This window comes from Streptomyces sp. NPDC008086 (assembly GCF_042957325.1).
Classification (GTDB): domain Bacteria; phylum Actinomycetota; class Actinomycetes; order Streptomycetales; family Streptomycetaceae; genus Streptomyces.
Genome location: NZ_JBIBIA010000003.1, coordinates 1 through 56,501, shown reverse-complemented (window position 1 = coordinate 56,501; position 56,501 = coordinate 1). Strand labels below are relative to the sequence as shown.

Annotated in this window: 52 protein-coding genes and 6 pseudogenes (1 of these 58 running past the window's edge); 29 read left to right on the top strand and 29 right to left on the bottom strand. The window is 69.2% G+C overall.

Annotated features, from left to right (window positions below; all coding sequences use genetic code 11):
* Positions 1-403 (bottom strand): annotated as a pseudogene (locus tag ACFZBP_RS10500) (IS5 family transposase); its annotated part reaches 61 nt to the left of the window's first position; the annotation flags it as partial.
* Between the two features lie 492 nt (positions 404-895).
* Here ACFZBP_RS10500 and ACFZBP_RS10495 point away from each other — a divergent pair.
* Positions 896-1,282: a hypothetical protein gene (locus tag ACFZBP_RS10495; RefSeq protein WP_391411758.1), complete on the top strand. Its 387-nt coding sequence runs from the start codon at positions 896-898 to the stop codon at positions 1,280-1,282.
* A 48-nt stretch (positions 1,283-1,330) separates the two neighbouring features.
* Here ACFZBP_RS10495 and ACFZBP_RS10490 read toward each other — a convergent pair.
* Positions 1,331-1,432: pseudogene (locus ACFZBP_RS10490) on the bottom strand (IS5/IS1182 family transposase); the annotation flags it as partial.
* A gap of 884 nt (positions 1,433-2,316) precedes the next feature.
* Between ACFZBP_RS10490 and ACFZBP_RS10485 the strand changes: the two are divergent.
* The 9 genes from ACFZBP_RS10485 to ACFZBP_RS10445 all read left to right on the top strand — a co-directional run bounded on the left by ACFZBP_RS10485 (position 2,317) and on the right by ACFZBP_RS10445 (position 11,377).
* Complete coding sequence (locus ACFZBP_RS10485) at positions 2,317-3,201, top strand: LysR substrate-binding domain-containing protein (protein WP_391411756.1); 885 nt, start codon at positions 2,317-2,319, stop codon at positions 3,199-3,201.
* A 73-nt stretch (positions 3,202-3,274) separates the two neighbouring features.
* On the top strand, positions 3,275-4,333 hold the full coding sequence (locus ACFZBP_RS10480) for a tartrate dehydrogenase (RefSeq protein WP_391411754.1): 1,059 nt from the start codon (positions 3,275-3,277) through the stop codon (positions 4,331-4,333).
* A 107-nt stretch (positions 4,334-4,440) separates the two neighbouring features.
* Positions 4,441-5,577, top strand: a complete 1,137-nt coding sequence (gene solA / locus ACFZBP_RS10475; RefSeq protein ID WP_391411752.1) for an N-methyl-L-tryptophan oxidase — start codon at positions 4,441-4,443, stop codon at positions 5,575-5,577.
* 117 nt (positions 5,578-5,694) lie between these two features.
* Entirely contained in the window at positions 5,695-6,375 is a 681-nt protein-coding gene (locus ACFZBP_RS10470) for a haloacid dehalogenase type II (protein WP_391411750.1), read from the top strand.
* Positions 6,376-6,558: 183 nt separating this feature from the next.
* Positions 6,559-7,578 carry a transporter substrate-binding domain-containing protein gene (locus ACFZBP_RS10465; RefSeq protein ID WP_391411748.1) on the top strand — a complete coding sequence of 340 codons (1,020 nt, stop codon included), beginning with the start codon at positions 6,559-6,561 and terminating at the stop codon, positions 7,576-7,578.
* A gap of 43 nt (positions 7,579-7,621) precedes the next feature.
* On the top strand, positions 7,622-8,539 hold the full coding sequence (locus ACFZBP_RS10460; RefSeq protein ID WP_391411746.1) for an ABC transporter permease subunit: 918 nt from the start codon (positions 7,622-7,624) through the stop codon (positions 8,537-8,539).
* A complete protein-coding gene (locus tag ACFZBP_RS10455; RefSeq protein ID WP_391411743.1) occupies positions 8,536-9,303 on the top strand; it encodes an ATP-binding cassette domain-containing protein in 768 nt (255 codons plus the stop codon). The genes ACFZBP_RS10460 and ACFZBP_RS10455 overlap by 4 nt, the downstream gene beginning before the upstream one ends.
* Before the next feature lie 182 nt (positions 9,304-9,485).
* A complete protein-coding gene (locus ACFZBP_RS10450) occupies positions 9,486-10,766 on the top strand; it encodes an FAD-dependent oxidoreductase (RefSeq protein ID WP_391411741.1) in 1,281 nt (426 codons plus the stop codon).
* A 257-nt stretch (positions 10,767-11,023) separates the two neighbouring features.
* Positions 11,024-11,377: a cupin domain-containing protein gene (locus tag ACFZBP_RS10445; protein WP_391411739.1), complete on the top strand. Its 354-nt coding sequence runs from the start codon at positions 11,024-11,026 to the stop codon at positions 11,375-11,377.
* A 715-nt stretch (positions 11,378-12,092) separates the two neighbouring features.
* On the opposite strand, the gene ACFZBP_RS10440 is transcribed toward ACFZBP_RS10445, so the two are convergent.
* From ACFZBP_RS10440 to ACFZBP_RS10385, 12 genes and pseudogenes are all read right to left on the bottom strand, one after another.
* Complete coding sequence (locus tag ACFZBP_RS10440) at positions 12,093-12,338, bottom strand: hypothetical protein (protein ID WP_391411736.1); 246 nt, start codon at positions 12,336-12,338, stop codon at positions 12,093-12,095.
* Positions 12,339-12,572: 234 nt separating this feature from the next.
* Entirely contained in the window at positions 12,573-12,944 is a 372-nt protein-coding gene (locus tag ACFZBP_RS10435; RefSeq protein WP_391411734.1) for a hypothetical protein, read from the bottom strand.
* A 743-nt stretch (positions 12,945-13,687) separates the two neighbouring features.
* A complete protein-coding gene (locus ACFZBP_RS10430; protein ID WP_391411732.1) occupies positions 13,688-15,118 on the bottom strand; it encodes an aldehyde dehydrogenase family protein in 1,431 nt (476 codons plus the stop codon).
* Positions 15,111-15,335 carry a hypothetical protein gene (locus ACFZBP_RS10425; RefSeq protein WP_391411730.1) on the bottom strand — a complete coding sequence of 75 codons (225 nt, stop codon included), beginning with the start codon at positions 15,333-15,335 and terminating at the stop codon, positions 15,111-15,113. The genes ACFZBP_RS10430 and ACFZBP_RS10425 overlap by 8 nt, the downstream gene beginning before the upstream one ends.
* A pseudogene (locus ACFZBP_RS10420) lies at positions 15,332-15,643 on the bottom strand (hypothetical protein); the annotation flags it as partial. The gene ACFZBP_RS10425 and the pseudogene ACFZBP_RS10420, both read right to left, overlap by 4 nt.
* A 42-nt stretch (positions 15,644-15,685) precedes the next feature.
* Positions 15,686-15,835: a hypothetical protein gene (locus tag ACFZBP_RS10415; RefSeq protein WP_391411728.1), complete on the bottom strand. Its 150-nt coding sequence runs from the start codon at positions 15,833-15,835 to the stop codon at positions 15,686-15,688.
* Positions 15,789-16,601, bottom strand: a complete 813-nt coding sequence (gene otnI / locus ACFZBP_RS10410) for a 2-oxo-tetronate isomerase (RefSeq protein WP_391411726.1) — start codon at positions 16,599-16,601, stop codon at positions 15,789-15,791. Before otnI ends, ACFZBP_RS10415 begins: the two co-directional genes overlap by 47 nt.
* A gap of 47 nt (positions 16,602-16,648) precedes the next feature.
* Positions 16,649-17,398, bottom strand: coding sequence for an aspartate/glutamate racemase family protein (locus ACFZBP_RS10405; RefSeq protein ID WP_391411724.1), 750 nt, complete (start codon positions 17,396-17,398; stop codon positions 16,649-16,651).
* 153 nt (positions 17,399-17,551) lie between these two features.
* Complete coding sequence (locus tag ACFZBP_RS10400; RefSeq protein ID WP_391411722.1) at positions 17,552-18,415, bottom strand: ketose-bisphosphate aldolase; 864 nt, start codon at positions 18,413-18,415, stop codon at positions 17,552-17,554.
* Positions 18,415-19,785 carry a four-carbon acid sugar kinase family protein gene (locus tag ACFZBP_RS10395; RefSeq protein ID WP_391411719.1) on the bottom strand — a complete coding sequence of 457 codons (1,371 nt, stop codon included), beginning with the start codon at positions 19,783-19,785 and terminating at the stop codon, positions 18,415-18,417. Before ACFZBP_RS10395 ends, ACFZBP_RS10400 begins: the two co-directional genes overlap by 1 nt.
* A gap of 144 nt (positions 19,786-19,929) precedes the next feature.
* The gene (gene aspA / locus ACFZBP_RS10390; RefSeq protein ID WP_391411717.1) at positions 19,930-21,342 is read right to left on the bottom strand and encodes an aspartate ammonia-lyase; all 1,413 of its coding nucleotides are present in this window, start codon (positions 21,340-21,342) and stop codon (positions 19,930-19,932) included.
* 142 nt (positions 21,343-21,484) lie between these two features.
* Positions 21,485-21,661 (bottom strand): hypothetical protein, encoded by a 177-nt coding sequence (locus ACFZBP_RS10385; protein WP_391411715.1) that lies wholly within the window; start codon positions 21,659-21,661, stop codon positions 21,485-21,487.
* Positions 21,662-21,837: 176 nt separating this feature from the next.
* Between ACFZBP_RS10385 and ACFZBP_RS10380 the strand changes: the two genes are divergently transcribed.
* Positions 21,838-22,101 (top strand): hypothetical protein, encoded by a 264-nt coding sequence (locus ACFZBP_RS10380; protein WP_391411713.1) that lies wholly within the window; start codon positions 21,838-21,840, stop codon positions 22,099-22,101.
* Positions 22,102-22,668: 567 nt separating this feature from the next.
* Here ACFZBP_RS10380 and ACFZBP_RS10375 read toward each other — a convergent pair.
* Positions 22,669-23,319: an adenylate kinase gene (locus ACFZBP_RS10375; protein WP_391411711.1), complete on the bottom strand. Its 651-nt coding sequence runs from the start codon at positions 23,317-23,319 to the stop codon at positions 22,669-22,671.
* Positions 23,320-23,343: 24 nt separating this feature from the next.
* Here ACFZBP_RS10375 and ACFZBP_RS10370 point away from each other — a divergent pair, with 24 nt between their 5' ends.
* On the top strand, positions 23,344-23,883 hold the full coding sequence (locus tag ACFZBP_RS10370; RefSeq protein ID WP_391411709.1) for a hypothetical protein: 540 nt from the start codon (positions 23,344-23,346) through the stop codon (positions 23,881-23,883).
* On the opposite strand, the gene ACFZBP_RS10365 is transcribed toward ACFZBP_RS10370, so the two are convergent.
* The 6 genes from ACFZBP_RS10365 to ACFZBP_RS10340 form a co-directional block, all read right to left on the bottom strand.
* A complete protein-coding gene (locus ACFZBP_RS10365) occupies positions 23,840-25,273 on the bottom strand; it encodes an SLC13 family permease (protein ID WP_391411707.1) in 1,434 nt (477 codons plus the stop codon). The genes ACFZBP_RS10370 and ACFZBP_RS10365 overlap by 44 nt on opposite strands.
* A 167-nt stretch (positions 25,274-25,440) precedes the next feature.
* Complete coding sequence (locus ACFZBP_RS10360) at positions 25,441-26,826, bottom strand: aldehyde dehydrogenase family protein (RefSeq protein WP_391411705.1); 1,386 nt, start codon at positions 26,824-26,826, stop codon at positions 25,441-25,443.
* Positions 26,823-27,260: a cupin domain-containing protein gene (locus ACFZBP_RS10355; RefSeq protein ID WP_391411703.1), complete on the bottom strand. Its 438-nt coding sequence runs from the start codon at positions 27,258-27,260 to the stop codon at positions 26,823-26,825. Before ACFZBP_RS10355 ends, ACFZBP_RS10360 begins: the two co-directional genes overlap by 4 nt.
* 21 nt (positions 27,261-27,281) lie before the next feature.
* The gene (locus tag ACFZBP_RS10350) at positions 27,282-27,584 is read right to left on the bottom strand and encodes an antibiotic biosynthesis monooxygenase (protein WP_391411700.1); all 303 of its coding nucleotides are present in this window, start codon (positions 27,582-27,584) and stop codon (positions 27,282-27,284) included.
* Complete coding sequence (locus ACFZBP_RS10345; RefSeq protein ID WP_391411698.1) at positions 27,581-28,651, bottom strand: Ldh family oxidoreductase; 1,071 nt, start codon at positions 28,649-28,651, stop codon at positions 27,581-27,583. Before ACFZBP_RS10345 ends, ACFZBP_RS10350 begins: the two co-directional genes overlap by 4 nt.
* 118 nt (positions 28,652-28,769) lie before the next feature.
* Positions 28,770-29,495: an FCD domain-containing protein gene (locus ACFZBP_RS10340; RefSeq protein WP_391411696.1), complete on the bottom strand. Its 726-nt coding sequence runs from the start codon at positions 29,493-29,495 to the stop codon at positions 28,770-28,772.
* Positions 29,496-29,726: 231 nt separating this feature from the next.
* Here ACFZBP_RS10340 and ACFZBP_RS10335 point away from each other — a divergent pair.
* Both ACFZBP_RS10335 and ACFZBP_RS10330 read left to right on the top strand, forming a co-directional pair.
* Positions 29,727-29,831: pseudogene (locus ACFZBP_RS10335) on the top strand (IS5/IS1182 family transposase); the annotation flags it as partial.
* 110 nt (positions 29,832-29,941) lie between these two features.
* Positions 29,942-30,493 carry a DUF6292 family protein gene (locus tag ACFZBP_RS10330; protein ID WP_391411694.1) on the top strand — a complete coding sequence of 184 codons (552 nt, stop codon included), beginning with the start codon at positions 29,942-29,944 and terminating at the stop codon, positions 30,491-30,493.
* Positions 30,494-30,506: 13 nt separating this feature from the next.
* On the opposite strand, the gene ACFZBP_RS10325 is transcribed toward ACFZBP_RS10330, so the two are convergent.
* A complete protein-coding gene (locus ACFZBP_RS10325; protein WP_391411692.1) occupies positions 30,507-32,243 on the bottom strand; it encodes a WD40 repeat domain-containing protein in 1,737 nt (578 codons plus the stop codon).
* Positions 32,244-32,425: 182 nt separating this feature from the next.
* On the opposite strand from ACFZBP_RS10325, the gene ACFZBP_RS10320 reads away from it, so the two are divergent.
* The 4 genes from ACFZBP_RS10320 (at position 32,426) to ACFZBP_RS10305 (ending at position 34,504) form a co-directional block, all read left to right on the top strand.
* A complete protein-coding gene (locus tag ACFZBP_RS10320) occupies positions 32,426-32,653 on the top strand; it encodes a hypothetical protein (RefSeq protein WP_391411690.1) in 228 nt (75 codons plus the stop codon).
* Positions 32,654-32,725: 72 nt separating this feature from the next.
* Entirely contained in the window at positions 32,726-32,935 is a 210-nt protein-coding gene (locus ACFZBP_RS10315) for a hypothetical protein (protein ID WP_391411688.1), read from the top strand.
* A 112-nt stretch (positions 32,936-33,047) separates the two neighbouring features.
* The gene (locus ACFZBP_RS10310; RefSeq protein ID WP_391411686.1) at positions 33,048-33,644 is read left to right on the top strand and encodes a recombinase family protein; all 597 of its coding nucleotides are present in this window, start codon (positions 33,048-33,050) and stop codon (positions 33,642-33,644) included.
* Between the two features lie 707 nt (positions 33,645-34,351).
* A complete protein-coding gene (locus tag ACFZBP_RS10305; RefSeq protein ID WP_391411684.1) occupies positions 34,352-34,504 on the top strand; it encodes a hypothetical protein in 153 nt (50 codons plus the stop codon).
* A 136-nt stretch (positions 34,505-34,640) separates the two neighbouring features.
* Here ACFZBP_RS10305 and ACFZBP_RS10300 read toward each other — a convergent pair whose 3' ends face one another.
* Positions 34,641-34,784 carry a hypothetical protein gene (locus ACFZBP_RS10300; protein ID WP_391411682.1) on the bottom strand — a complete coding sequence of 48 codons (144 nt, stop codon included), beginning with the start codon at positions 34,782-34,784 and terminating at the stop codon, positions 34,641-34,643.
* Positions 34,785-34,977: 193 nt separating this feature from the next.
* On the opposite strand from ACFZBP_RS10300, the gene ACFZBP_RS10295 reads away from it, so the two are divergent.
* Both ACFZBP_RS10295 and ACFZBP_RS10290 read left to right on the top strand, forming a co-directional pair.
* A complete protein-coding gene (locus tag ACFZBP_RS10295; protein ID WP_391411680.1) occupies positions 34,978-35,418 on the top strand; it encodes a hypothetical protein in 441 nt (146 codons plus the stop codon).
* Between the two features lie 438 nt (positions 35,419-35,856).
* Positions 35,857-36,408, top strand: coding sequence for a hypothetical protein (locus tag ACFZBP_RS10290; RefSeq protein WP_391411678.1), 552 nt, complete (start codon positions 35,857-35,859; stop codon positions 36,406-36,408).
* A 491-nt stretch (positions 36,409-36,899) separates the two neighbouring features.
* On the opposite strand, the gene ACFZBP_RS10285 is transcribed toward ACFZBP_RS10290, so the two are convergent.
* Positions 36,900-37,928 (bottom strand): tetratricopeptide repeat protein, encoded by a 1,029-nt coding sequence (locus ACFZBP_RS10285; RefSeq protein ID WP_391411676.1) that lies wholly within the window; start codon positions 37,926-37,928, stop codon positions 36,900-36,902.
* 261 nt (positions 37,929-38,189) lie between these two features.
* Between ACFZBP_RS10285 and ACFZBP_RS10280 the strand changes: the two genes are divergently transcribed.
* The 7 genes and pseudogenes from ACFZBP_RS10280 to ACFZBP_RS10250 all read left to right on the top strand — a co-directional run bounded on the left by ACFZBP_RS10280 (position 38,190) and on the right by ACFZBP_RS10250 (position 46,651).
* Positions 38,190-38,831, top strand: coding sequence for a DUF721 domain-containing protein (locus tag ACFZBP_RS10280; protein ID WP_383460230.1), 642 nt, complete (start codon positions 38,190-38,192; stop codon positions 38,829-38,831).
* 460 nt (positions 38,832-39,291) lie between these two features.
* A pseudogene (locus ACFZBP_RS10275) lies at positions 39,292-39,696 on the top strand (transposase); the annotation flags it as partial.
* Positions 39,697-39,919: 223 nt separating this feature from the next.
* Positions 39,920-41,458: an LGFP repeat-containing protein gene (locus ACFZBP_RS10270; protein ID WP_391411674.1), complete on the top strand. Its 1,539-nt coding sequence runs from the start codon at positions 39,920-39,922 to the stop codon at positions 41,456-41,458.
* A 378-nt stretch (positions 41,459-41,836) separates the two neighbouring features.
* The gene (locus tag ACFZBP_RS10265) at positions 41,837-43,102 is read left to right on the top strand and encodes an AAA family ATPase (protein ID WP_391411672.1); all 1,266 of its coding nucleotides are present in this window, start codon (positions 41,837-41,839) and stop codon (positions 43,100-43,102) included.
* Positions 43,103-43,202: 100 nt separating this feature from the next.
* Positions 43,203-44,709: pseudogene (locus tag ACFZBP_RS10260) on the top strand (Mu transposase C-terminal domain-containing protein); the annotation flags it as partial.
* 85 nt (positions 44,710-44,794) lie between these two features.
* A complete protein-coding gene (locus ACFZBP_RS10255; RefSeq protein WP_391411670.1) occupies positions 44,795-45,538 on the top strand; it encodes an AAA family ATPase in 744 nt (247 codons plus the stop codon).
* 12 nt (positions 45,539-45,550) lie between these two features.
* Positions 45,551-46,651: a hypothetical protein gene (locus ACFZBP_RS10250; RefSeq protein WP_391411668.1), complete on the top strand. Its 1,101-nt coding sequence runs from the start codon at positions 45,551-45,553 to the stop codon at positions 46,649-46,651.
* Positions 46,652-46,670: 19 nt separating this feature from the next.
* Here the strand turns inward: ACFZBP_RS10250 and tpg (ACFZBP_RS10245) are convergent, their stop codons facing one another.
* Positions 46,671-47,225: a telomere-protecting terminal protein Tpg gene (gene tpg / locus ACFZBP_RS10245; protein ID WP_391411666.1), complete on the bottom strand. Its 555-nt coding sequence runs from the start codon at positions 47,223-47,225 to the stop codon at positions 46,671-46,673.
* A 265-nt stretch (positions 47,226-47,490) separates the two neighbouring features.
* On the opposite strand from tpg (ACFZBP_RS10245), the gene tap reads away from it, so the two are divergent.
* Positions 47,491-49,710 carry a telomere-associated protein Tap gene (tap, locus tag ACFZBP_RS10240; RefSeq protein WP_391411664.1) on the top strand — a complete coding sequence of 740 codons (2,220 nt, stop codon included), beginning with the start codon at positions 47,491-47,493 and terminating at the stop codon, positions 49,708-49,710.
* A gap of 6 nt (positions 49,711-49,716) precedes the next feature.
* On the top strand, positions 49,717-50,274 hold the full coding sequence (gene tpg, locus ACFZBP_RS10235) for a telomere-protecting terminal protein Tpg (RefSeq protein ID WP_391411662.1): 558 nt from the start codon (positions 49,717-49,719) through the stop codon (positions 50,272-50,274).
* A gap of 111 nt (positions 50,275-50,385) precedes the next feature.
* Here tpg (ACFZBP_RS10235) and ACFZBP_RS10230 read toward each other — a convergent pair whose 3' ends face one another.
* From ACFZBP_RS10230 to ACFZBP_RS10215, 4 genes are all read right to left on the bottom strand, one after another.
* On the bottom strand, positions 50,386-50,982 hold the full coding sequence (locus ACFZBP_RS10230; RefSeq protein WP_391411660.1) for a hypothetical protein: 597 nt from the start codon (positions 50,980-50,982) through the stop codon (positions 50,386-50,388).
* A gap of 188 nt (positions 50,983-51,170) precedes the next feature.
* Complete coding sequence (locus ACFZBP_RS10225) at positions 51,171-51,950, bottom strand: hypothetical protein (protein WP_391411658.1); 780 nt, start codon at positions 51,948-51,950, stop codon at positions 51,171-51,173.
* Between the two features lie 158 nt (positions 51,951-52,108).
* On the bottom strand, positions 52,109-54,778 hold the full coding sequence (locus tag ACFZBP_RS10220; protein WP_391411656.1) for a Helicase associated domain protein: 2,670 nt from the start codon (positions 54,776-54,778) through the stop codon (positions 52,109-52,111).
* Positions 54,775-55,986 (bottom strand): hypothetical protein, encoded by a 1,212-nt coding sequence (locus tag ACFZBP_RS10215; protein WP_391411654.1) that lies wholly within the window; start codon positions 55,984-55,986, stop codon positions 54,775-54,777. Before ACFZBP_RS10215 ends, ACFZBP_RS10220 begins: the two co-directional genes overlap by 4 nt.
* Positions 55,987-56,501: the final 515 nt, after the last annotated feature.

Genomic DNA, 56,501 nt, shown 5'->3' with positions numbered 1-56,501 from the left:
TAGTTGCGGGGATGGCGCTCGTAGCGAGGGCTAAGACGTCGATAGCCAGAGAGCCAGGACATCGTCCGCTCGATGACCCAGCGGCGGCGCCCTAATCGTTCGCTGGACTCGATGCCTTTACCGGCGATGCGCACTCCGATGCGCTTCCATCTGAGCCATCTGAGCCATCTGCGCAGGTCGGCACGGTCGTAGGCTTTGTCCGCGTGTAGGCGCTGGGGCTTGAAGTACCGGCCTCGGTGGGGGTCGTGTCTCGTTGGTGACCCTCGATCATGGGCTTCAGCCCTTCGCTGTCGTGGGTGTTGCCGGCGGAGAGGCCGACGAGGAGGGGCAGTCCGTTCGCGTCCGACAGGATGTGCATCTTGGAGCCCGGCTTGCCCCGGTCCACAGGGCTCGGACCTGTGTGACAAATCCGCGAAGGATCACTGCGTGAGTGATGCGGTTGTGCTGCTGATCTAGTGATCGTTTCAGGCCCCCTGGTCGTCGTGGCGAATTGATCTGAGCTGGGATTTCCGTGGAGGTTCAAGAGCCAGGGAGCTCTCTGAAGTGCGAGTTCAGTGATCGTTCCGGAATCCAGTGATCGTCGAAGGATTCTCTATTGGCGGGTGGATCCGGCGGAGCGAGTCTGCGCTGGTCAGGGCGGTCTGGAGGCTTGGGGGAGTGGGAGTCCGCAGCCACCGGGGAGTTGGAACCCGCCATTTGGAGCGTCGCGTCCCTGCCTGTGAGGGTGCAAGCTCGCCGTGTCGAAGCTGGGGCGCAGGCGCGTCAAAACTGTACGCGGCTCCGTACACCGCGCGAGAATTCGCAGGTCAGCGGGGCTGATCCGCGTGGATCGCTTACGGAGCCAGCTAACCTCCAGGCCGAGCTGCGGGAGGCCGAGGCCGTGTGGGAACGGTTCGTGATCACCCGTGAGACGGGGGGCGAGGTTCTGGCGGAGCCTCGCGGTGGCGAGGACGTGCTGCCGGCCGTGGTGGCCGACGGGCGGCCGGTGCGGGTCACGGCGGCGGTGCCCGGTTCGGTGGTGCCGCACTGGCAGGAAGGGCTCGCCCCGACGGTTCTCGCGCCGGACTACCAGCGGATCATGGATGTTCTGGCCGTCGGGAGCGGGACGCACGGCGAGGCGAGGGACTGCCGGCAACTCGCGGCGGCAGTCGGGTTGGCGCCGGTCCCGGCAAAGGTGGAAGGGCTGCGGTCGAAGGCGAGGCGCCTGGCCGCGCGGGGCTGGCTGGCAGAAGAACGACCGGGGCTGTTCGGTGTGCCCGTCGCACGAGTCGGCGGCTCGTGACCATGCTCATCGACCACCGGATCACTGCCTCCGAGGTGTCGGTGCGTGTTTGTAGTCGCGAGCCAGCCGGCGTGAGTGCATCAGCCACGCGAACGTGCGCTCCACCAGCCATCTCTTCGGCAGCACGGTGAAGCCGCTGGTGTCGTCGGCCGGCACAGGAGGCCGATATGAAGGGATGTGCTCCAGACTGGCGAATGTCGCTGTGAGATGTCAGAAGGCGGCGTTCTCGCGTGACCACGCGTGCCTCCAGCAGCAGTTCCACCATGACGTGGCTCTTCCAGTGCCGCAGTTCCTTCAGTGGCGGCCTGCCAGAGTTGGTCGCGGACGCGGGCGGAGACGCTGCCGACGAAGATGCCGGGTACTGCTTCGCTGGTCCATCGGCGCGGACGCCATCCTGGCCGCCGTCGCCTATCTCGCCCTTGAAAACCAGGCCGAGGTACCGTCTCCACCGCGCACAAGGCCAGGAATGGGCACAGGGTGAAAATCGCCGACGATTTCACCCCGCCCTCCGACGGCCCGCCGGCGACACGGGTCAAGGTACGGCTTGCCGGATCGACGACAAGAAGGCATGTCTGGCCTATGTGGTAGTCACCCGCACTCGGCGCCGACTCGACATCGGCGGCCTGTCCTGGATCAACGAGCATCCGCAAGGAGCATCGGCCGGTCCCCGGCCGCGGCAGTGATCCACAGGACGGGTTCTGGGCGTCGGTGCCTTTGTCCGGGAGGAGCGCACGGGGGAGCGGCGGTAGGGACCGCAATGATCCGGGGCGCTGCGGTATTGAGTGTGAGGGGGGCGGCCCTGTCGGTGACGGCACATGCGAGAAGCCCAGTGCTTGTTCGAACCTCAGGCCGGGACCCGCTGTGACCGATTGCCGCTGCCGGCCATTGAGTGTCTCAGGTGGCTGTACCCCGCGCTTCGTGAGGATTACGGCCAGTGCGTCGGTGGTCCGTACTTCGTCGAGGCGGTCCTTCACGCCACCATGGTCGGGACCGATCGAGTCGTCGGTTGATTTCTTCCAGGGCAGAGGGCGCGTATGGACATTCGGCAGCTGGAGTACTTCCTTGCGATTGTTGATCGTGGGGGGTTCAACCGTGCGGCGTCGGCTCTGTACGTGTCGCAGCCGTCGCTGTCCCAGGCCGTGCGGGCGCTGGAGCGTGATCTGGGCTCGGAGCTGTTCCATCGCATCGGGCGCAGGGCTGTGCTGACGGAGGCGGGAAGGGCTCTGATCGAGCCGGCCCGGGAGGCGGTGCGGAGTCTGGAGACGGCGCGGGCGAGTGTTGCGGCGGTGCATGAGCTGCGCGAGGGGCGCCTGGATGTGGCGGCGATGCCGTCGCAGGCGGTGGAGCCGCTGACGAGCATGGTCAGTGCCTTCAGTCGCCGTTATCCCGGCGTTTCCGTGGCGATCAATGCCGCGTTCACGTCGCGCGATGTGATCGACATGGTGCGCACGGGTGCGGTGGAGCTGGGGCTCCTGGCGTCCGCCGGTCCTCTTTCCGACAAGGAGGTCGTCTCCCATGCGCTGGGGCGGCAGCGTTTTGTGCTGGTGGTGCCGGCCGACGGCCCGTTCGCCGGCCGCAGGGCGGTGGAGAGCCGGGAGCTTGCGGGACAGCGGCTGATCGTCGGGCAGTCGGGTACCGGGATGCGTGCCTATGTCGACGCGTTGCGGGAGCAGGGCATCGAGTTCGCTGTCGCCGTCGAGACCGAGCACCGGGTGTCGCTGATGCCCCTGGTGCTGGCCGGGGTGGGGCTGGCGGTGGTCACGGATTCCTGGCGGGACCTCGCCGGGCGGCTGGGCGCCCGGGTCCTGGACATCGAGCCGGAGAACACTTTGGACATCGCTCTGGTCGCCCGCCGTGGCAGCCTGTCGCCCGCAGCCGCCGCGTTCGTCACGGCCGCGACCTCGGCCACCGACAGCTGATAGGCCCCGCTTATAAGGCAGATCCGCTTTGCGTCTTGGACGCCCCAGGGACCGTCCTGCTGCAATCGACGCCATGACGACGAACCACCGGATCGCCCTGATCCCGGGCGACGGCATCGGCGCCGAGGTACTGCCCCCGGCGCAGCAGGTGCTCGATGTTCTCGGCCGCCGCCACGGCTTCAGCCTGTCCTACAAGTCGTACGACTGGTCGTGCGAGCGGTACCTGCGCCAGGGCGCCATGATGCCCGCCGACGGGATCGACCAGCTGCGCGAGGCGGACGCGATCCTGCTGGGCGCGGTGGGATACCCGGGGGTGCCCGACCATGTCTCGCTGTGGGGGCTGCTGATCCCGATCCGGCGCAGCTTCCGCCAGTACGTCAACCTCCGGCCCATCCGAGTCTTCGAAGGCATCGACAGTCCGGTGCGCGGCGCACGGCCGGGCGAGGTCGATCTCGTCGTCGTGCGGGAGAACATGGAAGGCGAGTACAGCGAGGTCGGCGGCCGGCTCAACAGTGGCTTCCCGGATGAGATCGCCGTGCAGGAGGCCGTGTTCACCCGGGCCGGCGTCACACGCCTGCTGGACTACGCCTTCACGCTCGCCTCCCGGCGCGGCGGCCGCCTGACCTCCGCGACCAAGTCGAACGGCATCATCCACACCATGCCGTTCTGGGACCAGCTCGTCACCGAGCGGGCCGCCTCGTTCCCGCAGGTCGCCTGGGACCAGGAGCACATCGACGCGCTCGCGGCCAAGTTCGTCCTGGAGCCGGCCCGTTTCGACGTCGTCGTCGCCTCCAACCTCTTCGGCGACATACTCAGCGACCTCGCGGCCGCTGTCGCCGGATCCATCGGCATCGCCCCGGCGGCCAACCTCAACCCCGAGCGGGACTTCCCCTCGATGTTCGAGCCGGTGCACGGCTCCGCACCCGACATCGCGGGCAAGGGCATCGCCAACCCGCTGGGCGCGATCTGGTCCGCGGCCATGATGCTCGACCACCTCGGCCATCCCGCCGCGGCCAGGGACATCACGGACGCCATCGCCGCGGTTCTGGCCAAGACCGATACCCGCACCCGTGACCTGGGCGGAACGGCGACCACCGCCGAGTTCACCGACAAGCTGATCGGGCTCCTCTGAGCCATCTCCCCCTGCCGCACGGCGGCACACAGCGTTGACCTGCATGTTTCCCGGGCTGATAGTGAACGCCACTCCCACGGGACGAACCGGAAGAAAGGAGCGACCTCATGAGCATCCCCAAGCGCGTCGCCGTGATCGGCGCCGGCAGCATGGGCAGCCAGGCCATGTGGCGACTGGCCGCCCGCGGAGCCGAGGTCATCGGCTACGACCGGTACGCGCCGGGCCATGACCGCGGCGCGGCCGGGGGCGAGAGCCGCATCTACCGAGCCGCCCACCTCGGCGAGCCCGGATACGTTCCGCTGCTGCGGCTCGCGAACCGGATGTGGGAGCAGCTCCAGGCGGAGACGGGCCGGTCGCTGCTACGCCGCAGCGGCAGCCTCGTGATGGGGGAGACCGCCTCACCGTCCATGCGCCTCCTCCTGTCCACCAGCACCGCACAGGGGCTGGATCACGAGGTACTGGACCGGGAGGAACTCGCCCGCCGCTACCCCCAGCACCGGCTCCCGGACGGACACACCGCCGTCCTCGACCGGTTGGGCGCCGTCATCAGGCCCGAGGCGTCCATCCAGGCCGCCGCCTCCCGCGCCGAACAGCTGGGCGCCCGGCTGCACCGCTACACCACGGTGCGCGAGGTCGTCCCCGCCGCGGGCGGCGGGGTGCAGATCGTCACCGACCAGGGCACGGACCACGTGGACGCCGCCGTGGTGACCGTGGGCCCGTGGATCAACACCCTGCTCCCGGACCTCCCCCAGGCCATCGACATCCGCCGGGTGATCTGCTCCTGGCACCTACCCACACGCCACGACTGGTTCGCGGGCGGTGCCCCTTCCTTCGTGCGCGCCACACCCCACGACTGCTTCGGGATCCCGTCGCCCGACGGCATCTCCGTCAAGCTCGGTCTCTCCTTCAAATACCATGCGCCCGTGCCCGAGCCCGAACGGCTCGAGCGTACGGTCCGCCCCGAGGAACTCGGCGTCTTCCGCGAGCTCATCGGTGAACTCATGCCCGACCTGAACCCCGACCCCATCAGGATGTCGGCCTACATGGAGGGCTACACCACATCCGGGAACCCGCTCGTCGGTCATCTCCCCGGCGAGGACGACATCATCGTCCTGGCCGGGTTCTCCGGCAGCGGCTTCAAGTTCTCGCCCGCGATGGGAGAGATCGCCGCCGACCTGGCGCTCGACGGCACCACGCAGCACCCCGTCGACTTCCTCGCTCCGGCAGGAGTCGGCGCCGCCTGATCCCCGGCGATCGTCGACGGCATCACCCCACTCCCGACATCTCCGTCGTGAGCATGTCCAAAAAGGGTCCGCGCTGGCCCTGACCAGTTCCCCGACGCAAGAAAGTGGAGCACTTCCATGCCCATTCCCTCGTTCCAGTTCCGCCCGAAGTACGTCTCGTTCGACTGCTACGGCACGTTGATCGAGTGGCCGATGACCCCCATCACGCGTGAACTCGTCGGCGACCAGATCCCGGCCGAGCACTGGGACCAGTTCGTCAAGGAGTTCCGCGGCTACCGCTACGACCAGGTCCGTGGCGAGTACTACCCCTACGAGCAGGTGCTGCAGGACTCCTTCGAGCGGGTCTGCCGCAAGTGGGGCATCAAGGCGGCCCCGGACGCGGGCAAGCGGTTCGCCGACGGCGTGCGCAGCTGGGGCCCGCACGCGGATGTGCCGGAACCGCTGAAGAAGATGGGCGAGAACTACAAGCTGGTGATCCTCTCCAACGCCGGGGATGCCTTCCTGGAGGAGAGCGTGCCCCGGCTCGGCGCGGACTTCCACGCGGTCTTCACCGCGGAGCAGGCCGGCTACTACAAGCCCCGCTACGCCGCGTTCGAGTACATGCTCGACCAGCTCGACGCGTCCCCCGAGGACTTCGTGCACGTCTCCTCGCACACCCGCTACGACCTGATGCCGATGCACGACATGGGCTTCCGCAATCTCGTCCTCCTGGACCGCGGCTGCGACCCGGTCACCCACGGCTACGACTACGTGACGGTGAAGTCCCTGGACGAGCTCAACCAGATGCTGGGCATCTGACGCGCGACGCATACCCGCTCACTCAGCATTTTCTTTCCGACAGGCGCCCGGTCTCGCGTGGCCGCCCATGAGCCCCGCGCGTTTCCGGCCGTCGGCTGACGACGTCCCATCCCCGTCCGATCCTCACGTCGTCCCCGCATCACCGCATCCCCGTATCCCCAGCGTTCTCCAGGAGGCACCGCCATGGAAAGCAACCGGACAGGCCGCAGAACCGCACTCCGCACCGCAGGCTCTGCGGCCGCCGCGATGCACGTCAACAGGCACTTGGGCGTCCCGATCGTCACGACCGCCCTGGCCCTCGCGCTCGCCGCGTGCGGGGCGGGCGGCACCGGGCAGAACGTGGGGGCGAAGGGCACGGCGCAGGGCGGGGGTGCCGGCGCGTTGGCGGAGCACACCGACGACATCTCGGTGGGTGTGAAGCCGGATGCGAAGGCGGTGAAGCTGCTGCCCGCGGCGGTGAAGGCCAAGGGCACGCTCTCGGTGGCAATGGACCTGGCCTATCCGCCCACCTCGTTCATGGCGTCGGACAACAAGACCCCGATCGGGTTCAACCCGGACATGGCCCGGCTGATCGCCGCCAAGCTCGGCCTGAAGCTGCAGGTCAACAACGTCAAGTTCGACACCATCATCACCGGCCTGCAGGCCGATCGGTACGACTTCACCGCCTCCACCATGGGTGCCACCAGCGACCGGCTGAAGGTGCTCGACATGGTCGACTACGTCAACTCCGGGACCGGAGTGTCCGTCCCTTACGGCAACCCGCAGAAGCTGGGCACCCACACGCTGTGCGGGCATCGCGTCGCCGTCACCTCCGGCAGCACCGCGGAGCTGCAGTGGCTGCCGCAGCTGTCCAAGCAGGACTGTACGAGCAAGGGCAAGCCGGCCATCGACGCGGTGACCCTGCCCAGCGTGAACGACGCTCTCACCCAGCTGGTCTCCAAGCGGATCGACGCGGTGATGTACGACTTCATCGCGCTCGAGTGGGCGGCCCAGCAGCAGCCCAAGACGTTCGATGTCCTCAAGCCCCTGGTGGCCACCAAGCCCGCGACCGTCGCGCTGAAGAAGGCCTCTGCGCTGACCCCCGCGGTGAAGGCTGCCGTCCAGTCGATCATCGACGACCCCAAGTACACCCAGGCGCTGGGCCGCTGGGGTCTGAAGGACCTCGGGATCAAGACCGCGGCCATGGCCGTCCCGCAGGACTGACATGTCCACGGATCTGATCGGAACGAAGACCAGGAGCCGACCGGTGTCACAACTGCTGGCCGAAGAAAAGAAGCGGATCACGCCGAAACGACCGCGTGACTACGTCACCTGGGCCGTCGCGATCGCGATCGTCGCCGGTCTGGTGTGGACCGCGGTGACGAACGAGAACTATCGCTGGCCGGTGGTGTTCAGCTACTTCACCACGCAATCGATTCTCAACGGCCTGCTGATCACGCTTGTTCTCACCGCGGTCAGCATGGCGCTGAGCACACTGCTCGGGCTGGTCCTGGCGGTGATGCGCATGTCGCATCAGCGGCCCGTTTCCGGGCTGGCCCAGCTCTACATCGCCTTCTTCCGCGGCACCCCGGTGCTCGTGCAGCTGATCTTCTGGTTCAACATCGCGGCGCTGTACCCGCACATCTCGATCGGTATCCCGTTCACCGACATCTCCACGCCGGTGAACGTGAACGCGATCATGACTCCGTTGACCGCGGCCGTGGTGGGGCTGACGCTGAACCAGGCCGCGTACATGTCGGAGATCATCCGCGGCGGGTTCGCCTCGGTTCCTCGCGGACAGCACGAGGCGGCGGAGTCCCTGGGCATGTCGGGATTCACCAAGCTCCGGCGCGTGATCATCCCGCAGACCATGCCGTCGGTCGTTCCGGCCACCGGCAACCAGGTGATCGGCATGCTCAAGGAGACCTCGCTGGTGAGCGTGCTCGGCGTCGCCGACCTGCTGAACAGCGCACAGTCGATCTACGCCCGCAACTACCAGACCATTCCGCTGCTGATCGTGGCCAGCCTCTGGTACCTGATCATGACGCTGGTGCTGAGCGTGCCGCAGTCCATGATCGAGCGCCGTTTCTCCCGCTCGACCCGGGCACGGCTGACCCCGGCCGCCACACCGGCCGAGCCGGGGGCGGGCCAGCCCGTACCCGCCACGAGGGAGGCCCTGCTGTGAACGCCGACGGAACGATCGTCGCACGCAAACTGTGCAAGAGCTACGGACGTCACCAGGTCCTGCGTGACATCGACCTGACCGTCGCGGCCGGAGAGATCTCCTGCATCATCGGGCCCAGCGGATCCGGCAAATCCACCCTGCTGCGATGTATCAACGGCCTGGAGACCATCGACCGCGGAGTCCTGCGCGTCAACGGGGAGGACTTCGGCTACGTCGAGAAGGACGACGCCTACCACGCCGTCCGCCCCAAGCGGCTGGCCCAGCAGCGCACCCGCATCGGCATGGTGTTCCAGCAGTTCAACCTGTTCCCCAACATGACCGCCGAGGACAACGTCATGTCCGGACCGGTGCTGGTGCAGAAGAAGAACCGTGAGGCCAGCCGCGAGCAGGCGCGCGAACTGCTGGCCAAGGTCGGCCTCGACGGATGCGGCCACAAGTACCCCGCCCAACTCTCCGGCGGCCAGCAGCAACGCGTGGCCATCGCCCGCTCCCTCGCGATGGAACCCACCATCATGCTGTTCGACGAACCCACCAGCGCCCTGGACCCCGAACGCGTGGGCGAAGTACTCAATGTCATGCGCGACCTCGCCGGCAACGGCATGACCATGCTGCTTGTCACCCACGAGATGGGCTTCGCCCGCGAGGTCGCCGACGAAGTGCTCTTCATGGACGAAGGCATCGCAGTCGAACGCGGCGATGCCCGCGAAGTCCTCGGCAACCCCCGCGAGAAACGAACCCAGGCGTTCCTCGAAAGGGTCCTGTAGAAGCGACTGGGACTGACGCAACTTCCGCACCCTGCTTCCGCACCCTGTCGGTCCCGGTCCTCAACGCCCTCCAGTTCGACGTCGATCCGACCGTCACAGCGCTGACAGCGCCGTCGGCCGGGCTCCTGATGGTGCCCGGCCGCGCCCCGCCCCCCTTCGAAACTCCCCGCTAAGGACCCGACATGAAGACGATTCCCTACTGGATAGAAACCGCAGGGGCGTTTCCCGACCGGTCCGGCAAGCCCGTCACCGAGGACACCGACCTGGTGGTCGTCGGCGCAGGCCTGACGGGTCTGTCCACCGCCCTGCACTCCGCGCGCAAGGGCGCCCGTGTCACCCTCGTCGAGAAGGGCCAGATCGGCTCCGGTGCCTCCGCCCGCAACGGCGGCATGGCCAACCTCGGCTTCACCATTGGTGTTCGCCAGGCCATCCGCCGATACGGACTGGAGCGGGCCCGCGAGATCTACAACTCCTACGGCGAGGCCGTGGACACCGTCGAGCGGCTCGTGAACGAGGAGTCCATCGACTGCCAATTCCGTCGCGTCGGACGCCTGGGCGTCGCCTCCCGCCCCGCGCACTTCGAAGCCAAGAAGGCCCAACAGCGCGACCTGGCCCAGTACTTCGGGCACGAGACCGAACTGGTCGGCAAGTCCGAGCTGCGTTCCGAGATCGGATCCGACGCCTACCACGGCGGTCTGCTCGACCCGTTCAGTGCCGCTCTGCACGTCGGCCGTTTCGTCCGCGGCATGGCCGAGGCGTGCGAGCGCACCGGTGTGGAGATCCACGAACGCAACGCGGCCATCGGCGTGCGGCGCACCGCCGCCGGCCGGTTCGAGGTCAGCACCGAGCGCGGTGTCATCCGTGCCGGGCAGGTCATGATGGCCACCGACGCCTACACCGACAAGAACTTCCCCTGGCTGCGCCGCCAGCAGGTGTGCCTGGGCAGTTTCATCATCGTGACCGAGCCGCTCGGCGAGGAACTCGCCCGGGACATCATCCCCAAGGCCCGTCTCATCGTGGACTCCAACCAGGTCTGCCACTACTTCCGGCTCACCCCGGACAACCGGCTGCTGTTCGGCGGCCGTGCCCGCTTCGCGCCGTCCGACCCCACCTCGGACAAGAAGAGCGGAGCGGTGCTGTTCCGGGAGATGTGCGAGATCTTCCCCCAGCTCTCCGGGACGAAGGTCGAGTACGTGTGGGGCGGTTCCGTCGGCTTCGCGATGGACCGCATCGTGCACGCCGGGCAGAGTGAGGACGGCGTCTACTACTCCATGGGATACGCGGGCCACGGTGTGCAGATGGCCACCCACATGGGGCAGGTCATGGCCGAGGTAATGGACGGCCACCCCGAGGTCAGCCCGGTCCGTGACATCGCCCCGCCCCGCATCCCCCTCTACAACGGCACCGCCTGGTTCCTGCCGTTCGCGGGCGCCTACTACAAGACGCTGGACCGCATCCGCTGACGGGTCGACAGCCGGCCTGGGCAGCATCGCAAGCCAAACAGGTCCTCGCCGCCGACCGCGCGTGGCCCAGCTGCTCAGCACAAGGGCCTATTGCCCGCCGAGAGGCTTCGCCGACCTGCTGCGCGCCGTGACCGTTGGAGCGCAGCCGTCAGGTCCTGGTCCCAGATGCACGTTGAGCCTGGTCGAACTCGACCCGGTGACGCTTGGTATGCCCGTTCTCGATTCGCATCGATCCCGAAACCAACAGAGGAAAAAGCATGTCGCTCCTGAAGACCATCGACACCGATCCCTCCTTCGCGCCCAGCGAGTCCGGTCCGCTGCCGGAACGCCTGATCTCCGGCAACCCGACGTACAAGACCTGGGCCCAGGACTCCGCCCGCGGGGAAACGATCAAAACGGGCGTCTGGGAAGCCACGCCCGGCGAGACGCACTCGATCAAGGGCGAGCTCTTCGAGTTCTGCCACATCCTTTCCGGCGTCATCGAACTCACGCCGGAAGGTGGCGAGCCGGTGATCTACAAGGCAGGCGACAGCTTTGTCATGAAGCCGGGCTACGTCGGTGTCTGGAAGACCATCGAAACCGTGCGCAAGATCTACCTGACCGTGTCGTAACGCCGACGCCGCAGGGCACGATCGGCGTCGGGACCTCTCGCGAGGCCAACCTGCCCAGCAGACACATGTCCTCGATGCCCTGAGGACCGCGCTGTGGCACACATGCGGCTCAGCGACGGGGTATGTGGCGAGGGGACCGGCGGCTGCCGCCCGGTCCCGTTCGTACTGCTCGGCGTCGCCGCGTGGAAGGCTGGCGGGCGCACGGAGAGGCCCGGATCGAAGAGGCCCTCCGTGCGCCCGCGGCCCGCAGGCGGTGGGTGGCGAAGCGCACCGACAGTTCTCCAGCGCCTCGCGCAGGCGGCAGCGGAACGTGGCAGCCGCCTCGACGGCATGGCCCGGCCGGGTGTGCGAAGCACCGTAAGGGCAACGGTGCGCACCCCAAGCAGAAAGCCACCGGCAGTTTCGATCCTCGTGATCTCCTTGCACGGGATCGATCCGCGACGGACAAGCGTGGAGAACTGCATCCGATCAGGCTCGAGAAGCGTTCGGCCATATCCGCGGTTGACCATAGAGAAGAGCGAAGCCAGCCGAAGAACACTGACCGCTGACCGGGCCGTCCCTAACGCTGCGATGGCGTCGGGTTCCACGGGTCCGAGGTGGTGCGGTGCGCTCCTCTCAGGTGTCGTCGTCGGGGTGGTGGCCGACCGTGAGGTGCGGGCCGGAAGCTGGTGTCCTCGCTGCCAGGCGGTGGCCAACGCTGCCGCCCAGGGCCAGGTCAGGTCAGGTCAAGGTGGAGGGTGCGTCTACGGGCGTGGGCGGTGAGGCGGGCGGGCAGGTGGTGCAGCTTCGTGCGGATCGTCTGCGGCTCGGCGACGACGAGTTCGGGCCCGTCGTGCAGGAGAAGGAGCCGGGTCCAGGCGTCGAGGCCGGCGGTGATCGTGGCGGCCGGTACCCAGGCGGCGTTCATCTGCCAGGACTTCGCGGGCAGCAGCCCGAGGCCGACCCGTTTGATCCCGTTCACGCGGACCTCGACCTCGGCGTGACCACGGTAGAGGGCGCCACGAACCACACCTGCCCGGAGCCGGGAACGCCAGGAACCCGTGGTGAGCGGGTACGTACGTGGCGAGGATCCGGTAGCGCCAGCCGGTGCGTTTCTCAAAGGCGGTCAGCTTCTTCGCATCCCGCTGTGAGGGCTTGAGCCGGCGCACGATCAGCCGCACCCCGGTCGGCCAGCCGCTCAGGACGCGCGGGCCGGTCAACTCGGCGACCTGGCAAGAAACCATGTCGCCGCGAGTCCCTTGATCTCGTGGACCTTGCCGTCCTGCCGCAGCGCGGCCGTCCACCCCTTCGCCGGCAGCAGTGCGATGGCCTGCTCGACCGTGGCGTTGACGGCCCAGCCGGTCACCCAGCGCACCCGGCGCCGGCTCGGGGACAGCTGTTGGAGATGATCGAGCAGGGCGTGGCTGCCAGGCCGCGCCGTCCGATCCGTACCAGCAGCTTCGACCACAGCGGCAGCGGGAGCTGTCGAAACGCCGAGGCACAGGACCGCCTTGTGGTCGGTAACGTCGCTGGGCGGGGTGGTGCCCGGCCGCAGCGGCATGGCGACGCACTCACGGGTGTCGGCCACTCACGCACTCAGCGGCATGTGACGGAAGCTGCCCGCCGCGTCTTTTTTGCGACTGGTGCAGGTGACCACGGTTGCGTCCAGGTCGAGGACGTACCAGTTGGCCGGCTCGCGGCCGCACACCTAGATCCATGGGAAGCCGCGGGTCGCAGGGCGGGCAGCGTCCACACCACGCGGCGGATCGCGCGCGGGCGCGCTCGATCCGGGCCCACGACGGGGGCGTCGATCGCCGCCAGAGCACAGCGCACAGTGCTCTTCGAGACCGCCGGCCCAACACCGCCCGCCAGTGGTACTGGAGTTGCTCGGCCCCCAAGATGTTCGTCGCGCCGAGCACGATTGCGCAGGCCAGCTGAACCAGCGCCGTGCCCCGGTCCCGCCGGCCCGGCCCGGTGCCCCTCGGTAATGCCGCATGCAGAGAGAAGTGGCCAGGCCGACGCGGTCGGCGACCTTCCGCAGCAGCACCACGCCCGCGGGGCCGATCGGGTTCTTGCCGTCGGCCCGCAAGGCAAGCCGATGGTCCCAGCCGGCACTCTTCGCCCGGCGGGTGCCTCTCCCCGCGGTTTTCTTGATCTAGACACTCCAGATCATCGCAGGTGAGAGGCACCCTTCTGCTGTCAGGACGTCAGGCGATCGTTCCAGCTGAATTCATGAGGCTTGCTGCAGACAGTCAGCCGCGCCCCATCCACAGATCTGACAATCCCCGGCTGCGCCGCTGCACAGGGAGTCGCGCTCGGTACGCAAGGCGGTCATTGGACGACGTCGGTGATGTGGTTGACGCAGACGACCTTGGGTTGGGTCATCTCCTCGAAGGCGAAGCGGACGCCTTCGCGGCCCATGCTGCCGTACTTGTATCCGCCGAACGGCATGGCGTCGAAGCGGTAGTCGGACGAGTCGTTGATCATGATCCCGCCGGCTTCGAGCAGCCGGGCGGCGGTCAGGGCGCGGTCCAGGCGGGAGGTGAAGATGCCCGCGTGGAGGCTGTAGTCGATGGCGTTGGCCTGCTCGATGGCGTCCTCGAAGGACGTGAACGGCTGCAGCACGACGACCGGGGCGAACACCTCCTCCTGCCAGATCGAGCAGGTCGCCGGGACGTCTTCCAGGACGGCCGGCGCGTACAGGGAGCCGCTGGCGTCGTTGCCGCACAGCAGCCTCGCGCCCTCGGCGACCGCCGTGTCGACCTTGGCCCGGGTGGCGGCCGCTGCGTCCGGGGTGATCATGGGGCCGACGTCGGTGTGCTCGTCGAGGGGGTCGCCGACGCGGAGCAGCTTGGTGTGGGCGACGAAGGCGTCGCGGAAGGGCTGGTAGACCTCGGCGGCGATGAGGATGCGCTGGGTGCCGATGCAGTTCTGGCCGGCGGCCCAGAACGCGCCGGAGACGCAGGAGGCGACGGCCTCGTCGAGGTCGGCGTCGTCCATGACGATGACCGGGGCGTTGCCTCCGAGGTCCATGGCGAGTTTCTTCAGGCCGGCGGTTCGGGAGATGGCCTCGCCGGTGGCGAATCCGCCGGTGAAGGAGACCATGCGCACGTCGGGGGCGGCGACGATCGCGGCGGCGATGCCGGCGTCGCCGTTGACGACGGTGACGATCTCCTCGGGCAGGCCGGCCTCGATGAGGGTGTCGACCAGCCGCAGCGCGGACAGCGGCGTCAGTGCCGACGGTTTGAGGATGACGGCGTTGCCGCCGGCGACGGCCGGGCCGAGCTTGTGGGCGACCAGGTTGAGGGGGTCGTTGAACGGGGTGATGGCCGCGATGATGCCGAGCGGTTCGCGGGTGAACCAACCCTGCCGTTTCTCCGAGCCCTCGTAGGAGTCGAAGGGGATGACCTCGCCGGCGTTGCGCCGTGCCTCGGCTCCGGACAGGGACAGGGTGTTGACCGCACGGGCGACTTCCTTGCGGGCCTGGGTGATGGTCTTGCCGGCCTCGCTGACGATCAGCTGGGCGAAGGACTCGGCGCGCCGCTCGATCAGGTGGGCGGCGCGTTCCAGGACGGAGGCTCTGGCGGCGCGGGACAGGGCGGCCGCGGTGCGGCGCCCGCACCTGGCCTGCTGCAGGATGCTGCCAATGGCGCCTGCGTCGAGGGTGGGGACCGAGGCGATGACCTCGCCGGTGTAGGGGTTGTGCACGGGCGCCGTGTCGGCGCCCAGTTCGATGCCGGGGGGTACGACGGTGTCAGACACGGTGGGTCTCCTGGAGAACGGGGCACGTGGGCGCGGTGTCGTCGTCCGCGTGGCGCTGGTGGATGGCGATGACGTCCGACAGCAGGGCGTAGGCGGTCTCGATGCGCCCGGCGCCCGGCCCGGACACCGTGACGGTGCCGAGGAGGCTCGGGTCGTGGACGTCGATGGTGCCTCGGGCGCCCGCCCGGGCCGCCGCCGATGCGGGCCACGGCCTCATGCGGGGCGGCCCGGGCGGCTTGGGCGGCTGGGCCGGCGGTGAGGAGTTATGTGGTGGAGGTCGTCAATGAGTTCGTCGGTGCCCGTTTCGGCGCAGAGGTGGCTGGCGAGGGTTACGCCACCGAGCAGCCCGGCGACCCGAGTGGCTGTGACCGCCTCGCGGAAGCGCAGTCGGGTCAGCTCCTCGGTCAGCAGTACTTCGAGCTCCGCGACGCGGGGCACGAGTTTCTCCTCTTCGAGGATGTCGATGTCGCGCAGGGCAAGGGCAAGAGCACTGGCGGTGGCGTGTCCGGCGTAGGTGGCACCGTGCCGGAAGACCGGCGTCTGCTCGCAGTCGCGGTAGAACGGCTGTCAGATGCGCGGCAAGACCAGGACGCCGCCCAGCGGGGCGTAGCCGGAGGTGACGCCCTTGGGCAAGGTGACCAGGTCAGGGTCGAGGCCGTACCGCTCATCCTCATGCGCCTTCTGCTCGATGGCTGCGGTGGTCGTCGAGCCAGCCAAGACCTTCGCTCGTACCGGCGCGGGGACGGTACTCGCAGCCGATCCACCCGTCGAAGCCCAGCTCGTCGACCACGTCGAGCAGGTGGCGGACGTTGAACTCCCCCTGGTCGGGCTCACCCCGGTCGGGCACGCCCGCGATCTGCAGATGACCGACCCGGCCGGTCGGCAGGTCGCGGCGCAGGGTCGTGGTGAGGTCGCCCTCGACGATCTGGCAGTGGTAGAGGTCGAGCTGCACCCTGAGATGGGAGGCTCCCACCTCCTGCACCACGGCGTGGGCCTCGGCCTGGGTGCTCAGGAAGTATCCGGGCATGTCTCGGCCGTTGATCGGCTCGATCAGGATGTCGACGCCCGCCGCGGCGGCCCGTTCCGCGGCCCAGGCCAGGTTGGTCAGGTAGGTGTCGCGGTGCCTGGCCCGCTCGGCCGGTGTCGCGTCCGGTCGGAGAAGCCCGGCCATCAGGTGCACCCGTGGGCAGCCCAGCGCCCCCGCGTACTCCAGCGCCCGGTCCACCCCGGAACGCACCTGCGCCTCGCGTCCGGGCAGTGCCGCCATCCCGCGCTCTCCGGACTCCCACGCTCCGGCAGGTGCGTTGAAGAGCACCTGCACCAGGCCGTGGTCGTCGAGCCGGCGGCGCAGTTCGGCGGCATCGTACGCATAGGGGAAGAGGTACTCGACCCCCTGGAAGCCATCAGCCGAGGCCGCGGCGAAGCGGTCGAGGAAATCGTGCTCGTTGTACATCATGGACAGGTTCGCTGCGAACCTCGGCATGCTGGCTCCTGTGTTCCGGCCGGGGAAGGCCGTGGTCAGTGGTTCAATCACCTCGCTCCGCAGCCTCCCTGCCATTGCGTGGTCTCCCAGGCCCTGGCTGTGGCACGGGCAGGTTCAGCCGCCTGCTCGTGCAGGACACGCACCGCGTTCTCCGTTCCGCTGCGCGGGCTGGAGAGCACGGGCTTGCCGACGGCTTCGGCGATCGCGGGAGCCAGCGGTGCCATGGATGCCTGCGCCAGCACGATCACGTCGGCCTTCTTGGCCAGCGCCCGTGCCCCGTCCAGCACCATCGCGTCGTGGCGGTCGCGGTCACCGGACATCAGCACCGAGAAGGCGCCCTCGCAGAGCAGCTCGCGGACGGTGATGTCACGGCCGGCCGCCCGGGCCTTCTCCTCGACGAGGGCACGGGTCGGCGGCAGCGTCGTAGGGACCGTGGCAAGGACGCCGACGGTGTCCGCGGTCTCGACCGCGGACGTGGTCATCGCGTCGTCGATCTTGACGATCGGGACGGAGACGAGGTGTCGGGCCACGTCGATGGCTGGGCCGACCGAGGAGCAGGCGGAGAAGATGACGTCGGCGCCCGCGGCCTGCGCGGCCTGGGCCAGGTGCACCATGCGCTGCGTGCTGGCAGGCGAGACCTCGCCGTCGCGCACCACGGCTGCGAGCACGTCGCTGTCGACGAAGTGCAGGACCCTGGCGTCCGGTGCGAGTTCCGAGAGGTAGTCGTTGATGACCGAATCGGCGTCGACGAACAGCAGGCTGGTGTGCAGTACGGCGATCGAGGCAGTGGTGGACATGATGTCTCCAACAGGGTGTGTTGTCGGCCCGCGTGCCCAAGAGGGCACGAGAGTGCGGGGCCGAGCGGTGCGAACCGCGCGCAGCGCGCACGGCCGGGAGGTGGACGGCTGCCGCCGGTGCGGTGGACTCCAGGCGGCGGGGCCGCGTTCAGGTCATGCGCCTGCCCCCTCGGTGCGGGGGCTCAGGCGGCCGATGACGTCCAGGGCGGCGTCCCGGACCGCGTCGCGGCCCGCCGCCCACAGGGAGACGACGTCGGCGCCGGGCAACGCGGACGGGAGGGTCACGCGGGTGGCCTCCAGGTAGGCGCGGCGCAGTTCGGCGTTGACGTTGACCTTGGCGACGCCTCGGGCGAGGGCGCCGTGCAGTTCCTCGACGGGCAGACCGCTGGCGCCGTGCAGGACGAGCGGGACGGTTACGGCCTCGTGGATCGCGGCGAGCCGCTCCAGGTCCAGGCGGATGGGGTGCTTGGTGAAGCCGTGGACGTTGCCGACGGCGACGGCGAGTGCGTCCACGCCCGTCGCGGCCACGAATTCGGCGGCTTGCTGCGGGTCGGTCATCGCCGCGGTGTGCGCGACGGCGTCGGTGGAGACGTCCTCGTCGCCGGGCAGGGCACCGAGTTCGGCCTCCACCCAGGCGCCGTGGTCGCGGGCCCGGCGGACCGCCTCCTTCGTCAACGCGATGTTCTCGGCGAACGGCAGGTGGGAGCCGTCGATCATGACGGAGGTGTAACCCGCCTTGAGGCAGGCGGAGATCTCGTCCAGGTCCCGGCTGTGGTCGAGGTGCACCCCCAAAGAGGCCGTGGAGCGTGCGGCGGCGTCCAGCGCCAGCCGCATCAGGGCCTCGCGCCCGGCGTGCTTGAAGGGACTGGAGCCCGCCTGGATGACGACCGGCCCTCCGGCGGCCTCGGCGGCGGCCGTGACGCCCTGGACCGTCTCCAGGTTGTAGGCGACGAACCCGGGCAGGGCGTGACCGGCGGCCGCGGCCTCCTTCAGGGCATCGGTTCCGTGCAGCAGCATCAGGCACTCCTGAGCAGGTCGAGGGCGTCTGCGAGGGCGTCGGCGCCCCCGACGTTCCCGGCGAAGACGATGTAAGGGATGCCTGCGGCGGGGCCGTCCACGGGCTCCCAGAGCGAGACGATGCCCGGCAGCAGCGTGCCCCGGGCCCAGGCACGGCGGATCTCAAGGCCGTGGGTGGCGGTGTCGCTGGAAGTGATCCCGCCCTTGGCGACGACGAAGGCGGGCCGCCGGGTGGCGTTGACCTGGCGCACGGCCTGAACGAGCGCGGCGGAGACCCGGCGGGAGATCGCCAGACTGCCGTCCGCGTCCACGCCCGTCACCAGCACGCGAGAGGTGCGGATCACCGCGTCGGCCGAGTCCAGCGCGCCGGCGGCCGCGGCCGCGACCTCCGCGATGTGAGCGTCACGCCGCTCCTCGTCGAGCAGCAGGGCCACGTCCAGCTCGTACTCGGCGATCCCGCCTCGCTCCCGCAGCCGGTCCAACTGCCGTGTCGTCAGCGCGACATGCGACCCCACGACGATGAGACCGTGCGGTGCGTTGCCGCGCAGCGGGCGCAGTTCGGCCCGGGTGAGCGGTGCCCGCCCGGCCTGTCCGGCGCGGGCCCTGACGAAGGACGGCCCGACCCGGTACAGCAGCCGCGTGCCGTTCTCCTCCGCTTGGGCGAGGGCCAGGGCGAGCACCCGCAGATCGTCGTCGCACACCGCGTCGACCACGGCAGTGCGTCCGCCGCGCAGCGAGGACAGCAGCCGCGCCGTGTGCGCCGGGCCGCCGCCGCGCAGGTCGTCGAGCGTGACGCACAGGACCTCGTCCGCGGGCACGCGTCCGCCCGTCTTCTCCTCGACCCACTCGGGCAGCGACGAGCTGCGGTAGCCGAAGGTGGCGTCGCGGGCGAACTCGCTCATCCCGACCGGGAGCAACCCGTCGGCGGTCCGCATCCAGTGGTTCGCGCCGACGGTCAGCCGGCCCGCCTCGATGTAGGCGGGGACCAGCACCACGCCGTCCGGAGCTTTGCCGTCCAGGCCGGTCAGCTCCTCGGCGAGGACATCGGTCTCCAGCGGGAAGTGGCCGCGCAGCGTCGAGTCGCCGCGGCTGGCCAGGACGTAGCCGGTGCCCTCGGCCGCGGCGGCCGCGTGCAGGGCGCGGACCACCTCGCGGTTGCGGGCGGCGGCGTCCTCGGGGGACAGACTGCGGGTGTTGGTGAGGACGAAGAAGGCGGCGCTGTCCTGGCGCAGCGCCCAGCGCAGGTCGTCCACCGTCCAGGACGTCAGGACGGGCACGTCGGCGACCGTCTGGGTGCCGGTGGGATCGTCGTCGAGGACGACGAGACGGGGAGCGCCGGCAATCCGGGCGGCCACTTCCGCGGCGCTCACCTCACGCACGGGAGGCAGCCCTTGAAGCACCGCTGCCCCGGGGACGGGCCGCGTCTGGGCATGGAGGGGTAGGGACATGGCGAATTCCTGCTCCCTTACGGGTAGTTGGGCGGCGAACGTCAGTCGGGGTCGCGCCTGATCACGTCACACCAGGGCTTGACCGGGTCCCGCGACGGCCTCGGGACGGAGGAGCTCGGCGAGGGCGCCGGCGGACAGCAGGCCCTTGTCCAGGACGAGTTCGGCGACCCCGCGTCCGGTGGCGAGGGCCTCCTGGGCGATGCCGGTCGCCGCCTCGTAGCCGATGTACGGGTTGAGGGCGGTGACCAGACCGATCGAGTTCTCCACCGCCGCCCGCAGCGCCTGGGTGTTGGCCGTGATCCCCGCGACGCACCGCTCGGCCAGCGCCAGGCACGCGCGCTGAAGGTGCGTGATGCTCTTTGCCAGGGAGTGCCAGATGATCGGTTCGAAGGCGTTGAGCTGGAGCTGTCCGGCCTCGGCGGCCATGGTGATGGTGACGTCGTTGCCGATCACCTCGAAGGCGACCTGGTTGACGACCTCGGGGATCACCGGGTTGACCTTGCCGGGCATGATCGACGAACCGGCCTGTACGGGCGGCAGGTTGATCTCGCCGAGCCCGGCGCGCGGGCCGGAGGACAGCAGCCGCAGGTCGTTGCAGCTCTTGGAGAGCTTGACGGCGATCCGCTTGAGCACGCCGGACATCTGGACGAACGCGCCGCAGTCCTGGGTGGCCTCGACCAGGTTGGCGGCGGTGACCAGCGGCAGTCCGGTGATGGCCGCGAGGTGGCGGCGGGCGGCTTCGGCGTAGCCGGCGGGGGCGTTGAGACCGGTGCCGATCGCGGTGGCACCGAGGTTGATCTCATGGATCAGTTCCACGGCCTCGGAGAGTCGGCTGCGGTCCTCCTCGATCATGACCGCGTACGCCGAGAACTCCTGCCCGAGCGTCATCGGGACCGCGTCCTGGAGCTGGGTGCGGCCCATCTTGAGGATGCCCCGGAACTCGACCGCCTTGGCGGCGAAGGCGTCCTGGAGTACGAGCATGGACCTGAGCAGGCCGTGCACCGCGAACACCGTCGCGATCTTGACCGCGGTCGGATAGACGTCGTTCGTCGACTGGCCGAGGTTGACGTCCTCGTTGGGGTGCAGGTGCTCGTACTGGCCCCTGGCGTGCCCCAGCAGCTCCAGCGCCCGGTTGGCGATCACCTCGTTGGCGTTCATGTTGGTGGAGGTGCCGGCGCCGCCCTGGATGACGTCGACGACGAACTGGTCGTGCAGCTTGCCCTCACGGATCTCACGGCATGCCTCCACGATGGCGGCCGCCTTCCTCCGATCCAGCAGGCCGAGTTCCTCGTTCGCCAGGGCGGCGGCCTCCTTCACGGCGGCCAGAGCGTCGATCAGATGCGGGCAGGCGGCAATCGGCGTGCCTGTGATGGAGAAGTTCCTCCTGGCGCGCAGGGTGTGGATGCCCCAGTACGCCTCGGCGGGGACGTCGCGATAACCGAGCAGGTCGTGCTCGCTGCGGTGCGCTACGGCGGTCATGGCAGGCCGGGCCTTCTCTCGGAGCGTGTTCAGGCGTGCGGGTGCGTGGGGTGCGGCAAGAGGGAGAGCGAGCACGGTCCGCCAGGGCGGTGAGACTTGCCACGACCGCGCCGCGGAACGTCTCACCGCCGTCGGTATCGGCTCAGAACGACTCGTCCCTCGCCTTGTCGCAGGCGCCGCCGGACGGCAGGAACCAGGCGGTGCCGCCGTAGAAGGGGACGGGCGCCTTCGGCCATCGCCGGGCGGGCGGCAGGACCTCGGCCCGGATGCCGTCAGCGGGGGCGAGGGCGAGGGCGAGGCGGTGGTTCGGGTTCGTCATAGTCCGATTGCAGCAGCGGGCCGGGCAGCGCGTCCAAGACCCAATCCCGATGTGGCTTATAAGGCGGCCCTATAAGGCGATCTCTACCGCGGTCCAGTCGGCTCTCCGTCCGGGAGACCATCGCCGCGGCGGACGGCGGTGGCTGATCGGCGCGCACCGACTTCACCGGCCGGTCCGTGCGCTGGGCCGACGACCCGATCGACGACTACCGATCCGCCCTGGAACCGGCAAAGCAACAGTTCTTGGCCATGCACAGCACACAACCCGGCGACCCCAGCCGCGCAGCCCGCGCCATCATCACAGCCACCCAGATGGAAAAGCCCCCGCTGCGCCTCCCATTGGGCGGCAACGCCATCGACCGGATCCGTGAACGACTCCAACAGCGACTGCAAGAAGTAGACGAGGTGGAGTCACTCGGCCGCCCGACCGACTTCGACTGACCACCAGACGCAAACAGCCTTTCGCGGCATAGACCAACGCACCCCCTCAAGGGGGCCAGTCCATTTCTCCCGCGAACTGCGGCCGCTCGACGGCCCTCACCTGGCAGGCCCGAGCCCGAATTACGGGCTGCTGCCCCCGAACGGCGCCTCAGCGAGCCACCCCCGTCTTGGTGAGGCGCCTTGGTCGCTTTCGTTCCCGACGTGGCGACCGGCACCTAAGAGATCGGATGATCACCCTGCCCAGGCTCGAGCGATGACCGAGAGCGAAGCGGTAGCAGGCTGACGGCGCGTCATGAGCAGTCGTGTCGGATCCACCGGCATCCGCGAGTCCTTCCTCGACGAACTGAACGACGGCCGCCGTCGCCACCGTGTCACCGCCGGCAAGAGCATCGGCCTGCCACTCTCGCCGACCTCGTCGACGCACCGCCGGCGGAGTCCTGCTGCTTGGCGTTGCCGAGGACGATCAGGCCCGGGCGGCGGAGCTTCCCGGTGTCGCAATGAGCGACAGCGAGGTACTGCGGTACGGCAGCATCGTGGCCGACCTGGTCCATCCGCTGCGAGGTCTCACTAGCCCTGGCCGATCGCGACCAGCGCGCGGTCCAGGACTTCCTGTACCTGGCCGAGGGCCGAGATCGTAGTCACCAGGCCCTGGCCTTGATAGTGGTCGACGACCGGCGCCGTCTCGCTGCGATAGACCTCCAGTCGCTTACGAACGGTTGTCTCGCGGTCGTCATCGCGCTGGTACAGCTCACCACCGCAGACGTCGCAGGCTCCTGCCACTTCGGGCGGGCTGTAGTCGATGTGGAAGATGTGTTCGCGGTCCTGACGGCACAACCGTCGTCCGGCGATCCGCCTGACCACCTGGGCCTCGGGAATCTTCAGGTCTAGTACGGCATCCAGCCTCGACTCCGAGTCGGCCAGGATGCCGTCCAGCGCCTCCGCCTGGGCCAGATTGCGGGGGAAGCCGTCCAGTAGGAATCCGCGCTTGGTGTCCGGACGGGCAAGGCGCTCTTTGATCACTCCGATTGTGACCTCGTCCGGTGCCAGAAGGCCGGCGCGTATGTGCGTGTGGGCGTTCTGCCCGAGCTCGGTGCCCTGGTCGATGTGCTCCCGGAACAGGTCACCGGTGGAGATGTGCTGGATCGCCAGATGCGCGGCAAGGCGCACTGCCTGCGTGCCCTTGCCGGCTCCGGGCGGCCCGATCAGGAGGATGCGCATCGATGAGGTGTCCCTTCGTCATGCGTGGCTATCAAGCAGTCTTGGGACACACGATCGCCGCGCACCGATGTCATTGCCCATTTTGGTAAGCCACCCCTGGCGGTGGGGATAACCACACTATGGGACATCGCCGCGTTGTCACGGGTGCCGGGCTGTGTCAGCCGAGCTGGAGCGCGGGAGCCGCGCGCCAGCAACTCCTGGCCGCCGAGGCGGGACATGCTCGGCATGTACGTCTCCGCGCACCCCTTGGACGGCACCACGCACATCCTGTCCCGCCACCGGTCCACCACCATCACCGAACTCACCGCGTCCGGCCGCACCGAAGGCGTCGTCACACTCGCCGGCCTCATCACCCACGTCCAACGCAAGACGACCAAACAGGGCAAGACCTGGGCAGTCGTCCGCCTCATCATGCCGAAAAACGTGATGGCGAAGAACAGCAGGGCCGCCGTGGGTGCGACTTCCTCGGCGGGTCGGGTGCGATGCGGGCCTGGTGAAGGCGGGATGGGCAGGCTGACCGTCAGAGGGGGAACGCGAGGGTCAGGCCGCCGACGGCGAGCATGATCAGGCCGACGATGACCGCGCGCCAGATCGTCTTGCGGTGGTGGTCGCCGAGGTCGACTTTGGCCAGGCCCACGAGCAGCAGGAAGGACGCGACGATCGGGCTGGACTGGTGCAGGGGCTGGCCGACGAGGGAGGCGCGGGCCATCTCCAGCGGGGTGACGCCGTAGTGGGAAGCGGTCTCGTTGAGGACCGGCAGCATCCCGAAGTAGAAGGCGTCGTTGCTGGTGAAGAAGGTCATCGGGATGGACAGCAGGCCGGTGATGACGGGGAAGTGGGCGCCGAGTGAGTCGGGGATGACGCCGACCAGCCAGTCGGCCATCGCCTCGACCATGCCGCTGCCACTGAGGACGCCGGTCAGGACGGTGGCAGCGAAGACCATACCGACGACACCGACGACGCTGGAGGCGTGCGCTTGGAGCTGCTCGCGCTGTTCCGCGACACGGGGAAAGTTGAGGACCAGCGCGATCGCCACGGCGACGAAGAAGAGGACGGCGGGTTCGAGGGTGCCCTCCACCAGGAGCGCCATCACGGCGAGGGTGAGGGTCAGGTTGAGCCACAGCAGCCTGGGGCGCGCGTTGGGCCGATTGTTGCGGCCGTCGCAGGAGATGAGCTCGGGTTCGGCAGTGATGGCGTTGCCGTCCGGGAGGCCGGCCGCCACGGCGACGGAGGCCGTACCCGAAGCCTCGGCGGGAGTCATCTGCGCTGCCCTGGTGGTCTGCAGGACCTTGCCGGAGGTGTTGTCCTTTCGTCGCAGGAGGCCGTCGCGGAGCTCGACTTCGCCCAGGCGACGGCGTTCACCGCGGCCGAGGAGAGCGGCGAAGACCAGGGTGGCGAGCAGGCCGGCGGCAATCGCGGGGATCATCGGCACGAAGATGTCGATCGGCGAGACCTTGAGAACTGCCGCCGCGCGGGCGGTGGAGCCGCCCCACGGCACGGTGTTGAGCACACCGTTGGCAGTGGCGGTTACACAGGTCAGGACGACGGGGCTCATGCCGAGGCGGAGGTAGATCGGCAGGAAGGCGGAGGTGACGATGATGAAGGTCGTGGAGCCGTCGCCGTCGAGGGAGACGGTCGAGGCGAGCAACGCAGTGCCCACGACGATCTTCGCCGGATCGTGGCCGACCACCCGCAGGATGGCCCTGAAATGCGGATCGAAGAGACCGACATCGATCATGATGCCGAAGAACGTGATGGCGAAGAACAGCAGGGCCGCCGTGGGCGCGACATCCTCGATCGACTTCGTGATGTCGTCGGCGAGCCCCAAGCTCCCTCCCGCCGCAAGGCCGAAGACGACGGGCACCAGGATGAGGGCGGCGACAGGCGCCACGCGCTTGCTCATGACCAGGTAGAGGAACGTCGCGATCATCGCGAATCCCAGGAGGACCAGCATGGTCATCTCCTCTCTACACAGCTGAATTCATGGCTGTATAGATGTCTGTCGACAGTAAATGTGCTGGTCAGGGCGGGTGTCTCGGCTGTGCTTGGGCAACACGAGGACCTGTCTGCCGGTGGATGGCAGACAGGTCCTGTGAGGTGTTCCGGCAGGGCGTGATCCGGTCAGGCGGTGACCCAGTAGGTGCGGGTGTTGGTGAACTCGCGGATGCCGGCGGCGGCCAGTTCGCGGCCGTGGCCGCTGCGCTTGGTGCCGCCGAAGGGCAGGCGGGGGTCGGAGGCGACGATCGCGTTGACGAAGGCCGCTCCGCTGGTGATACGGCGGGCGAGGGCGACGCCACGGCTCGGGTCGGCCGTCCAGACGCTCACGCCGAGCCCGTACGGCGTGGCGTTCGCGAGCCGTACGGCGTCCTCGTCGTCCCGGGCGACGGCGAGGGCGGCGAGCGGGCCGAAGGTCTCCTCGTCGAAGGCGGGCATCCCCGGGCCGGCGTCGCCCAGGACGGTGGGCTGGTAGAAGAAGCCGTCGCCGGGCACAGGCTTGCCGCCGGTCAGGAGGCGGGCTCCGGCGGCGACCGATTCCTCAACCTGCCGCTGGATCGCGGCCCGCAGATCGTCACGGGCGAGCGGGCCGACCTGCGTCTGCCGTTCGCGCGGGTCGCCGACGCGCAGGGCTTCGACACCGGCCACGAACGCGGCGGTGAACGCATCCGCCACGGAGGCGGCGACGATGAACCGCTTCGCGCATACGCAGCTCTGCCCGGAGTTGGTGAAGCGGGCCTTCACCGCGGCCGCCGCAGCCGCTTCGACGTCGGCGTCGCCCAGGACCACGAAGGCGTCCGACCCGCCCAGTTCCAGCACGGACTTCTTCGCCGCCCGGCCGGCCGCCGAACCGACGGCCGCACCGGCCCGGTTGCTTCCGGTGAGGGTGACGGCCGCGACCCGGTCGTCCTCGATGAGCCGCACGGTCACCTCCGGCACGTCGGTGTCGGCGATCACCAGCGTGGTCACCAGATGTGCGGGGAAGCCGGCTCCGACGAAGAGGTCCTGGAGGGCGAGCGCGCTGCCGGTGACGTTGGAGGCGTGCTTGAGCAGGACGCCGTTGCCCGCCACCAGGGAGGGGATGGCGAAGCGCATGACCTGCCAGACGGGGAAGTTCCACGGCATCACGGCCAGGACGAGTCCGGCGGGCTCATAGGCCACCCAGGCTTGTGCCCCGTCGACCTCGACGGGTTCGTCCGCGAGGATGCCGGGTCCTTGCCGGGCGTAGTACTCGGCTGTGACGGCGGACTTCTCGACCTCGCCCTCGGCCTCCACGACGGGCTTGCCCATCTCGGCGACGGTGAGGGAGGCGAGGTGGTCCTTGTGCTCGCGCAGGGTCTGAGCGAGGCGGTGGGCGCGCGCGGCCCGCTCGGTGACCGGCACCAGGGCCCAGGCGCGGCTCGCGGTGTGGGCCCGTGCCACAGCAGTCTCGATGCGGTCCGCGTCCCAGCCTTCGTACGTGGCGGTCGGCTCACCGGTGGACGGGTCGACGGTCTGCAGGATGCTGCTCATGCGGTGGGTGCCCCTCCCTTGTCGTGCTCGGAGAGGTGCTCGAGGGTCTCGCCGGTGGCGGTGATGGTGCGGGTGACGTCCCGGCCGCCGTAGACCCAGTAGATCCGCATGACACTCTCGCCGCGGTTGAAGAAGCGGTGCGGTATCCCGGCCGGCACCCAGGTGGCCTGGCCGGGCTCCAGGTCGAAGAACTCACCGTCGATCTCCGCGCTCGCCTCGCCTTCGAGGATCAGCACGGACTCCTCGACGTTGTGGCTGTGCAGGGGCAGGCCGGTGCCGGGCTGGAAGACGGTCTGGCCGGTCGTGATGACGGCCTTCTCCGAGTTCCACTTGCCGACGTAGGGGATGGTGGCCACACCGCCGCCGCGGTCGAAGCGTTCGACCTTGTCGGGGTGGATGAGCAGGTTCGGCTCGATGGGGTGGTCGGTGCACATGGAGGCTGTCCCTTCAGGAGTTCAGGAGTGGTGGAACAGGCGGCGGGAGAGCGTGTTGACCTGGCTGCCGGGCACGACGTACTTCGCCGCGGCCTCGCGCCAGACCTTGAAGTGGGGTGCGGCGCGGTGGGCCTCTACGGCGGCCTCGTCGTCGTAGATCTCGTAGAAGACGAAGTGGTGGTCGTCGGCCAGGTCGCAGACGACGTCGAAGTAGCGGCAGCCGGGCTCGTCGGTGAAGGAACGCTCGGCATTCTCCTCGATGGCCTTGAGGAAGTCTTCACGGCAGCCGGGCACGACCTGGAGGGACACGGTCAGGGCGATCATGCGGGCAGCTCCTGGGGAGTGATGGAACGGGGCAGGGGTACGGCGGTGGCGGCGGCGATCCGTGCGAGGGCGGCCCAGGTGTCGTCGACGAGCGTGATGCCCTCGGTGCGCAGCCGCTCGGCGGTGCGGATCTCCGGCTCACCGGGGACGAAGATCTCGTCGGTGCCGGGCGCGGTCGGGGTGGACTTGGTCTCCTCGATCAGGGCCTCCATCCGCTGCTCGAACTCGGCCGGGTCGGCCATCGACCGGATGTCCACGCAGATCAGCAGATGGCCGACGCCGCTGCGGCCGGTGGACCGGTAGGGGCCGACGACCGCCGAGCCGAAGGCGCTGCCGGTCAGCACGCCCGCCAGGACGTCGAACATGAAGGAGATGGCGTAACCCTTGTGGCCGGCCATGGGCAGGATCAGGCCCTCGATCGCACGCCGCGGATCGGTCGTCGGCACGCCCGCGGCGTCGGCCGCCCAGCCTTCGGGAATCGGCGTACCGCGCTCCTTGGCGTGGTAGATCTTGCCGCGCGCCACGGCTGTGTTCGCGATGTCCATCACGACCGTGCCGTAACGCCCGGCAGGGGTGGCGATCGACCACGGATTGGTGCCGACTCGCTTCTCCTTGCCGCCCCAAGGGGGCATGGCCGGGCTGGCGTTGGTCGCCAGCAGCGCCACGCAGCCCTCCTCGGCGGCCCTGCGCGTGAAGTACGCCGCGGTCCCGAAGTGACCGGAGTTGCGGACGGCGACCGCGCTGATGCCGTGCCGGCGGGCACGCTCCACGCCCAGGGCCACCGCGCGGTCGGTGAGCACCTGACCGAGACCGTCACGGCCGTCGACCACGACCACGGCGCCGTTGTCGGTGACGACTTCCGGGTCCGCGACGGCCGTGGTGGCCCCGCTCGCAAGGCGGTCGAGGTACCAGGGCAGGCGCAGCATGCCGTGGGACGCGTGTCCCCACAGCTCCGCGGTCACCAGCGTATCCGCGAGCAGACGGGCGTCCGCAGGCGGAACGCCGCGTGCTTCGGCAGTGGCGGCGGCAAAACCCAGCAGGTCGGCGGCGCCGACGGTATGCGGCATGAGGCGACCCTCTCGTATCGAGACATGCTGTATCCATCCCTGTATACATCACGCTAGGGAGAAACCACAGGCTGGAAGGCGCGGGCCCAGGCGCCTTCGTCGGACGTGAAGGGGTGTCTCAGCCTGCGACGTCCAGCGACACGTCCCTACCGTGTGTCGGATCCTGGCTGGTCAGACTGTCGATGAGCGCCTGCAGGGTCTGCGCGAGGTGGTGTCGGCAGGCCGCCTCCGCCGCCTGGGCGTCCCCGTGCGTGACCGCCTTCAGCATCGCGCGGTGCTCCTCCAGCGAGGTCAGCATGCGACGCGGGCCGCTGTGCGAGAGGTGACGCAGGCGCACGGTTTGACTGCGCAGGTCGCGGATCGTGCCGGCGAGGTAGGGATTGCGGCAGGCCGCGATGACCGCCTGGTCGAACGCCTCGGTAATGTCGTAGAACTCCTGGTACGAGCCCGCCTGCGCGGCGGAATCCAGCGCACGGAAGGACTCGTCGAACACCTCCAGCCGCTCCAGCAGTTCACGGAAAGGCGGCAGCACCCGCTCGTCGGCCGAGCCCGCCGTGGCGACCGAGGCGGCCGCCCGGGGCTCCAGCAGCATCCGGAACTCGAACAGGGCACGCACACCGCCCAGGGAGATGGCGGCCACCCGGGCCACCTCCCCCGGCACGAAGTCGACCAGCCCTTCCCGGGCCAGCCGCCGGATCGCCTCCCGGACCGGCGTCCGTGAAGCCCCCAGCTCCTCGCCCAGCTGGACCTCACTCAGCTTGGCCCCCGGCCGCATCCGCAGCGACTCGATGTCACCCTTCAGTCGCTCGTAGACCGCCTCACTCTTGCCAGTCGCCCGGGCCATCAGACTCCCTGTCCATCATTACGCACACTCTGCTGTATACAGACTACGACTGGCGACGCGCCCACCCGCAAGCTCTAACGGGAGACCAGGGCAGCGCCCCGCCCTCGCTGCGCGACCGGCAAGATCACGGCTCTCCGCCAGGGCGTCACCAGCGGGATTGGGTACGAAGCCGCTTGGCACTGATCAGGCGAGACAGCACCACGCGCCAGCCTCGGGTACTACCGGGCAAGAATCACCACCCGCACCCCCGGGGCCAGGGGGTTCAGCCCGATCCCGAAACGCTGGGCAGTCGAACGAACGTACGGCTGGCTGATGCTCCACCGCCGCCTGGCCCGACCGCGTCCGCGACAAGTTCGGCCCACGGATCATCGGCCCGGCCGCCGTCTTCCACCGCCGCGCCTCATGCCCCGACTTCCGCCCGCCCTCGGCCCGCAGAGGTGAGACCCGTGCTGCTTGACCCGCCCGGATGGCCAGGGCTGCCCCAGCGGCTGCCGCACTGGCCCTACGTGAAGGCCGTCGACGAGGCCCTTACCGCACGCGGCATCCCGCCCGGCTCCGTACGGGCCGACCGCACAACCCGCGACGAAGGCCTGACCAGCTACATGTGGCTGACCTGGGACGTCTCCCGCACCGGCGGCCACGGCGGCATCCGGCTGCACTGGAAGGAAGACCAGGGCTGGTTCTACGCCCTGATCGGCATGAACCCGCAGCACGTCCTCCTCTACTCCGTCCTCCCCGCCTTCCGCACCATCTTCCCGCCCCCGCAGCCCGAGTCCATCGGCGACGTCATCACCCGCGCCGGCGAACGCGCCGGGATCGAGATCCGCTTCACTGGCCACAGCCCCCGCCGTGGGCTCGCCACGTCCTCCCGCCTGAAGGGCCACGACCAGATCGTCATCGCCAAGCAGGGCGGCTGGGCCCCGCACTCCAAGGTCCTCGCCAGCTACCTCGAAGTCGTCGACCAGTGGGAGGACAACGCCCTGCTCGGCGTGCTGTAGGCGCCGGTTGTGGTCAGTCCATGCGGAAGTGGAACTTTGGGGTGGAGTTCGGCCTCACGGTGCGCTCATCGGTCAGACTCTCCTCCAGCGCGTGCTCAAGTATCGCTCGCATGGGAAGAAATCCGTCTTGAAGGGACTCCAGCCATCGGACGGTAGCGGTCCCCACGATGGTCATGGTGTCTGCCGCGGGGTCTCCGGCCTCTTGCCGTTCGCGGACAAAGGATCTGAGTTCGTCCAACACGGCGACTACCTGGGCCTTGTCCATCACTGGATGCGGCAGAGGACCGGGGGCGCCGGCTTCCTTCCTGGGGGGCCGCCACAACTGCACTGTCCCGTCTAAGCTGCCGGTGGCGAGGAAGCGGCCGTCCGGGGAGAACGCCAGCGACCAGACCGGCCTGGTGTGGCTGGTGACGGGGTCGCCGACGGTGGTGCGTCGGACGGCGTCCCACAGCCGTACCGTCCCGTCATCGCCGCCGGCAGCGACCAGGAGGCCGTCGGACGAGAACGCCACCGACCTGACCGCGGTGTGGCTGTTGAGGGGGTCACCAACGGTCGTACGTTGGGCCACGTCCCACAGCTGCACTGTCCCGTCCTCACCGCCGGTGGCCAGTAACCGGCTGTCGGGGGAGAACGCCAGCGAAGGAATGCCCTTTCTGTGGCCGGTGAGGGGGTCACCTACATACGTTTGATCAGCCATGCTCCAAAGCCGCGCCGAACCGGCACTGCCGTCGGCGGTGGCAAGGAAGCGGCCGTCCGGGGAGAACGCCACACAGCCGCCCACGCTGTGGGGCGCGCCGACGAGAGTGTGCCGGGCCGCGCCCCACAGCCGTTCCGTGTCCCACAGCCGCACCGTCCCGTCCACGCCGGCAGCAGCGACCAGGCGGCCATCGCAGGAGAACGCTACCGACCAGATTCTCGCGCCGGGCTCAGTGACAGACTCCCTTCCGCCCTCCCACAGCCGCACTGTCCCGTCCGAGCCGCCCGCGGCGACCCGGAGGCCATCGGGGGAGAACGCCACCGACTCGAACGTCACGTCACCGCTGCCGATCAGGGGGACACCGACAGAGACGCGTTTGACCGGATCCCACAGACGTACAACCCCGCCGCTGGCGATGGCGAGGAAACGGCCGTCGGGGAAGAACGCCACCACACAGGCTTGCCCGGCGCCACCGGAGAGAGGGCTCCCAACAGGGACGAAGCCCGGCGCTCGTGACTCCAGTTGCTCCGTCGATAGGCACTGTTGGGATGGTGGCGCTGCCTCGGGTCCAGCGGTCACATTGTCGTCTGCCGCAGTTGTCGAGGCAGTACCTGGCGCAACATCCGCTGTCGGGGAAGACATCGCAGCCGACTCCCCGCCGTCTGCCTGCCCCGTGTCACCGTCCTCCGTCGAAGACGCGCGGCGGGCTGCGGCGCGCACCTCCTCCAAGGTGCGCCACCGGTCCCTCCAAATCTGTAGCTGGGGGTCGCGCCGTTCGGGTGGCTTCACCTCTTCGCCGTCGTCGTACGACAGCAGCGTGCGCACCAACCACAGCAGCCGGTCCAAGGAAGCCGGGCCGCGCCGTCCGGCGAACACCTCGCTCATCGAGGCCTTCGACATCGCTGACGGCTCGCCGCACACCTTCCTTCCGCGTACGACGATCCGGTCATAGGAGGGAGCCCCACGCTCCCGCTTCAACTCGGCGAGTGCCTCCCCCAGCTCCTGAAGCGACGCCGCGTAACTGCCTTCACCGTTCCCATCGTTGCCTGCCACGTCGCCCCCGGTCTCGTGCGGTGAACAGCAGGGTAGGCCACACGACCGGAACGGCACCGAACATGACGGAACAACCCGGAACAGACGGTGGCATGTTCGACGGCGGGCGATCCTGATCCGACTAGGCCCCAGCTTGTTCGATGCATGCAGGTCAGCGGCACGGTTCGGGAGATGGTATTGGCATGACCCAGATGACACCGCCTCCAGCACGGCCCCGCCCGAGCGGCCCCGAAGCAGAACCGCCGTTCCTGTCCCTGCACACCACCGTCGTCCTGCTCACCGCGCTCGTACTCGGCCTGGTCGTCGGCGGCCTCACCGTGCTGACCGGAGTACCCGTAGCGGGCGCCGCACTGGCCGGACTGAGTGCGGCCGGCTCTGCGGTGCCGGTGCTGCGCTCCCTGATCCGCTGAGGAGCCGTGTCCGAGCTGCATGCTCGGTGGGACATGGCCCGTACGATGATCGCGTGACAGTCCGCCGCGCCCTTGGCGCTGGCCCTCAGGCCCCCGCACAGCATCCGCGCAACCCAGGCCGACCTGATCGACTCCCTCCCTGGAGTCCAGCTCCCCGACCTGGACGAGCTGCGGGCCCGGGGCGTGCTCGGCGCCCACACGGCGACGAGCTCGGCCCCGCGGCGGGCCCTCGGAGCCGAGGGCCGCGCCGACGAGAAACCGACGACCTGCACCACAGCCTGACGGGCCCTCACCACGAACCCGTCAGGGCCCCATAGGTCCTCCGCGTCACAGTGGGCTGGAGGACCAGGAGCGCATCGTCCGGCGCTGGACCCGCGAGCACGGGCACCGCCTCGTGAAGCTGTTCGTCGAGAAGGCGGTCTCAGGAACGGTCGCCGGCGACGAGCCGAGCTGGCCGCCGCCCTGTCCTGGATCGAGGACAAGAAGGTGCACGGCATCGTCGCGCCGAACCTCGACCGGCTCGCGCGAACTCGTCGTGCAGGAGGCTGCGCTCGCGCAGGCCTGGAAGCACGGCGGCCGCGCGTTCATGGCCGACCAGGGCGAGATCGTCCCGGACGACCCCGAAGACCCGATGCGCACCGCCATGCGCCAGATGATGGGCGTCTTTGCTCAGCTCGACCGCGGCATGACCGTGGCCAAGCTTCGCCGTGGCCGCCGGATCAAGGGAGAGAAGGGCCAGTACGCGTATGGCGCCCCGCCGTACGGATGGCAGGCCCACAAGAAGGAGCTGACCGAGGAGGAGATGGAGCAGGCCGGCCGCGCCCGGGCACGCCAACTTCGAGAGAAGGAAGAGCTGTCCTTCCGCGAGATCGCCGCCGCGCTGGAGGCCGAGGGCATCCGGCCCAAGCGCGGGCAGCGCTGGCACCCCGAGACCATCCGCCGGATGCTCGCCAACGCCACCGATCAGCCGCCGACTCTGCGAAGGCGGTAGCAGTAGCGGCAGAAGGTGCTGCGGGTCATCACGGAGCGAGTGGTCGTCCGCGGCGAGCCGAGGATTCTCAGCAAGCGCGCGGTGCTCGCACCGAATCGATGATGTTCTTCATCAAGGAGTCGGAGAGAAGGCCCCTACTTCCTCACTCCAGAGGAATGCCGAGGTCAGACGGCCCAAGGACTACGAGGCCAAGGCCGACGCCAGCCGCGCGCTGGGCGACATGTTTCCCCTCAGGAGCACCTTGTACGACGATCTTTCCCACATTCGACAGAGGCCCGACACAGCGGCAAGCGCTGTGACTTGCAGCACAGCGCCCGGCTGGCAGCGTGGACGGTCAACAGCCTTCTGAGCTGGGCTTTTTGGGGGTCGCCGCGAAAAGGTCAGGGGTCGAAACAGACGCTACCGCAACAGTCAAATGACGTTCCCCCGGCTCTCGAAAAACTTCCTAGTATGTGCGTTTCATGGGCATTCAGGCTTCGTTACCTACTGTCAATGCCCCCCAGTACGGTTGTCGCTACCGAAACGCCCTTCGGTGGCATGACGAAGGGAGACCTCCTGGCGGCCCTTGCTTCCTACGGCCGGCCGCGGGGAGGCCTCCCTCTCGTGTCGTCGAGGCGGCCCGTCCTGCTGTGAGGGAGAACCGACCGAATGACGCCCGTCGAACGTACCCCAGGTGCGACCCCGCCGCCCAGCTCCACCCCGCTCACGTGGCTGACGGTCCTGACCGGCTCGTCTCCATCGTCGCGGTAGCAGTCCTGTCGCTGACCGGCAAGACGGAGGCCGCAGCCACCGTCGGTGCCATCGGCACGGCGGTTACCGCCATCGGCGGCGTGCAGATCGGTATGCGCAACCGCCAGTGACAGGGCCCGCAGCCCGCGCTCCTTGACCACCGCACGGTCGTGATGCCGTTGTTGGACGCCGTTCCCGTACGCCCGAAGAGGTCTGAAAGGCAGCCCGCTGGTGGTGTCCGGGAACGGATCAGTTCTTGGACATGGGTCACCGCAGCAGGTTGTGGAGCAAGGCGACGACGGCCAGCCCCACGAGGAGCGCGACTCCGACAGCGGGGTGCAGGAAGGCGACGTACGTCCCGCCGGCGCCCGCCAGCAGCAGCACGGCGGTACGAGTGTCGAAACCGTTCACGTTGAACTCCCAGGTACGGCAGGTCAGACGCGGTCCGTCCGCGTCGTGACCGCACCTTGCGGCGCCCGAGGGTTAGCCCTGCAACCCAGCCGTACGGAAGGGTTCTCCCATGGACGCAGGATGGGCCGCCGTCATCGCGGGGGCATCAGGGGCAGGCGGCGCCGCCCTGGCCGCATAGGCAACCGGCCGAGCCATGACTCGTCAGGCCCGCATGCAGGCCAAGAGCAGCCATGGCCAGTGGCTCCGCGAGCGCCGCCTGGAGGCGTACACCGCCCTACTCGGCGCCAGTGACGCCGTTCACGACACCCTCAACCTCGTCGTCGGTCACACCATGACGACCAGTCCGCCACCCCCCGACGACCGGCGGGCCGCTTGGCGGCAGGTGAACGACGCACTCAAGAGCCATGACAGGGCCGCCCGCGCGGTCACTGTCCTCGGACCTGAGGCCGTCGCCGAGGAGGTCACGGCCATGCGCGAGGCTCTGCACAACCTCGTTAGCGTCTGGCGCGACCCGGCGGACCCGCCAGCCGACCGGCGAGCCGTCAATGACGCGACTGCCAACCAAGCATGGGAAGACGCCACAACCGTCTACCTCGCCGCGGTGGAATTCGCCCTGCAAGGCTTCCGCGACTAGCCGGCCCGTTTCTATAATTTCAGCAGGTCAAAGGGGGTAACACTCGCAGCGGAGTTGGGCCTTCCGTCCGGCGTGGCCTGCGGGTGCGGCTACTGGCGGGTGCTGACTTGCCGCACGGTTGGTCCCCACAGGGCTTTCGCCTGGCCCATGCACCACTGGCACAGAGGACTACCGCCGCGGCCGTACTTGTGCGTCTTGCGCTGACATGTAGCGCACGGGCCGACCTGGTCGCCGGGGCAGGTCAGCACGGACGGGTCCGGCTCTGTGATCGGGGGCGGGGGAGTCGTCATGGTCAGGTCCTGTTCTGGGCGACGCGCAGCGGTCACCTGGGCCTTAGGGTATCCGCCGGGATGGCACTGTTGTTCGAGTCGCGCGCTTTCCGTGTACCTGCTGCGTACGGCATGCGGCGCGCGGCGGTGAGCGCCGTAGGGTGCGGCCATGCCCACCGTGCTCGTTGCCCCAGCAGACAAGCACGCCCTGGTCGATGTCCTCCGGCACGGCCAGGGCATCGAGTCCGCTGCCGACGCGCTGGGACTGGATCCCGCCGCCGTGTGGGCCACTGCACGCACCGACACGCGCTTGACGATCGCGCTGGCGGGGCGGGATCCGGACGCTCCAGAAGAGGCTGGCCGGGCGGCTCGTGCGGAGTTCCTGCGCCTGCTCGCCCTGGGTGTGCCGCCGACCCGTGCTGAGCTCATCCTCGGCGTCGGCGAGCCGGGCAAGTGGCGCGGTGGTGATCCCGCCTACGCTCGCGCCTGCGCGGCCGCCACCGATGCCTCCGTCCGCTACCGGAGCCAAGCCAGACCCCACCTGACCGTGCAGAACGTCGCCAACTTCCTGGACGCGCTGCGCGTATCCGGCACGACGGTGCGATCCGCCGCGGCGACTGCCGGGATCACCACGCAGGCCGTGTACCAGCGGCGCCGGCGCGACACGCAGTTCGCGGCTGCCATGGATGCGGCTCGGGAGTCGGCCCGCCGCGCGGACTGACGCCTCCATCGGCGCGGAGGGCGGACCGCCGCGGCCTGGCTACCGCGAGGGCTCTGCTGCGGAGCGGCGCGCGACCCGTAGCCCCTCGTGGGGCCACCAGTAGGTGCGGGCCACGACGGAGGTGGAGCTGTCCAGGTCGCCCGACACCTGGTAGGCGGTACGCCCGTCCGGCCAGTCCTGCCGGGCCGTGACAGTGGCCCACCGCCAGTGGCCCCGGGACCACACTCACAGCGCGGGTCGGTCCGCGTACGGCCATGTCCACACCACCGGCTGAGGGCCGTCCCTCGGCTGCCAAGGCCGTGCCTGGACTGGCTCCGACCATTCTTCGCTCATGTGTTTGATTCTAGAATGTTTCCGCAGGTCGGATGCGGGTCACTGTTACCACTTGTCCTGTGCCATCGAACGTTGAGCATGTGCTATCAACCCTGAGCTTGCGGACGGCGTGCGAAGTCAGGTTGCGGGCGCGGAACTGGTCGACGGAGCCTTGGGCTTCAGTTCCGGATGACTACTGTCCACTCCTGTTGGTCATCGTCCCAGGACACTTCGATAGCGCCAGCATTGCTGGTCCGCATAAGCGCTGCCAGGTCCAGGCTCATCAAGCGTCGAAGCGCATCGTCCGAAACGCTCACAGGCATATGAATGATCACGTTCTTCGCGTCGTCGGGCTCAGCCCGCAGATTCTCCTGTGACCCTGACAAGCGTTGGATCGCGGAGCGGATCGCCGCGTAGCCGTCCTCACCCGCTTTAGCCATGATCGTTTGGAGGAAAGGGATCACAGCCGCAGTGGCGATCATGGTCATCGCCATCGTGCTCCAGTCGGGTTCGCCCTGTACGAACGTTTCGACGAGGCGTTGCGGCGCCACGGCCTGGAAGCGGTACTGGTTCTCTTCCTGAATCTCCAGCTCGCCCAGGACCGCCTCGGCCGCACCGAACCTTCCCTGAGCAATCAGGTCAGTGGCCCACGCGACCAGACGCTTGGGTGCGGGGTAGAGCGCATGTAAGTAGGGGGCGCCCCTTCTCGCGAGGTCGTAGTTCCTCTCGAGGGCCTGGGCATACAGGAGTAGTGCGTCTTCGGTTTGCCCCCGCTCGTACAGGAGCTGGGCCAGATCTGCCGTCGCCGCAACAGCGTATGCGGTGTCATCTGAGCGCCGGAGGTACCAGGTCTCGGGCTGGTCCGTCAGGCCCATGCCGTGCAGGTCTCGGTCCTCGTACATGGGGATCAGGTCGGTCAGCCCCAAGATGTCCAGATCTCGGGCGCAGTGCACGGCCGCCAGGTCGCCAGGCACCACCCCTGCCGCCTGGCGGTACCAGGACTCAGCCTCATCCGTCGCGCCCAGTCTGTGAAGGAATCGGGCCAGGTACAGAGCGGTTTCGTCGCCCCCTGTCTCTGCCGCCCGGCGGTACCAGGGCTCAGCTTCATCTGTCCTGCCACGTCGGTTGAGGAGCGCGGCCAGACGCACCATCGCGGATGTGGCGCCTGCCTCCGCGTGCCGACGGATCGCGGCTTCTTCAGCCTCCACCTGCCACCCACCCTTCTGTACGCCGCAGCTCAAGCCCGCACCTCATACGAGAAGATTGCCCCGCAGGCCTACACGCCCCCAGAGGACGCTCAACGGACGCTTGGCTCTGACAAGTCGCCGCCCTCTTTGAGTATGTTCCATCGAAGCCGCCCGACCTTCGATGGACGATCAAGCACTGACGGCGCGGGGTACTTGCGTGTTCGATGTTGACCACGGCTCTCGCCTGCACGATTAATCTTTGGTGGCACAGGACACCACTCGGTGCCGGGTGCTGCCGGCCAGCACCTCGGCGACGAAGCGACCGCGCCCGAACTCGCCGGTCACGCCCGCGCGGTGGCGTTCGACGCGGACACCGGCCGCCTGGACGTCGTCCCCGACGCCCCCGCGTACGGCACGAAGCTGCGCTGGAGCACACCGAAGCTGATCGCGGCGGCCAACGAGACGGTGCCCGGCGCGAACGTCCGCACCCTGCACGTCCTGGCGCCCGAGCCCATGAAGGCCGCCCCCGTCGCGGCGGCCGCCGACCTGGCCCCGCAGCCGACGGTGCCCGCCGCGCCGGTGGAGCGTCGAACCCCGCCGGACGGCTACCGCCGGGCGATCGAGGCACACCGCCGGGCCGCCAGGCCGTCGAGGGTGGACCCGGCCATTGCGGAAGCGGTGGAGCGGCAGACCGCCGCGATGAGGGAGCTGAGCCGCCGGGCCTTCCCCGAACCAGATGTCGTCCCGGCCGATGTGCCGACCTCGATCGAGCAGGCGCGCCTGGAGCGCCGCCGCCAGGCCGCAGCCACCGAGGCGGCCGCACTGCGCCGGGCCCGGGCCGAGCGCGCTGCCCGGAAGGGACAGGCCACGGACAGCGTGATCGGCAGCGCGGCAAGGGCATCACAGATGGGGCGTACGGCCTGAGTCGAGCCGAGAGGCGAACTGGTTGGTGAACTCCGCTGGTGACACGATGTGTTGGCAGGACGGGATGGGGGCGTTTGTGCGCACGGACAGGCGACGGATTCAGACAGCTGTGCTCGGCGGGGCGGACTCCGATGAGCCGTTGATGCTGCCGATGGAAGCGATCGAGCTGGATGCATTCCGCCGCGCTCACGAGGACGACACCTTCTGGTGCGGGATTCTGCTCGACGGCTGCGGAGGGCAGTTGACCACGAAGCTGTATACGGACCGGGCCTGTCATTTCGCCCATCACCCGGATCCGGACGGGCTGCCGCACGTGTGCGGGCGCCGTTCCCACGGCGTGGACAGCGCAGACCACCTCTATGTGCGGTCGGCGGCCGCGGCCTGGCTCGCCGGCCGCGGGGAGCAGGCCACGTTCGAGTACACCCGCACCGAAGGGGCACCGATCGGGTCCGTCGTGGATGTGCGCTGGCGGAATGGCGCTCTGCGGGTGAAGCGGATGTACTCGCGGTTCGTGGCCCTGCGGATCAGGCCCGCCGGACGCGAGATCCGCAAGAGAGCCGACGGACCCGAACTACCCGTGCGCTGGCTGCTGGCCGAATGGCCCGCCACCGAGTCCGAACCCTTGCAGTTCTGGCTGTCCAACCTGCCCGCCGACACTCCGCTGGCCACTCTCGTGCGCACCGCGAAGCTGCGCTGGCGCATCGAGCACGACTACCGCGAGATGAAACAGGTTTTGGGCCTGGCCCACTTCGAAGGCCGCACCTGGCGAGGCTGGCACCACCACGTCACCCTGGTCTCCGTCGCGCACGCCTTCTGCACCCTCCAGCGCATCACCCGGTCCCCAAAAGAGACGGCGCCGGCCTGAGCCTCTACAAGGTCGCCCGCGAACTGCAGCTACTCCTCGCGGTCTGGACCGGCGCCTGCCCCACGTGTCACCGCGACATGCCACAACTGATACCGACCTGACCAAGCACTACTAGAACCGGCCGGGAAATAGGCTCAATCGGGTAGCGCTCTCGGCTGGATGCTCCGGTCTACTACTGCGGGCGCCCGTACTCAGGGCGCGCTGTGATGACAAGGGGACCGTGGTGTTCAGACGCAGACTGCTGACGATCATGGCTGCGGTGATCGCGCTGGTGGGCAGTACCACCGCCGCCAGCGCCTCACCCGCCGCACCGAAATGGCGCCCGACCGCCAACCCGGAAAGCCACATCAGCGCAGGCAAGATGCGCTCGGACCGTGAGAGCGTCCCGCACGGGTTCAGCAAAAAGGACGCCGACAAGGCCGAGACCATGGAGGCGCGCCAGGCGGCCGACGGCGACTGCCAGGTGTACTGGCCCGCGCCGTATGAGGTGTGCGGCGCGATCCGCGACAAGTACAACGAGCTCGGCGGCCCGAACAGCTTCCTGTCGCTGCCCAACTCCAACGAGCTGACCAACCCCGACGGCTACGGCAAGCGCACCGAGTTCTTGAACGGACCGATCTACTGGTCCCCGCAGGGCGGCGCCCACCCCGTCGTCAACCACTTCTTCGCAGCCTGGGCCCGTAACGGCTACGAGGCCGGGAAGGTCGGCTATCCCACCTCCGACGAGATCGTCAACCCCGACGGCATCGGGCGACGCCAGCACTTCGAGAACTCCACCATCTACTGGAAGCTGAACGAGGCGTACGCGGTGGGCGGCGCCATCCGCGACAAGTGGGGCGAGGCAGGCTGGGAAGGCGGCTACCTCGGCTATCCCATCAGCGACGAGTTCACCACCCCCGACGGCCTGGGACGCGGCACTCGCTTCGAACACGGAATGATCTACTGGACCGAGGCCTACGGCGCGCACCCCGTCAGCGGCGGCTTGCTGGACAAGTGGACCCTGTCCGGCTACGAGAAGGGCCCCTACGGGTACCCCGTCGCCGACCAGAAGCCCCGCGGCTCCGCCTTCGACCAGGAGTTCCAGTTCGGCACCATGGGCTTTCCCACCGACCCGGCCGCCGGGACCACCCCCGAGGAAGGCGACACGGACCCCACCGTGGACGAGGAACGCCCGGTGACCCTGGACGACTTCGCCGCCGACGCCAACACCTCCGCGCCTGATCCCAAGACATCGGGCCAACTCGGCGACCTCGACGCCTGCGAAACCGGCATCTCCTGCATCACGGAGGGCGGCATCACCCCGGCCTCACTGAAGGACGAGGAGCCCGACGACCCGATCATCGAGGGCCCCGACACCCACGGGACGACCATCCCCGGCTGGTGCACCACCGCCCCCTGGGACGGCCACTGGCGGGTGAACCGCAAAAACGCCTGCGGCGTCTGGGAGAACCTGGAAGTGAAGGTCCACGACAAAAAGGGCGTCGAGATCGGGAAGATGCCGTTCGTCGTCAAGGTGGGCATCCTCAGCTCTCACAAGTCCGGTGAGATGAAGCAGGAATTCCGTATCCAATTCGGAACCTTCATCGGCAAGGTCGGCATCCCCACCCTGCGCTACACGCCGGCCTACCTGAGCCATGGAACCGGTGCCTACAGCATCGACGGCCCCGCCAGCGGATCGGTCATCAAGCCCAACACCACCAAGGCCATCGTGATCACATGGAAGGAGCAGGCCATGGCGGACAACACCGACGTCGGCGCCTGACAGTCTGCGGGGAAGTGTCAGCTGGGCATCGTCATCTGAATGTCAGTGGTACAGCCTCGGTGACCTGGTAGTTGGCACTGACGGATGGTGCTCACCTGTTGCTGACATGGGTGACGAAAGGCCAGGTTGCGATGTGCCGGTTTGGTGTCAGTGGTTGGGTGTCAGTGACGGTATGTCAGGTCGGGGAGTTTTTGCTGGCCGGGCGTTGAGGGTGGGGAGTGTCGCTGACATGGGGTGGTGTCCGCTGTCGTCGTGACTGCCATGGGGCGTTAGACCCTGCCTCGTGCCGCTGTCACGGGAACGGTACTTCTGATCCTTTTGCGGGGCGGGTGGGTTCACGGTGGTCTTCTGTCGGTGGGTGCGGCCGGGGAGGACCGGGTGGGGGAGTGGGAGCTTGAGGGACTGGTGTCGGTTTCCCGGCCGGTGTTGGTGGGGCGGTTGCTGGAGCTGGATGCGGCTGGTGGTTTGACGTCGGCGCATGTGCGGGCGGGGGCGCGGTTGGCGGGGGTGCATTCGAGGACGGTGTGGCGGTGGGTGGAGGCGGCGCGCAGTGAGGGCCGTGTGGAGCGTCGCAGGCGTTCCCGGTTCGAGTTGTCGCAGGAGGCGTGGGAGGTGCTGGCGCAGGCGGGCGGCAATGTGTCTGTCCTGTACCGGCATTTGAAGGATTGCGGGGACGGGGATGCGGGGGTGTCGCTGGCCTCGGTGTACCGGGCCGTGCAGCGGGAGCTGGCCGCGGGACGGGTGTTGCCGGACCGTGCCGTTTTGCGCCAGGAGCGGGTTGAGCGGGAGACCCGGCAGGCTCTGGCGGATCTCGTGGTCGCGGGTGCTGGCGTCGGCGCGCCGTCTGCTGGTGGCGGGGCTGGTCCGGCTGAGCTGATGCCCTCGTGGGAGGCAGCGCCGGTGGGGCAGGCGCCGGGCGTGGTGTTGCCGGCGGGTGCTCAGGCGGTGCATACGGCGTCGGTGCGTGCGGTGGCCGAGGCGGTGGGGCAGGCGATGGCGGCTGAGGGCGCTGCGTGTGTGTTCGGGGATGCGGGGCGGGGCAAGACGGTGGCGCTGCGGATGGCGCTGTCGGATCGGCCGGTGGGCTGGAGCGTGTCGTGGGTGCGGGTGCCGGTGCGCCCGTCGGTGTCGGAACTGCGGCGGGCCGTGTTCGAGGCTCTGACGTTGGCGGGTCGGTTTCCGCACCGTTCGGCCGAGGCCGATGAGCGGATCATCGGCGCCCTGGGCCAGGCTCGGGTGCTGGTGGTGGATGAGGCGCAGCGATTGCCGGTGCCGTGCCTGGAGTATCTGCAGTCGTTGTGGGACCACCCGCAGGCGCGGATGGCGCTGGTGCTGTGCGGGGCGGGCAGCGAGCGCGCGGTGGCGCGTCTGCCGCAGCTGGCGTCGCGGATCTGCGCGTGGCAGGAGGTGGGGCGTCTTGCCGCGGGCGAGGTGGCTGCGACGGTGTCGGCCTTTCATCCGTTGTGGGCCGGCGTAGCTGACGGGGAGGTGGCGTGGATCGACCAGTCGTGCACGCACGGTGTCTTCCGTACCTGGGCTGCCTTGACGACGCATCTGCAGAACGCGCTGCTGACCGTGCCGGACGCGACGGTGGACCGGGCGCTGCTGCGGTGTCTGTTTAGGCGTCTGAGTCCTCCGGCCTGAGTGGATGTGCGAGGAGGGGGAGATGGAAGACGGTGGTGCGGCCGAAGCCGCGCGGGGAGGGCTTCCGGAGGCGTCGCGTACCGCGCTGCGCGGTGTGGCGGTGCGCCGGCTGCTCGCTCTGCGGGTGCGGGGCGAGCTGACGGCCGGTCATGTCCGGGTGGCGGCGGATGCGCTGGGAGTGTCGGAGCGCACAGTGTGGCGGTGGCTGGCCGCAGCCAGCCGCGATGAACGGGCGGCGGACGAGCCCGGCGCACGGGCCCCGGCCAAGACGAGGTTCACGATCACGCCTGAAGTCCGTGGGCTGTTGGCGCTGTGGAAGGGGAACGTGCGGGCGGTCCATCGCCAGCTGGTCCTCCGCGCTGCTCGGCAGTCTCCTCCGGCAGACGCACCGTCGCTGACGACGCTGCACCGGGCGATCCGCCGTGATCTGACGCCGGGGGAGCGGGCCGGGCTTGCTGGTGGGGAGCGGGCGGCACGCAAGCACGATGTTTTCCTGGCCCGGCCGCGTGGCTGGCGTAACCAGGTGTGGGAGACGGACCACATGCAGGCGCCGGTGCTGGTCGATGTCGATGGCAAGGCCCGCAGGCCGTGGATCACCTGGTTCACCGACTGCGCGACGAACGCGATCACCGGTGTCGCGGTCACGCCGGGTGATCCGTCGCGGGAGTCGGTGCTGGCCGCGCTGCGCTCCGCGGTCCTGCGCGAGGAGCCGTACGGTCCGTTCGGCGGTCGGCCGGAGAAGGTGCGTGTCGACCGCGGCAAGGACTTCCTGTCCAGGACGGTGACGGCTGCGTTCGATCTTCTGGACGTGACGGTGGAGGATCTGCCTGCCTACACCCCTCACCTCAAGGGCACCGTGGAGGGGTTGAACCGGGCGGTGGAGAGCATGTTCCTGGCCGCGTTGCCCGGCTATGCCCGCCAGCCGCGCCCCGGCAAACGCGCCTCTCGTCCGAAGGACGAAGTGCTGCTCGGCTTCGAGGACTTCACCGCCCGGCTGCTGGCCTGGACTTCGTGGTGGAACACCGAGCACCGTCCCGCGCCGTTGCGGGGCAGGACTCCGCTTGAGGCGTGGCAGGACGATCCCACCCCGCTGCGGGACGTGCCTGCGGCAGATCTGTGGACGTTCACCCTGGAGGACGCCGGCACCCGCACGCTGACCACCCGCGGCATCCGCTTCAGGAAACGCGACTATGTGGGGCCGTGGATGACCGGCCAGGCCGGGATCCAGGTCCGGGTCCGCTTCATGCCCCACCACGATCACCGCATCGAGGTCTACCACGCCGCCACCGGCCGCTACCTGGGTCCCGCAGAGCTGGCCGACCAGGCCACCGAGGAACAGGTCAGCGCCGTACGAAGGGCGCGGGCCGCCCGCGCCCGCCGCCTGAAGAAGGACTTGGAGGCTTCCCAGCGCGAGCGCTACGCCGCCGTGAACCAGCCCGAGGCCCCCCAGCGGCTCGGCGCCCTGACCACCGCGCAGGCCGAGGCCGAACTCGCCCAGGCCGCCGGCACCAACCTGTCCGATCTGGCGATGCCGGACCTCATCCCGCCCGCCGCGCCCCCAGCCGACTGGCGCACCCCGCCATCCCTCGTCACCCGGACCGCGCCCGGCCGGCCTGCTCCCGTCCCGTCCGAACCTGCCCCCGGGCGTGTGCCCGGATCGACCGCTCAGACCACTGAAGACGGAGACGCCTCGTGACCGCGGCCACCTACCAGTACGTCGACTTGCCCGATGCGTCCGTGGTCACCACCCGCGCCCTGCTCACCGCCCGGGAGAACATCACCGACACCGTCGCCGCCCGCGCCATGATGTGCATCCACGGCGGCGCCGGCTTCGGCAAGACCCTCGCCGTCAACACCTGCCTGCGGGGACTCGAACCGCACGAGGATGTCCGCAAGATCACCTTCCGTGCCCGTCCCACCGCCCGTGCGGTGCGCTACGAACTGTTCACCGCGCTCGACCTGGCCGGTGAACCACCGCGCCACCCCAGCGAATTCGACCGCCTGCTGAAAACCGCCCTGGCCGAACGCCCCCGCACCTTCCTCGTCGACGAGGCCCAGTGGCTCAACGGGGAGGCATTCGAATACTTCCGCTACCTGTGGGACGAACCAGCCACCCAGCTCGCGATCATCTTCGTCGGCGGCGAGGGCTGCCACACCGTGCTGCGCCGCGAACCGATGCTCTCCTCCCGCATCTTCATCTGGCAGCACTTCACCCGCCTCACCCCCAGCGAAGTCCTCGAGGCAATCCCGCTGTTCCATCCGATCTGGGCCGACGCCGACCCCGATGACATCACCTTCGCTGACAGTCACGCCGCACACGGCAACTTCCGCGCATGGGCCCAGCTGACCGCCCACACCCGCACCGCCCTGGCCCGCACCGGCCGCCCCCGGGTGGACCAGGAGCTGCTGCGCTGGGCCTTCAGCCGCCTCGCCTGACACCACGTCGCCATGCCGCCCGCCGTGCCACCGTCCGTCGCCGTGGTCCTCGACCCAGGCGACGACGCGATCCACACGCACACCGCCCTGGCCGCCCACCATCCGCCGTCCGGCCGGATCACTCTGCACCCCGGCCCGGGCACCACCAGTGAAACCGGCCTCGCCCACGACCTTCTCGCCGCCCTGGGCAAAACACCCCTGCTCCCGGGGCGTTTCCCCGCCGGCCGTCAGCCCGCCTGGGAAGCCGTCACCGCCTGGATCACCGCCCTGCCCGTCACCCGGCTGACCGTCCTGCGCGCCCACCGCCTCACCGCCCGCCGCACGATGCGCCTCCTGCAGTTGCGCGCCCTCACCGGTATCCACCTGACCCTGGTGTGCCACCGCCCTCACCTGCCCGCCGCCCTGCACCAGGCTCTGCAGACGGCCGACTACGCCATCACCGCCGACTTCCAGGCCGCCCGCCGCCACTACTACGGCACATCTGCCGCCGAACCTCCGCCTGCGGACGCGCCCGCCCAGCCGACAGATCGGTGGCTCACCCTGCCCGCGCTGGACCGCCTCGTCTCCTACGACAGCCCCACTCCCTGTACCGCGCCGTGCGCACCACCGCCGATCGTCTTCCGGCACCGCCCGCCACCCGCACCTCTCACTGGTCAGACGGCCCGGGAAGTTGCCCGGCGCCTGGCCGCCGCGACCGCCCATCCCCGCCTGGCCGCCGCTCTCGCCGCCGCGCTCTTCACCGGCGCCTCGTTCCAGCAGCTCGCCACCGCCCGCCCCGGCGACTACGACGACGCCACAGCCACCCTGGCCCTGCATGACCGCGCCCGCTACACCGACGGCTGCGCCTCGCACCGGGTGCCGCCGTGGGCGCGCGTCTTCCTGAAGGCCGCCGTGTGCTTCGCCCGGCTCGCGCCTGGCCAGGACCAGCATCTGCTGGCCGGCCCCCACGACCGCGCCCACCTGCTGCGCGTGGCCGAGGGCGCCAGGCTCCGCCCGCCCCAGCCGCCCGCCGACCAGCGCACCGGCCGTATCCAGTGGGACTGGCGCGAACGCAAGGAAGCACAGCGCTACGACGGGATGCTGACACGGCACCAGATCCCGCCCTCGCGCTGAGCCCGAACCTGGTGCACGGTCAGCCGATGGAGAACTCGGCGAACTCCACATCGGTGAAGGCGATCCCGAGACCGTAGGCACGCAGGCCTCCGTCCCGGAAGTAGGCATGCCCCAGCGCCCGGGCGAGGATCACCATCTGCTGCTGCTCGCCTCCGCCGGCGTCCCGGGCGGCGAACAACTCGCGGGCCACTTCTCCTGACAGGTACTGGGTGATCAGCCGTACCCGCGGATCGTCCGACGATCCTGCCGGAGCGGCGAATCCGAACCGCGCCCTGGTGTGGAGGACAAAGCCGTCGGCCTCGGCTCGGGCCCGCTGGCGGGCGCGCACCCGGGGCTGCCACCGTGCCCTGACGGCCTCATCTATCAACCCCGCATGCACAGCACTGGGACGGCGGCGCATTCCCGGACGGGTGGTGACCCACCTCTGTACCGTGCGCTGGGAGATTCCCAGAAGGACAGCCACGTTCTTCGTGGAGCCCTTCTCCGTCTTGAGCAAGAAACGCACAGCGGCCTCACTCGTAGGCACGGGACGGGTCAGCAGCGCTCGCTCGAGCCCCCTTACGATCTCACCCATGCCCGCCCCCGAGCGTTCTCCACCGCGATGGCTGGTGCACGGCGGCCGTCTGCTCTCCCAGATCTCTCACACCAAGCCGCTCCCCCGGCCAGTTCAGGCAAAGCCAAGACACCACCGCAAACCCTCGGCTAAGGAGCCTGAAGCAGCCGAAGCCCGAGGGCGCCCTTTCCGGGGCAGCCGTGCCACCAACCTCCGTTTACGGGATCCGTACGCGTTTGGTACGCGAAAGGTGCGCTTCACGCTAGGGTGGGGCAGGAGGTGCTGCATGTCCGAGCTGTTCGACGCGGTCGACGCGCTCATCGCGTCCCGCTCCCCGTTGCCGCCTCCGGCGGAACGCAAGCGGCTGCGCCAGGCGCACGGCCTGACGCTGGACGAGGTGGCCGCCGCACTGCGGGTGCGGCGCGCGACGGTCAGCGGCTGGGAGGCCGGCAAGACCGAGCCGCGGCCGCCGGAGCGCGATGCATACGCCCGCATGCTCAAGCAACTCGCCCAGCTCTACCCCGCAGGCGCTCCGGTGCCCCCTGAGGACACGGCGATCCCCGAGACGCCTGCCGTCCCGGCCGCTGCGCCATCGGCAGTTGAACCGGCCCAAGCCCGCCCCGCACCCACAGGCCCGGCTGCGGAGCCCGCGAACACCGCACTGCGCCCCGCTGCCCCTGCGCCGGTACCGCGCCCGGCGGCCCCGGCCAGGCCGACGTCGCGGCGCCCGGCCACGAAGAAGGCCGCCCCCGCCAGCACCACGGTGGGCGGCGCCGATCCGCGTTTCGAGCACGGTCCGCTCGCGGTTGTCGACGTTGCCGACGGCCAGGTGCTGGCGTACTGCGTCGCCGGCCTGGTCCTGGACGTAACCGCGAAGTCGATCCCGGCCCTGGTGGAGTGGACGCTTGGCGAAGGGCGGTTCGGCCAGCCGAAGTTGTCCGGACCGGGCAAGGACGCCGACCCCCTGATCGTGCTGACCGAGGCCGCGTGCGAGTACTACGGCCTGCCCGTCACGCTCACCCAACAGGAGCGCCTGGCCGGGCGGCTGCCGGAGGGCCACAAGGTCATCAAGCAGCTGACGCGCGCGCACTGGCAGCTGACCAAGCGCGGGTTCGGGCCGTGGGCGCGGATCTACCGTCCCGCGCAGGGCGCGGAGCGATCCTGCGTGCAGTTGTGCATCCCGTCGTGGGACGCGCTCGACACCCGGCACTGGGCAGACGCGGGGCAGCTGCCGCCGGCGGAACTGGCCCGGCTGCTGGGCACGTATGCGGCCCGCGTGATGACGCCGCGCGGATCGACCGCCGTGACCGGTCTGGAGCTGATGACCGCCCTGCACCCGCCGACCCGTGCCTCGGAACCGGACGCGGACGGCAGGCGGCATTCTGAGCACAACCCCGGTTCGCTGGGGAAGGATCCGGTGGACTGCGCGCCGTGCGAGGCCCCCGACGGGCACCCGGTCCTGGCGGACCTGCCGCGCTTCCACCAGCGCACCCCGGCCGAGGTCCTGGTGGAGGAGGCGTACGACTGGGCACGCCCGCTGACCGACGCCGAATGCCTTCGCCCTCACCTGGTGGGGATCGACGTGAACATGGCCTTCGCCGCCGGCGCGAACGGCCTCACGGTCGGCCTGGGCGCGCCGACGCGCGTCAAGAACCCCGTCTTCGACGCGAAACTGCCCGGCTCCTGGCTGGTCGACCTCAGCCACGTCGACCTGTCCCGCGTAAAGGTCGCCAAGGACAAGCGGGCGGACCTGGACGGCGAGCTGCTGCCGAGCCCGTTCACGCCGAAGGGCGAGCGCCCGACGGGGCCGGCCTGGTACGCGACGCCGACTGTGGCGTACGCGGTGGAGCTCGGTTACGACGTGCGCCCCATCGAGGCGTACGTCCGCCACGACAACGGCCGCTACCTGGACGCCTGGTACAACCGGCTGCGCGATGCCTACCTCGCCACGATGGCCGACCTCGGGGTGAGCGCGGACCTGCCGCCGCAGGAGTTCCTCGCGGCGATGGACGGCTACCGACAGCGTGACCCCGAGCTGGCGATCGTGGTGTCCGCGATCAAGGCGACCGTGAAGGGCGGCATCGGCAAGCTGCGCGAGCGCCCGCGCGGGGAGGGCTGGAAGCCCGGGCAGCCCTGGCGGGCCCTCGCCCGGCCCACCTGGCGCCCAGACATCCGCGCCGCCGTCATCTCCCGGACCCGGATCAACATGCACCGCAAGATCGTCAAGCACGCCGCCTTCACCGGGCAGTACCCGGTGGCCATCCTCTCGGACTGCGCCGTCTACGCCTCCGACGGGCCATCGCCGCTGGACTTCCTGCCCTACCGGGACGGCAAGCCGCTGCCGGGCGGCTTCAAGCTCGGTATCAACCCGGGCCTGGTGAAGTGGGAGGGCACCCAGAGCGTGCTGTGGGGCGAGGGCATCCGCGAGCAGTTCAACGCCCCGGAGCTCAACCTCGCCCGGTACATCAAGGACGGCACCGTCACCAACGTCGACAACGGGGAGTAGCAGGCGATGAGCGTGTTCGGGGACGGCCTGGACGCAGCGGTACACAAGGCGTTCACCCGCCCGCCGCCCAAGAGCGCGCCCGCGCAGATGCGCTACCTGGTCAAGCAGCTCAAGGGCACCAAGGCGGTCGCCCAGATGCTGCGCATCTCCCAGCGCACCGTCGAACGGTACGTCAAAGACCAGATCAAGAAGCCCCGTCCGGACCTCGCAGCCCGCCTGGAGAACGAGGTGAAGAAGCGGTGGCAGCCACAGATCCGCGCCAAGGCGCGACAAAAGGCGGCCACCACCGGCGGCATCGTCATCGACACCCGTGCCCGGATCGGCTACACCGCGCCGATCGGCACGACGGACGAGGACCGCCTCCGGCACCTGACGGTCGCGCTGCCGCCCCGCTACGCCGCCCGCCTCTTCAACGCCCAGGAGCAAGGCGCCACCGATCAGCAGCTCCAGCAGATCGCCGCCGAAGCACTCAAGGAGGTGTACTTCCAGGACAACGGCCGCCGCGCCGGCCAGCTGGAGGAGGTCCGCTTCACCGACATCGAGCACCTTGAGTTCGACCTGTAGATCTCGAACAGCCGCGAGCCCCGTCGACCGCAAGTGACTGAGCACTTCAGATGGCGTTTGAGCATCCGAGAACGGCGAGTCTAAGCGTCAGGGCTGGCGGAAAGACCGTGCCTAATCGACGGCGATCACGGTCCCGGCGAGCTCGATGAAGGATTCCAGCTCATCGTTCATCTTCTCGGCCGAGGAGCTCCAGGTTGTCGGTTGCGCCGGGGGCTCCCCTGCGCCCGCTGCCCGAGCTCGTTCATCGGCAGCTTGGCGGAAGTCTGCCGCCGCGAAGATGAGCCGCTGTGCAGCATCAGCCACACTTCCGGGACCTTCCAGACGCACGATCTGGCACTTCTGGAAAGCCTCGTCATAACGCTCGCCCAGCGTGACGAGGAGAGCTTCTACCTGGGCTGCCTCTTCTGAGGTCAAGCTGCGGCTCACAGGCCAGGGAATCGCTCGGGACAGCGGAACGATCATGTCGCGCAGCCTCTCGTACGCGACGATGCAGTCCACGTAAGACTGACGCCTCAGCTCGCGGTGCCACTTGCTGAGGTCGCGGGCCGTTTGAGCCTCGGCCTGCCCCCTTGTGGCCCGCTGCACCATGCTGTGGCCGGCGAGCGCGAAGAGGCCCGCCACCACTACACCAACGAGCGGCCAGACCGGCGTCCAGTCGAAGCCTGTGCCCTTCCCTCCAGCGGCGAGGGCAGCCCCTATCGAGTTCATGGCGGAAGTGTGCTGGTTGCCTGCCCCAGTTGGCGAAGCCCGCAGATGAAGGGCACAGTCACAAACACCGGTCACCGTCTGACGTGCCACTCCGGGGCGCGTGGGCGATGCGGACGCCCGAGGCATCGAAGCTCGCAGGATGGACGTCCTGACCACGGCCCGCTACAACGCCTGGCGCAAGCGGAGCGCTACTGAGTAGGGGGAGCTGGCGGTTCGCCGTTGTTGCTGCGTGCTTCCCTCTGCTGCCGCATCAGGTCTCTCCTGTGCTCGTGCTCGGTCCGAATGGCAGGGGCGTTGGCCAGCTTGTAGCTGTCTGACAGAGCCTTCACCGCATCCTGGATCTTGCCGAGTTTTTCTTCGATCTGTTTCGTCGGCCGGTTCTTCATCAGTGACTCCGCCCAAGTCCCGAAGTCGACCACGTACTCAAGAGACTCCACGCTTCCGCTGGGCCCCTCGGATTCGACGGTGAAGGTGTAGGCGGTGGGCAGGTCACTGTTCTCGAACCGGTCCTGGTTGTCTAGGAGGAACTCGAGCCGCCGCCCAGGCGGCAGCATGGGAATGGTGCGGGACAAGGCGCGTTGAAGCATCTCCGTCAGGTCGTCTCCCCACCCGGAGACCAGGGGCGGATCGCAGGAGACACGCACGTCACGGGCCACGGTCGGGCCGATGTTCTCGATGACGACCACGAGGGTCCCCGAGGTGGGGTCTGAAGGCTGGATGTCGACGATCACGTACGGCTCGTTCTGCTCCCGATGGATGCGTTCTGCCAGCGCCAACTGCTCGCGGTGCAGACGTTCTGCCTGTTGAAGTTGCTCATTGGCCACACGTACCTGCTCGTCGGCTGCACGGGCTTGCTTCTCGGAGTGGCTTGCCGAGGCCGATGCGGTCCTTGCCTGCCAGATAGCGATGGCCGCGGCGCCCACCGATACGGCGCCCGTGCTGAGTGCAATCCAGTCTCCTGCGTCCATGAGGCGAAGCTAGCGGGAGGGCCTGACATACACGGGACGGCTCCCTCGATCACCGCCGCTTGCACAGACTGGGACGGCACTGCATCCCTTGGCCTGGTGGCCCACCACTCACCCTGCGCTGACAAAACCTCCCGGGCTCTCTCCGTGCCGGACAGGCATCATGCCCATTCGATGCCCAACTCCGTGAGGGCAGTGCGCTGTTCGGGGGTGAGTTTGTCGCGCCTGGTTTTGGTGTTGGAGACCCACACGCCGAGCTTGATGGTCACTGGCTCGGTCTCGCCGTCGATCGTGATCTGTTCGCTGTGACTGCGGGGTACAGGCCGGTGGGCGCCTTCCCGCTCCACCCACTGCGCGAGGGCCGCAAGGCCGCGCTGGAACGCCTGCTGTGGCTTGTTCGGGCCCTTCGTCGTGCGCCTGGCCAGTGGGACGGGAGAGGGCGCCTGGAGCGGTTTGATGCCCAGCGTGGACAGCCGTTCCTGCTGCTCGGTGGACAGTTGCGCCCAGGTGCCCGGCTTGCGTTGCTGCTGGAGCCATCGTCCGATGTCGTCGCCGTCCATGAGTACGCCGGGTGCGATGTCGGGCAGGCTGCCGTCGGCGTCGACCAGGTCGGCGAGCACGCGGTAGTGGCGCTGCCAGTCCAGTGCCCATGGGCAGTCCCAGTCCGGGTCGATCGCCGCCAGCTGCGCCGCGCGCACGGCGGCCCGCTCGGGGTCCTTGCCCAGGCCGTTCTTCGCGCCCTTCCGCCGGAGGTTGGCCATGTACTGGCCGACGGGCACCATCGCCTCGCCCTCGCCCCACACCTGGTCCTGACGGGGGGCGAGATGCCCGGTAGCCCGGTGGAACGAGCGCAGCGCGGCGAGCTTGTTCTCCCATGCCTCTTCGCCCGGCTCCCACACCATCCCGGCCTCGGGGGCGTCCAGCAGGGTCTTACGCCGCTCCTCCAGCTCACCTGCCCGCAGGGCCTTCCGCTGCTGGTGGACCCATCGCCCAAGGGGAAAATCCTTCGTGACCCCGACCTGGGTCTCTGTGTCGTAGGGCACGGCGTATAGGCCGGTGATCTCGTTCTCCTTCCGCCAGCGGATGAGGGCCTGGTAGCCCTCCAGCCACACCAGCGACTCCGGCCGGTAGACCCGGGTGCGCAGGAAGGCCGCGATGGTCGCGGCGTCGCGCGGGCTGGAGAAGTGGAGCAGGGCCGCTTCGGCGGCGGCCTGCGTGTCGTCCTCCTGGTCCTCGCCGTCGCCCTCGCCGCCGGCCCCGACGATCTGCCCGTCCTCGTCACGCCGGACGTGGACCTTGCGCTTGCCGCTGGTGAGCGCGCGGGAGGCGAGCTGCTCGACCAGGCGCTCATCGTGGCTGCGCAGGCCCTGGAGCACGGCCACGAGCGGCTTGAAGCTGGCGGAGGCGACCATGTCGGTGGGGTCCTCGCCCGGCTCCAGGAAGACCGGCACGATGATCCTGGCCACCTTGGTGGAGCCGTCGCGGTTCAGCCTGAGGGCGCGGCCGATGTTCTGCACGATCTCCACCTGTGAGCCGCGGGTGTCGGCGAAGCACACGGCCTCGACTCCCCGCTCGCCGGTGATGTCGACGCCTTCCCCGAGCACGCGAACGCTGGCGAGGAACGCCCGGTGCACGCGCCGGTTGTTCGCGTCGATGCCGTTGGCGAACTGTCGGATGGCCTCGCGTCGTTCGGATACGAGGTGGTCGCCGCACAGCCACGCCGACCACACCCGGTCCGGGGGTACGTGGCGGCCGGCCTCGAGTTCGTAGAACTCCGCGTCGATGGAGGACTTCGGCAGCTTGTCCGCGGCGGCCAGGTCCTCGTCTGACGCATCGTTGAGGTACAGCTCGGCAGCGGTCTCCGGCATCTTCTCCGCGAACGCGGCGGCTTCCTCCACCTTCTGGTGGAACGTCATGACCGTACGGAGGTTGTACGCGGCCGCGTGCTCCAGGAGCGCGGTCTGCAGCAGCGCCAGGCGCCGGCCCCGCTGCGCCTCCTCCGATTCCCCGAGGACCGGTGAGGGGTCGCGGATCTCCAGCACGTCGATCTCGAACCCGGCGAGGATCTCGCGTTCGATCGCCTCCGAGAGTCCCAGCTCAGCCAGCCACGGCCCGTAGGTCTCGGAGTCCTGGCCCATGGTCGCGATCTCCAACTCCTGGCCGTCCGCGCCCTTCTGCGGCCGGGGCGCGGCGAGGATGCGCGGGGTCGCGGTCAGGTACAGCCGAAAGTCGGCAGGAATGCGGGCGTTGTCGTGGATCGCGGCCCACGGCCTACCAAGATCACCAGCGGTTCCGTGGGCCTCATCCACGATCGCGAGGTGGAAGCCGTCCATCTGCTGCCCGTAGAGCCGCTCCCCGCCCGCCAGGGCGGTCTCCAGCGGCCCGCGAACCTTCCGCTGCCCCATCGGGTCGTCGAGGTCCTCGCGGTCCACGAGAGAGGCGTACGTGGCGAACACGATGACCGGCCCGTGCGCGGCCCACAGGGCGAGCTGGATCGGGTTGGTGGTGGTGCGCACCCCGAGCTCGTTCAGCACGGGGTCGTTCTCCAGCGAGCACACGGCGACCATGGGGGAGCGGTGACCGACCGCGCGCCACGCCTGGGCGGTCTGCACGAGCAGGTCCAGGGTCGGCACGGTGACGAGGATCCGGCCCTCGGGGAAGCACTCCAGCGTGCTCGCGGCAGCCATGATCGTTTTGCCTGAGCCGGTCGCTGACACGATCGTGCCACGGGCACCCTGAGGGGGTACGGATGACCTTGCAGGGAATACGACCCACCTACGAAAGGCCGACTTCTGGTCGAGCTGGTGTTTCTTGAGCGGAATCCTGCTCATCGCCCGTCCCTTTCCCCGGTGTCGTACAGCCAGCTGTTCTGAAGCCTTTCGAGCGCGGTTTCCTCCTGGCCGTGCTTCGCCCAGATCCCTTCGAGCCAGAGCGGGGATGTCTCGATCCTCTCGCACAGCACCAGGAACCCGGGCAGGTCGATCAGCACGAGCTCGCGCGCGAACATGCCGCCGGGCCCGTAGCGGCGCCACAGCCGCTCCAGCCGCGCCCGGTGCTCGTGCAGGTACGCCTCCAACGCCTGCGGGTAGGTCTCCCGCTCCGCCATGCGCATGGTCCGCAGGGCGACGTCCACGAGCTCCCGCGCCGACTCCCTGTCCCACTGCTCCGCGCTGGTGCCGGTCACGGCCGCGTAGTGCTGCTCGCAGACGGCGAGGACCTGCTCGATGAGCTCCGCCGGGGCCTCGCTGTCCTCGTCATCGCGGGGGCGCCGGCCTTCGGCTTTCAACAGACGCACGGAGGGCCGGGCGTCGGCTTCCACCAGGTCCAGGCCGTGATGGGCGAGGTGGGCCAGGAGCAGGCGGGACAGGACCTGCCCGTCCCTGGCGTGCAGCTGAGCGTGCTCCTCTCCGCTGTCGGGGGAGACGATGGCTCGGGTGAAGACGGTGTCGAAGAAGAACTCGGACAGGACGTCGACCAGCTCGGGGTGTGCAGAGGCCGACTGGTCGTCCAGGGCGGCAACAGCGGCGTCCATGACCGCAGTGAGGAACCGCCCGCGAGCGGCCTGCAGTTGACGAGCCTCGCTCTGCGGGCTCTCCTCGACAGCCTCCACAACGCGGTACAGGCCCTGGTCCCCGTACAGGCCACCCGGCTTCTCCTTCGCCCGGCGCACCTTTGCCACAGCCTCCTCAACGGACCGCGCGTAGGTGTAGTTCGTCACCACCGAGGCCCCGGGGTGAGCCGGGTCGGTCCGCTGCGCCACGATCCGATAGCGGATCAGCCCGGAGTCAGACTCCACCGCCCCACCGCTCTCGCCTTCCTGACGGTCCTGCAGCGCCTGGCGCCAGCGGTCCGCCTGCGCGTCGTTCTCGGGGGAGTAGACGTCCCACGCGGTGCCGCCCATCAGGGTCCAGATGCGCCGCAGCTCGTTCCGCCGGACCGCCGTCAGCCGATCCTCCGTGCTGAGCGGTCCAGGCCGGCCGTCACGGTTTTCCAGGCCACCAGCAGCCACATACCGCTCGTGGATCTGCTCCGCCGTCAATCCGGTAACCTCACGTTGGATTTCCTCCCGCGCCTTGAGGCGCATTTCGACACTCAGCGAATTCAAGTTGTCTCCCGGTTTCTAGCCCCGCCTGGGTGGTTGGGGGTGTCCCGTGTTTCCGCCAACGGTACATGGTGCATCAACCTGATGCACCCACTACACTAGAACCCGACACGAACGAGCGCCCCCACCCTCGTAGCCAGCCCAGCCCGCGACAGCGGGCCCCAAAGGACTGGAGGCGCAGCCGACAGGCCGTCAGGGCGAGGGGAGCGCAGCGGACCCGCCCGGGAGTGCGGAGCACTCCCCAACTCCCCTATAAGAGGCCCCACTAGCCGCGCGTGACACTCCGTCAACCCGGCGGCCGCGCAGCGCGCGCCGCACCGGACGCGCAGCGGCCGGCCCCACCGGATCCCGGAGCGCAGCGCAGGGATCCGCCTCGCGCTGCGAGGGCAGCGGGAGCGCAGCGACCGCCCCCCCTTGCATATCGCGCAGCGATATGATACCCGCTCCGCGGG

Coding starts and splice junctions, on each gene's coding strand:
- ACFZBP_RS10485 (WP_391411756.1), top strand. CDS start 2,317: ATGGACATTCGGCAGCTGGAGTACTTCCTTGCGATTGTTGATCGTGGG.
- ACFZBP_RS10480 (WP_391411754.1), top strand. CDS start 3,275: ATGACGACGAACCACCGGATCGCCCTGATCCCGGGCGACGGCATCGGC.
- solA (WP_391411752.1), top strand. CDS start 4,441: ATGAGCATCCCCAAGCGCGTCGCCGTGATCGGCGCCGGCAGCATGGGC.
- ACFZBP_RS10470 (WP_391411750.1), top strand. CDS start 5,695: ATGCCCATTCCCTCGTTCCAGTTCCGCCCGAAGTACGTCTCGTTCGAC.
- ACFZBP_RS10465 (WP_391411748.1), top strand. CDS start 6,559: ATGGAAAGCAACCGGACAGGCCGCAGAACCGCACTCCGCACCGCAGGC.
- ACFZBP_RS10450 (WP_391411741.1), top strand. CDS start 9,486: ATGAAGACGATTCCCTACTGGATAGAAACCGCAGGGGCGTTTCCCGAC.
- ACFZBP_RS10445 (WP_391411739.1), top strand. CDS start 11,024: ATGTCGCTCCTGAAGACCATCGACACCGATCCCTCCTTCGCGCCCAGC.
- ACFZBP_RS10425 (WP_391411730.1), bottom strand. CDS start 15,335: ATGAGGCCGTGGCCCGCATCGGCGGCGGCCCGGGCGGGCGCCCGAGGC.
- otnI (WP_391411726.1), bottom strand. CDS start 16,601: ATGCCGAGGTTCGCAGCGAACCTGTCCATGATGTACAACGAGCACGAT.
- ACFZBP_RS10405 (WP_391411724.1), bottom strand. CDS start 17,398: ATGTCCACCACTGCCTCGATCGCCGTACTGCACACCAGCCTGCTGTTC.
- ACFZBP_RS10400 (WP_391411722.1), bottom strand. CDS start 18,415: ATGCTGCTGCACGGAACCGATGCCCTGAAGGAGGCCGCGGCCGCCGGT.
- aspA (WP_391411717.1), bottom strand. CDS start 21,342: ATGACCGCCGTAGCGCACCGCAGCGAGCACGACCTGCTCGGTTATCGC.
- ACFZBP_RS10385 (WP_391411715.1), bottom strand. CDS start 21,661: ATGACGAACCCGAACCACCGCCTCGCCCTCGCCCTCGCCCCCGCTGAC.
- ACFZBP_RS10375 (WP_391411711.1), bottom strand. CDS start 23,319: ATGCGCATCCTCCTGATCGGGCCGCCCGGAGCCGGCAAGGGCACGCAG.
- ACFZBP_RS10365 (WP_391411707.1), bottom strand. CDS start 25,273: ATGCTGGTCCTCCTGGGATTCGCGATGATCGCGACGTTCCTCTACCTG.
- ACFZBP_RS10360 (WP_391411705.1), bottom strand. CDS start 26,826: ATGAGCAGCATCCTGCAGACCGTCGACCCGTCCACCGGTGAGCCGACC.
- ACFZBP_RS10355 (WP_391411703.1), bottom strand. CDS start 27,260: ATGTGCACCGACCACCCCATCGAGCCGAACCTGCTCATCCACCCCGAC.
- ACFZBP_RS10350 (WP_391411700.1), bottom strand. CDS start 27,584: ATGATCGCCCTGACCGTGTCCCTCCAGGTCGTGCCCGGCTGCCGTGAA.
- ACFZBP_RS10345 (WP_391411698.1), bottom strand. CDS start 28,651: ATGCCGCATACCGTCGGCGCCGCCGACCTGCTGGGTTTTGCCGCCGCC.
- ACFZBP_RS10340 (WP_391411696.1), bottom strand. CDS start 29,495: ATGGCCCGGGCGACTGGCAAGAGTGAGGCGGTCTACGAGCGACTGAAG.
- ACFZBP_RS10320 (WP_391411690.1), top strand. CDS start 32,426: ATGACCCAGATGACACCGCCTCCAGCACGGCCCCGCCCGAGCGGCCCC.
- ACFZBP_RS10295 (WP_391411680.1), top strand. CDS start 34,978: ATGACTCGTCAGGCCCGCATGCAGGCCAAGAGCAGCCATGGCCAGTGG.
- ACFZBP_RS10290 (WP_391411678.1), top strand. CDS start 35,857: ATGCCCACCGTGCTCGTTGCCCCAGCAGACAAGCACGCCCTGGTCGAT.
- ACFZBP_RS10250 (WP_391411668.1), top strand. CDS start 45,551: ATGCCGCCCGCCGTGCCACCGTCCGTCGCCGTGGTCCTCGACCCAGGC.
- tpg (WP_391411666.1), bottom strand. CDS start 47,225: ATGGGTGAGATCGTAAGGGGGCTCGAGCGAGCGCTGCTGACCCGTCCC.
- tap (WP_391411664.1), top strand. CDS start 47,491: ATGTCCGAGCTGTTCGACGCGGTCGACGCGCTCATCGCGTCCCGCTCC.
- tpg (WP_391411662.1), top strand. CDS start 49,717: ATGAGCGTGTTCGGGGACGGCCTGGACGCAGCGGTACACAAGGCGTTC.
- ACFZBP_RS10230 (WP_391411660.1), bottom strand. CDS start 50,982: ATGAACTCGATAGGGGCTGCCCTCGCCGCTGGAGGGAAGGGCACAGGC.
- ACFZBP_RS10225 (WP_391411658.1), bottom strand. CDS start 51,950: ATGGACGCAGGAGACTGGATTGCACTCAGCACGGGCGCCGTATCGGTG.
- ACFZBP_RS10220 (WP_391411656.1), bottom strand. CDS start 54,778: ATGAGCAGGATTCCGCTCAAGAAACACCAGCTCGACCAGAAGTCGGCC.